General features: G+C 62.5%; 57 protein-coding genes and 1 pseudogene (1 of these 58 running past the window's edge). 34 read left to right on the forward strand and 24 right to left on the reverse strand.

Annotation, left to right across the window (positions count from 1 at the left end; all coding sequences use genetic code 11):
• Window positions 1-686, reverse strand: a pseudogene (locus M2335_RS15925) (hypothetical protein); the annotation flags it as partial.
• A 166-nt stretch (window positions 687-852) separates the two neighbouring features.
• Here M2335_RS15925 and M2335_RS15930 point away from each other — a divergent pair.
• Complete coding sequence (locus M2335_RS15930) at window positions 853-1,794, forward strand: hypothetical protein (protein WP_264595435.1); 942 nt, start codon at window positions 853-855, stop codon at window positions 1,792-1,794.
• Here M2335_RS15930 and M2335_RS15935 read toward each other — a convergent pair.
• The 3 genes from M2335_RS15935 to M2335_RS15945 form a co-directional block, all read right to left on the reverse strand.
• Window positions 1,774-2,787, reverse strand: coding sequence for a ParB/RepB/Spo0J family partition protein (locus M2335_RS15935; protein WP_264595436.1), 1,014 nt, complete (start codon window positions 2,785-2,787; stop codon window positions 1,774-1,776). The two genes, M2335_RS15930 and M2335_RS15935, sit on opposite strands and share 21 nt — an antisense overlap.
• A 52-nt stretch (window positions 2,788-2,839) precedes the next feature.
• Window positions 2,840-4,042 carry an AAA family ATPase gene (locus tag M2335_RS15940; protein WP_264595437.1) on the reverse strand — a complete coding sequence of 401 codons (1,203 nt, stop codon included), beginning with the start codon at window positions 4,040-4,042 and terminating at the stop codon, window positions 2,840-2,842.
• Between the two features lie 166 nt (window positions 4,043-4,208).
• Window positions 4,209-5,357 (reverse strand): replication initiation protein, encoded by a 1,149-nt coding sequence (locus M2335_RS15945; protein ID WP_264595438.1) that lies wholly within the window; start codon window positions 5,355-5,357, stop codon window positions 4,209-4,211.
• Window positions 5,358-5,937: 580 nt separating this feature from the next.
• Here M2335_RS15945 and M2335_RS15950 point away from each other — a divergent pair.
• The 6 genes from M2335_RS15950 (at window position 5,938) to M2335_RS15975 (ending at window position 15,836) form a co-directional block, all read left to right on the forward strand.
• Window positions 5,938-6,792 (forward strand): toprim domain-containing protein, encoded by an 855-nt coding sequence (locus M2335_RS15950; RefSeq protein WP_264595439.1) that lies wholly within the window; start codon window positions 5,938-5,940, stop codon window positions 6,790-6,792.
• 81 nt (window positions 6,793-6,873) lie between these two features.
• The gene (locus M2335_RS15955) at window positions 6,874-11,097 is read left to right on the forward strand and encodes a strawberry notch-like NTP hydrolase domain-containing protein (protein ID WP_264595440.1); all 4,224 of its coding nucleotides are present in this window, start codon (window positions 6,874-6,876) and stop codon (window positions 11,095-11,097) included.
• A gap of 124 nt (window positions 11,098-11,221) precedes the next feature.
• Entirely contained in the window at window positions 11,222-13,360 is a 2,139-nt protein-coding gene (locus M2335_RS15960) for a ParB/RepB/Spo0J family partition protein (protein WP_264595441.1), read from the forward strand.
• A 121-nt stretch (window positions 13,361-13,481) separates the two neighbouring features.
• Complete coding sequence (locus M2335_RS15965) at window positions 13,482-14,432, forward strand: ArdC family protein (protein WP_264595540.1); 951 nt, start codon at window positions 13,482-13,484, stop codon at window positions 14,430-14,432.
• A 34-nt stretch (window positions 14,433-14,466) separates the two neighbouring features.
• Window positions 14,467-15,075: a DUF6927 domain-containing protein gene (locus M2335_RS15970; protein WP_264595442.1), complete on the forward strand. Its 609-nt coding sequence runs from the start codon at window positions 14,467-14,469 to the stop codon at window positions 15,073-15,075.
• Window positions 15,076-15,326: 251 nt separating this feature from the next.
• A complete protein-coding gene (locus M2335_RS15975) occupies window positions 15,327-15,836 on the forward strand; it encodes a thermonuclease family protein (RefSeq protein ID WP_264595443.1) in 510 nt (169 codons plus the stop codon).
• 1 nt (window position 15,837) lies between these two features.
• Here the strand turns inward: M2335_RS15975 and M2335_RS15980 are convergent, their stop codons facing one another.
• Both M2335_RS15980 and alkB read right to left on the reverse strand, forming a co-directional pair.
• A complete protein-coding gene (locus M2335_RS15980) occupies window positions 15,838-16,326 on the reverse strand; it encodes a hypothetical protein (RefSeq protein ID WP_264595444.1) in 489 nt (162 codons plus the stop codon).
• A 70-nt stretch (window positions 16,327-16,396) separates the two neighbouring features.
• Window positions 16,397-17,035, reverse strand: coding sequence for a DNA oxidative demethylase AlkB (gene alkB, locus M2335_RS15985; protein WP_264595445.1), 639 nt, complete (start codon window positions 17,033-17,035; stop codon window positions 16,397-16,399).
• A 113-nt stretch (window positions 17,036-17,148) separates the two neighbouring features.
• Here alkB and M2335_RS15990 point away from each other — a divergent pair, with 113 nt between their 5' ends.
• The 10 genes from M2335_RS15990 (at window position 17,149) to M2335_RS16035 (ending at window position 23,124) form a co-directional block, all read left to right on the forward strand.
• Complete coding sequence (locus tag M2335_RS15990) at window positions 17,149-17,793, forward strand: hypothetical protein (RefSeq protein ID WP_264595446.1); 645 nt, start codon at window positions 17,149-17,151, stop codon at window positions 17,791-17,793.
• Window positions 17,794-17,810: 17 nt separating this feature from the next.
• Window positions 17,811-18,617, forward strand: coding sequence for a phosphoadenosine phosphosulfate reductase family protein (locus M2335_RS15995; RefSeq protein ID WP_264595447.1), 807 nt, complete (start codon window positions 17,811-17,813; stop codon window positions 18,615-18,617).
• A 132-nt stretch (window positions 18,618-18,749) separates the two neighbouring features.
• A complete protein-coding gene (locus tag M2335_RS16000; RefSeq protein ID WP_264595448.1) occupies window positions 18,750-19,079 on the forward strand; it encodes a hypothetical protein in 330 nt (109 codons plus the stop codon).
• 109 nt (window positions 19,080-19,188) lie between these two features.
• On the forward strand, window positions 19,189-19,944 hold the full coding sequence (locus tag M2335_RS16005) for a hypothetical protein (RefSeq protein ID WP_264595449.1): 756 nt from the start codon (window positions 19,189-19,191) through the stop codon (window positions 19,942-19,944).
• Window positions 19,944-20,615 (forward strand): RES domain-containing protein, encoded by a 672-nt coding sequence (locus M2335_RS16010; RefSeq protein WP_264595450.1) that lies wholly within the window; start codon window positions 19,944-19,946, stop codon window positions 20,613-20,615. The genes M2335_RS16005 and M2335_RS16010 overlap by 1 nt, the downstream gene beginning before the upstream one ends.
• A 118-nt stretch (window positions 20,616-20,733) precedes the next feature.
• Window positions 20,734-21,045 carry a hypothetical protein gene (locus M2335_RS16015; RefSeq protein WP_413716151.1) on the forward strand — a complete coding sequence of 104 codons (312 nt, stop codon included), beginning with the start codon at window positions 20,734-20,736 and terminating at the stop codon, window positions 21,043-21,045.
• Window positions 21,046-21,212: 167 nt separating this feature from the next.
• The gene (locus M2335_RS16020; protein WP_264595451.1) at window positions 21,213-21,710 is read left to right on the forward strand and encodes a DUF736 domain-containing protein; all 498 of its coding nucleotides are present in this window, start codon (window positions 21,213-21,215) and stop codon (window positions 21,708-21,710) included.
• Window positions 21,711-21,835: 125 nt separating this feature from the next.
• Complete coding sequence (locus M2335_RS16025) at window positions 21,836-22,102, forward strand: hypothetical protein (RefSeq protein WP_264595452.1); 267 nt, start codon at window positions 21,836-21,838, stop codon at window positions 22,100-22,102.
• Window positions 22,099-22,536, forward strand: a complete 438-nt coding sequence (locus tag M2335_RS16030; protein ID WP_264595453.1) for a type II toxin-antitoxin system PemK/MazF family toxin — start codon at window positions 22,099-22,101, stop codon at window positions 22,534-22,536. Before M2335_RS16025 ends, M2335_RS16030 begins: the two co-directional genes overlap by 4 nt.
• Window positions 22,537-22,803: 267 nt before the next feature.
• Window positions 22,804-23,124 carry a single-stranded DNA-binding protein gene (locus M2335_RS16035; protein ID WP_264595454.1) on the forward strand — a complete coding sequence of 107 codons (321 nt, stop codon included), beginning with the start codon at window positions 22,804-22,806 and terminating at the stop codon, window positions 23,122-23,124.
• Between the two features lie 27 nt (window positions 23,125-23,151).
• Here M2335_RS16035 and M2335_RS16040 read toward each other — a convergent pair whose 3' ends face one another.
• Entirely contained in the window at window positions 23,152-24,282 is a 1,131-nt protein-coding gene (locus tag M2335_RS16040; protein WP_264595455.1) for a hypothetical protein, read from the reverse strand.
• A gap of 473 nt (window positions 24,283-24,755) precedes the next feature.
• Here M2335_RS16040 and M2335_RS16045 point away from each other — a divergent pair, with 473 nt between their 5' ends.
• Together M2335_RS16045 and M2335_RS16050 are read left to right on the forward strand one after the other, a co-directional pair.
• On the forward strand, window positions 24,756-25,730 hold the full coding sequence (locus M2335_RS16045; protein ID WP_264595542.1) for a DUF2493 domain-containing protein: 975 nt from the start codon (window positions 24,756-24,758) through the stop codon (window positions 25,728-25,730).
• 208 nt (window positions 25,731-25,938) lie between these two features.
• The gene (locus M2335_RS16050; protein ID WP_264595456.1) at window positions 25,939-26,517 is read left to right on the forward strand and encodes a hypothetical protein; all 579 of its coding nucleotides are present in this window, start codon (window positions 25,939-25,941) and stop codon (window positions 26,515-26,517) included.
• 91 nt (window positions 26,518-26,608) lie between these two features.
• Here M2335_RS16050 and M2335_RS16055 read toward each other — a convergent pair whose 3' ends face one another.
• Window positions 26,609-26,794 (reverse strand): hypothetical protein, encoded by a 186-nt coding sequence (locus M2335_RS16055; RefSeq protein ID WP_264595457.1) that lies wholly within the window; start codon window positions 26,792-26,794, stop codon window positions 26,609-26,611.
• 389 nt (window positions 26,795-27,183) lie between these two features.
• The gene (locus M2335_RS16060; protein ID WP_264595458.1) at window positions 27,184-27,675 is read right to left on the reverse strand and encodes a hypothetical protein; all 492 of its coding nucleotides are present in this window, start codon (window positions 27,673-27,675) and stop codon (window positions 27,184-27,186) included.
• A gap of 367 nt (window positions 27,676-28,042) precedes the next feature.
• On the opposite strand from M2335_RS16060, the gene M2335_RS16065 reads away from it, so the two are divergent.
• On the forward strand, window positions 28,043-28,267 hold the full coding sequence (locus M2335_RS16065) for a hypothetical protein (protein ID WP_264595459.1): 225 nt from the start codon (window positions 28,043-28,045) through the stop codon (window positions 28,265-28,267).
• A 112-nt stretch (window positions 28,268-28,379) separates the two neighbouring features.
• On the opposite strand, the gene M2335_RS16070 is transcribed toward M2335_RS16065, so the two are convergent.
• Entirely contained in the window at window positions 28,380-28,598 is a 219-nt protein-coding gene (locus M2335_RS16070; RefSeq protein WP_264595460.1) for a hypothetical protein, read from the reverse strand.
• Between the two features lie 512 nt (window positions 28,599-29,110).
• Here M2335_RS16070 and M2335_RS16075 point away from each other — a divergent pair.
• Genes M2335_RS16075 through M2335_RS16095 form a run of 5 tightly spaced genes read left to right on the forward strand, consistent with a single transcriptional unit; the run spans window position 29,111 to window position 35,666 of the window.
• Window positions 29,111-29,401 carry a hypothetical protein gene (locus tag M2335_RS16075; protein ID WP_264595461.1) on the forward strand — a complete coding sequence of 97 codons (291 nt, stop codon included), beginning with the start codon at window positions 29,111-29,113 and terminating at the stop codon, window positions 29,399-29,401.
• Entirely contained in the window at window positions 29,391-31,694 is a 2,304-nt protein-coding gene (locus M2335_RS16080) for a type IV secretion system DNA-binding domain-containing protein (RefSeq protein WP_264595462.1), read from the forward strand. Before M2335_RS16075 ends, M2335_RS16080 begins: the two co-directional genes overlap by 11 nt.
• Window positions 31,695-31,698: 4 nt before the next feature.
• Entirely contained in the window at window positions 31,699-34,761 is a 3,063-nt protein-coding gene (gene mobF / locus M2335_RS16085) for a MobF family relaxase (protein ID WP_264595463.1), read from the forward strand.
• Window positions 34,762-34,806: 45 nt separating this feature from the next.
• The gene (locus M2335_RS16090) at window positions 34,807-35,007 is read left to right on the forward strand and encodes a hypothetical protein (protein WP_264595464.1); all 201 of its coding nucleotides are present in this window, start codon (window positions 34,807-34,809) and stop codon (window positions 35,005-35,007) included.
• Window positions 35,008-35,063: 56 nt separating this feature from the next.
• On the forward strand, window positions 35,064-35,666 hold the full coding sequence (locus M2335_RS16095; RefSeq protein ID WP_264595465.1) for a DUF2726 domain-containing protein: 603 nt from the start codon (window positions 35,064-35,066) through the stop codon (window positions 35,664-35,666).
• Between the two features lie 242 nt (window positions 35,667-35,908).
• Here M2335_RS16095 and M2335_RS16100 read toward each other — a convergent pair whose 3' ends face one another.
• Complete coding sequence (locus M2335_RS16100; RefSeq protein ID WP_264595466.1) at window positions 35,909-36,334, reverse strand: SOS response-associated peptidase family protein; 426 nt, start codon at window positions 36,332-36,334, stop codon at window positions 35,909-35,911.
• 151 nt (window positions 36,335-36,485) lie between these two features.
• Between M2335_RS16100 and M2335_RS16105 the strand changes: the two genes are divergently transcribed.
• Window positions 36,486-37,100, forward strand: coding sequence for an SOS response-associated peptidase (locus M2335_RS16105; protein WP_264595467.1), 615 nt, complete (start codon window positions 36,486-36,488; stop codon window positions 37,098-37,100).
• Window positions 37,101-37,133: 33 nt separating this feature from the next.
• On the opposite strand, the gene M2335_RS16110 is transcribed toward M2335_RS16105, so the two are convergent.
• From M2335_RS16110 to ligD, 4 genes are read right to left on the reverse strand one after another with little or no spacing between them, the layout of a single operon-like run.
• Complete coding sequence (locus M2335_RS16110; protein ID WP_264595468.1) at window positions 37,134-37,376, reverse strand: DUF6582 domain-containing protein; 243 nt, start codon at window positions 37,374-37,376, stop codon at window positions 37,134-37,136.
• 12 nt (window positions 37,377-37,388) lie between these two features.
• Entirely contained in the window at window positions 37,389-37,871 is a 483-nt protein-coding gene (locus M2335_RS16115) for an NUDIX domain-containing protein (protein ID WP_264595469.1), read from the reverse strand.
• Window positions 37,868-38,668: an exodeoxyribonuclease III gene (gene xth / locus M2335_RS16120; protein ID WP_264595470.1), complete on the reverse strand. Its 801-nt coding sequence runs from the start codon at window positions 38,666-38,668 to the stop codon at window positions 37,868-37,870. The genes M2335_RS16115 and xth overlap by 4 nt, the downstream gene beginning before the upstream one ends.
• Window positions 38,669-38,673: 5 nt before the next feature.
• Window positions 38,674-40,578: a DNA ligase D gene (ligD, locus tag M2335_RS16125; RefSeq protein ID WP_264595471.1), complete on the reverse strand. Its 1,905-nt coding sequence runs from the start codon at window positions 40,576-40,578 to the stop codon at window positions 38,674-38,676.
• A 135-nt stretch (window positions 40,579-40,713) separates the two neighbouring features.
• On the opposite strand from ligD, the gene M2335_RS16130 reads away from it, so the two are divergent.
• Together M2335_RS16130 and M2335_RS16135 are read left to right on the forward strand one after the other, a co-directional pair.
• On the forward strand, window positions 40,714-40,890 hold the full coding sequence (locus M2335_RS16130) for a DUF3606 domain-containing protein (RefSeq protein WP_264595472.1): 177 nt from the start codon (window positions 40,714-40,716) through the stop codon (window positions 40,888-40,890).
• 69 nt (window positions 40,891-40,959) lie between these two features.
• Entirely contained in the window at window positions 40,960-41,157 is a 198-nt protein-coding gene (locus tag M2335_RS16135) for a hypothetical protein (RefSeq protein ID WP_264595473.1), read from the forward strand.
• Between the two features lie 51 nt (window positions 41,158-41,208).
• Here the strand turns inward: M2335_RS16135 and M2335_RS16140 are convergent, their stop codons facing one another.
• From M2335_RS16140 to M2335_RS16160, 5 genes are all read right to left on the reverse strand, one after another.
• A complete protein-coding gene (locus tag M2335_RS16140) occupies window positions 41,209-44,523 on the reverse strand; it encodes an error-prone DNA polymerase (RefSeq protein WP_264595474.1) in 3,315 nt (1,104 codons plus the stop codon).
• Complete coding sequence (locus M2335_RS16145; protein ID WP_264595475.1) at window positions 44,520-46,079, reverse strand: DNA polymerase Y family protein; 1,560 nt, start codon at window positions 46,077-46,079, stop codon at window positions 44,520-44,522. Before M2335_RS16145 ends, M2335_RS16140 begins: the two co-directional genes overlap by 4 nt.
• Window positions 46,000-46,731, reverse strand: coding sequence for an ImuA family protein (locus M2335_RS16150; RefSeq protein WP_264595543.1), 732 nt, complete (start codon window positions 46,729-46,731; stop codon window positions 46,000-46,002). The genes M2335_RS16145 and M2335_RS16150 overlap by 80 nt, the downstream gene beginning before the upstream one ends.
• 264 nt (window positions 46,732-46,995) lie before the next feature.
• Entirely contained in the window at window positions 46,996-47,361 is a 366-nt protein-coding gene (locus tag M2335_RS16515) for a hypothetical protein (RefSeq protein WP_319801209.1), read from the reverse strand.
• A gap of 74 nt (window positions 47,362-47,435) precedes the next feature.
• A complete protein-coding gene (locus M2335_RS16160; protein WP_264595477.1) occupies window positions 47,436-47,636 on the reverse strand; it encodes a hypothetical protein in 201 nt (66 codons plus the stop codon).
• 71 nt (window positions 47,637-47,707) lie between these two features.
• Here M2335_RS16160 and M2335_RS16165 point away from each other — a divergent pair, with 71 nt between their 5' ends.
• Together M2335_RS16165 and M2335_RS16170 are read left to right on the forward strand one after the other, a co-directional pair.
• Window positions 47,708-47,881: a hypothetical protein gene (locus tag M2335_RS16165; RefSeq protein ID WP_264595478.1), complete on the forward strand. Its 174-nt coding sequence runs from the start codon at window positions 47,708-47,710 to the stop codon at window positions 47,879-47,881.
• Window positions 47,882-47,967: 86 nt separating this feature from the next.
• Complete coding sequence (locus tag M2335_RS16170) at window positions 47,968-48,501, forward strand: nucleotide-binding protein (RefSeq protein WP_264595479.1); 534 nt, start codon at window positions 47,968-47,970, stop codon at window positions 48,499-48,501.
• On the opposite strand, the gene M2335_RS16175 is transcribed toward M2335_RS16170, so the two are convergent.
• Complete coding sequence (locus M2335_RS16175; protein WP_264595480.1) at window positions 48,450-49,067, reverse strand: hypothetical protein; 618 nt, start codon at window positions 49,065-49,067, stop codon at window positions 48,450-48,452. The genes M2335_RS16170 and M2335_RS16175 overlap by 52 nt on opposite strands.
• Before the next feature lie 446 nt (window positions 49,068-49,513).
• Here M2335_RS16175 and M2335_RS16180 point away from each other — a divergent pair, with 446 nt between their 5' ends.
• Entirely contained in the window at window positions 49,514-50,623 is a 1,110-nt protein-coding gene (locus M2335_RS16180) for a metallophosphoesterase family protein (RefSeq protein ID WP_264595481.1), read from the forward strand.
• Window positions 50,620-53,253, forward strand: a complete 2,634-nt coding sequence (locus M2335_RS16185; protein ID WP_264595482.1) for an AAA family ATPase — start codon at window positions 50,620-50,622, stop codon at window positions 53,251-53,253. Before M2335_RS16180 ends, M2335_RS16185 begins: the two co-directional genes overlap by 4 nt.
• Before the next feature lie 43 nt (window positions 53,254-53,296).
• Here the strand turns inward: M2335_RS16185 and M2335_RS16190 are convergent, their stop codons facing one another.
• The gene (locus tag M2335_RS16190) at window positions 53,297-53,854 is read right to left on the reverse strand and encodes a hypothetical protein (RefSeq protein WP_264595483.1); all 558 of its coding nucleotides are present in this window, start codon (window positions 53,852-53,854) and stop codon (window positions 53,297-53,299) included.
• 147 nt (window positions 53,855-54,001) lie between these two features.
• Between M2335_RS16190 and M2335_RS16195 the strand changes: the two genes are divergently transcribed.
• A complete protein-coding gene (locus tag M2335_RS16195) occupies window positions 54,002-54,277 on the forward strand; it encodes an HU family DNA-binding protein (protein WP_264595484.1) in 276 nt (91 codons plus the stop codon).
• A 270-nt stretch (window positions 54,278-54,547) separates the two neighbouring features.
• Here M2335_RS16195 and M2335_RS16200 read toward each other — a convergent pair whose 3' ends face one another.
• Window positions 54,548-55,108, reverse strand: a complete 561-nt coding sequence (locus M2335_RS16200; protein ID WP_264595485.1) for a DUF4238 domain-containing protein — start codon at window positions 55,106-55,108, stop codon at window positions 54,548-54,550.
• A gap of 305 nt (window positions 55,109-55,413) precedes the next feature.
• Entirely contained in the window at window positions 55,414-56,289 is an 876-nt protein-coding gene (locus M2335_RS16205) for a hypothetical protein (protein WP_264595486.1), read from the reverse strand.
• A gap of 348 nt (window positions 56,290-56,637) precedes the next feature.
• On the opposite strand from M2335_RS16205, the gene M2335_RS16210 reads away from it, so the two are divergent.
• Window positions 56,638-56,648 carry the start of a nucleotidyltransferase domain-containing protein gene (locus M2335_RS16210; protein ID WP_264595487.1) on the forward strand. 976 nt of this gene lie beyond the right edge of the window, so only the first 11 of its 987 coding nucleotides appear in the window; the start codon lies at window positions 56,638-56,640; its stop codon lies off the right edge, out of view.

The following is a 56,648-nucleotide window of genomic DNA, read 5'->3' on the forward strand; positions in this document are numbered from 1 at the left end:
GACCAGCGGGACGGGATGAGCCGCGCGTATCCAGGAAGCCGGTCGATCCAGCGGACTCTGCTCGTGCCGTGGCTGGGATGCGTCACAAGAACGGGCTGTCCCCGGTCGAACCATAGGTCAGGGTCGCCGGCGAAATGCGGATGCCAGTCAACCGCCTCGGGCGGCGGCGGTGGCAGGGTATCGAGCGCGAGCTTCAGCGCTGCAGCCAGGTCGCGTGCGAGCTTGTCGCGGACCGTCCGAAGCGTCGCGGTGTCGGCCCCCGCCGGCAACTGAAAGGAGAGCGGGCCGCGACGGCCGCGCATATCGAATGGCAACTTGTCTAACGTCGCGCCTTCGAACGCGGTGTTCCACACCTGAATCACCCGGTGTTCGCCCAATGCCTTGTTGGCGTAGCCCATCTCCAAAAGGACGTTCGGGTTGGCACATACCTTGCCGTTCTGCGACGCAGCGATCGGGGTGACATCGCCGACGAACAAGGCCGCCACGTCGATCTTTCGCAGGATCGTTGCGACAATGTCCGGTGTGCCGGCGACACCTTGGGTGTCTGATGTGAGGCTTGGCCGATCCGCTTCCTCAAGGTCGGCCGCCAGAAGCTTGATGGCCTCGTCCAGCGCGTGGCGGATAACGTCCCGCGTGACACGTCCATCGAGATCGCTCTGCCATGACCAGAATAACGTCTTCCCCACGCGCGCTTTTCCCCTGGTCGCCCCGCCACCTTGTAGCTCGCCTTATAAGACCACGTCAAATATGCTTATGTGATAAGTGCAATTATCATGTGTCCACATCTAGCAACGTCGGGACGCGGAAACAAACTGCTGACTTTCGTTTCTCGCTATGCCACCATGCGCCGCGATGGCTCGTTCCGAAATTCTGCGCGCCGACGATGGCCTGTTGCTTCTGGGTCGGCTCGACGGCCGCCTCCAGCACCACCCGTGCACCGATATCTTCCTCGCCCGAGCGCGCCTCGCTGGTGCCGCTACGCTTGCTGGCCTTGCCGGCGTGCCCATTGCGGTCCGGGATCTTGAGGCCTGGATTGCGGGCCGCAGCCCCCCTCCCCGCGCGTCTGAAGGTCTCAACGATCCCGTCTCGGTCGCGGCGATCTTCCACATCGCCCTGGGCTCCGACGACCATGTCGAGGATCCCATCGCCCAAGCAACGCGCAATGTGCTGCGAACGCTCCTCGACGATCGCGCCGAGGCCGAAGCCTATGGCAGCGATGACCTCGCTCACTTTGGCCCCTTGTGGCGCCAGGTCAGGGCCGCAGCCGACACCCCATTCGCGCACAAGGACCTCCGCGCGGTCGCCGAGCGCGTGCTAGAGTTGTCCAGAATTTCGGAGCAGGCATCGCCTGCCGCTTCGGATGTGGTCGCGATCGATGGTCGCTCCTGGGAGCTGCCGCCCCGGGCCCGAGACCGGAACTGGCTTATCGCAACCGCGGTCCCACGCATGCTCCAACGTGCTGGCTTCACGCACCGGATCATTCCATCGCTGATCCTGCTGCCGAAGTTTCTCCCCCCCTCCCCCGCCGAACTCTCGACAGTGATCGGACAAGCCCTTGGGGCAGCCGCCGCGGATGGTCTCCGTGATCTGGCTTCGATCGAGCGGGAGATCGAGAAAAGACGAGGCAACCTCGAGGTCACCAAGCGGAGCAACGCCCCTGCCCTCGCCCGCCTTCTGGTGGCCTATCCGGGCCTGCAGGCGTCGGCCGTGGCCCGCCTTCTCAATATTACCCCACAAGGCGCCAGGAAGCTGCTCGCGGCTCTGTCAGCATCGTCAGACCCAATGCTGGTCTAGGATCGCCTTGATAGCCTCCTCGGCGTCTTGACGGGTTGCCCCGCCCTTGCTCAGAAGGGTCAAGCGAATGCCCTTTCGGTCTGCACCCTCAATCCGGAGCACCGGCTTACCGCCTGCATTGGACACGGTCTCTGGCTTTCCTGACTTCTTGGGGGATCCTGACCTATTGGGGGGGTCTACAGCCACAGTCAGGGCCTTGATCACGTCGAGCACCGGCATGGGATGCCCGCTCTCTTCCTGCGCCTTCGCAAGACGTCCGGCCTCCTTGAACGCACGCTCTCTGCGATCCTCCGGCTTCAGCAGTGCCTTGAGCGCGATCGCGTTGCGGACCCCCAGTTCCTGGGGCTCCGTAAAGGCTCTCGTCAGCTCGGTGGGCAGACGGGCGAGATCAAGGTAACGCGTCAACCAGCTCTCAGAGACCTTCAGGCGTTCGGCCATCGTCTTTTGACGCCCCTCATAATAGGCGTCGAGCGCACGCAGATAATCGCGAGCGCGTTCCAGATCGGTCAGATCGTCGCGGGCACGGTTCTCGATATCCGCAAGGCGAAACGCCTCCTCGTCGCCGATCTCGCGGACGTCGATCAGGAACTTGAATTCCGGATAGTTGTGCGACCGCAGCCAGCTGATGGTCCAATGCCGGCGCGCGCCACATATCACCTCGAAGTCGTAGTCCTTATCCCCCACGACCCGTCGGACGATCGCCGGTATCTCCTGCCGGCCCTGCGCCTTGATGCTTTCAATTAGGTCCTCGCAACGCTGCTCATTGAGCAGGGCATATTCACGGTTATGCCCCGCCCACATGCGGCATCGGGCCGGGTCGACCAGTTCATGGGTGCGTGTCACCACCGCACCTGACGCAAGGTCGGCAAGCCGATTGGCCCTGCCCGTCAAAACGTTCGTTGCAATGCCGGAACGTCGCGCCGGTGCCGCCTCGTTCGTGAGATCGATTCCGGCCGCGAGATCAGCGGCAAAGCCACTGTTTTTCCTGCTCATGTGAGCCTCCCTTCGCTCAGAATTGCACGCGTGCAATTCATGTTTCTACCGCTCACGCCAGCGCCGCTTCGCGCAGCCGCTTCTGATGGCTGGGCCACATCGAGCGGATATCGACCTCGATTTCACCATTGACGCCATCCAGATAGGCAAGGCAGCGGTTACGGACTGCAGAGCTGGTTGCCGGGCCATCGAGCTCATAAACCGTCATCAACCGTGCGGTCGCGTTGTCGATCTCGGCGGAGTCCTTGAGCGGCGTGCGCACCATCGCATGGCCGAACAGCGTCCGCATCAGGTTCAACAGCTCCTTCTGCATCGATTTGTTCTCGTCGACCTTAGAAGCGACAAACCGGAGGAACCGCAACTCAGGCGCCAGACCGCGCTCGGCAAGCTGTTCGATTGTCTCGTCCAGCATTGAGAGAAAGGCAGCTGTCGAGGAGAAATCCATGACCGTCGGAGGCACGGGCACGACCAATGAATTTGCCGCGCGCAGCACTGACAGCGAAATCGCGCCCAAGGCGGGCGGTGGATCCATCACGACCACGTCGAACCGGTCCGAGATACTTTCGATCCCTTCCCTCAACCGATCCAACAACCCCCCGCTGCCGCGGGCCATGCGCGCCGCCAATTCATATTCGGATTGGAACAACCTCAGGTTCGCCGGGATAAGCTCCAGACCATCAAAATGCGTCTTGCGGAGCGCATAATCGAGCGATGTTCGCTCCCCCTCCCGAAGGAAGGGGTAGAGCGTGTCGTCCTCGTCAAGATCGAGGTCGGGCACATAGCCGAACAACGTGGTCGCCGACGCCTGACTGTCACAGTCGATCAGTGCCACGCGGTAGCCGCGGATCGCAAGATATTGCGCCAGATGCACGGCAAGCGTCGACTTTCCCACGCCACCCTTGAAGTTCTGAACGGCGACGACGCAGCATGGATCCTCGGGGCTGCGATACGGCCGTGTCCCAAACACCCCGCGCATGTCATTGAGTTGCGCGAGCGTATATTTCTCGCGCCGATTATTGTCGGTCCGCGTCGCCTCCGGCAGCCGCCCGTCCTTCTCCGCATCACGAATCGCTGCCGCGGTGCGGCCGACGAGCTCGGCGGCCTTGCTGATCGTGAAGGTTGGTTCACGACGATCGTCGCTTCTGGCACTCCGGGCCGAATCCCGCAGCCTTTCCAGGACCGAAGACGTGCGGCTCGCCAGCGTCGCGACGGACACAAGGCGATCGGCTTCTTCTAGTTCGAGACTATTTGACATGCTCCCGCCTTTCGAAATTCAAGGCATGGTATAGACACTTGTGATTTTTGGTCAATAAATTCGCAAATTTCGAAAGTGTGCCCACCATTTCGGCGGGTTTCAGGCGGGCGCGGCCCCTAACCTGACTCGGTGGGGGAGGCAGAAATTGCACGCGTGCAATTTTGACCTAAAGTGCCCGTCCTCTCCGCGTTACCCAGCTCTCGCAGAACCCTTTCCAGGCGGCCGCGAGCTTTACTCCCCGGAGCTTCTCCAGACGGTCGCCCATATGCTCGCGAAATCCGCTAGCGATCATATCGATGTCCCAGCCGCCGCCATGGGCCCGGCCAATTGCCAGCAAATCATCGTGACCAAAGCGGATCGACCCGCGAGGGAAGGTTTTTTCTTCCGGTTTGGTAAGAGCCTTGGTCGGCCCGGCGACGGCCGCCTGCCCTATCGACACCGTCTCAACGGTGCCCTCGCGCCGTTCGCGGCGGCCACCCGAATGACGATCAAGTTCATCGACCGTCTCGATAACCTCCGGTGGGCTTTTCGGATCGAACCGGAATTCGATCTCAGCCACCGTTCGACCCTGCCGGATTTCGCGCCATTCGACGCGAAAATGGGCGAGCTGATCGATCTCCGCTTTCGCCTTTTCGAGTACCTTGCGTCTCAACTGCGCGAAGTCGGTGTAAACCTCAGGCGGTATCCCCAGCGCGGCCCGGAGCGCCGCCATGTCGCCCCGCCAAGTTGCTTGCCTTCGATGGAGACGCAGCGCGCCAAGCTCGTACAGTCGCAACGCATAGTTCGACCTGAAGCCGAGCACTGCCTGCCGGTTCAGTACCGCATATGTCTCTGACGCCTGGATCATCTTTCGGGCGTCGGGGGTAAACTCCCATTCGATCCAACCGGCCTCACCGCCATCCTCTTCGGTTTCCTCCCGCGAACGCGAAATCAGGGAGAAGCGAAGCGTCGCCTTCTTTCCGCGCCAGGATTTGTCATCGACTGCGAACAGCGTACGATGGAGCTCCTCCAACATGTCGGTGATCCGCTCGTTACCCTTGTGCCCGCGGCGAATGTCGGCCTTTCGCATCCGGTGCGGCTTGTCTTCCCAAGCATCACCCCCAGCGGTCAGGATCATGAGGGCAAGTAAACGAGACGCCGTGAGGCTCAGCGACTCGCCTTTGACGAATTTGACTTCGATAATGTTGCCAGGCTTAGCGAATTCATCGCCACCTTTTGCCCGCAAAGCTGCGGCCACGCGCATAGCTCGACCGGGCGAGACTTCGTCGATCGCTGGTTCTACTTCTTCAGCTAATTGGCCTGCTTCGGATTCCATGCCATAGTTCGATCGAAACTGAGTCTTCGGAAGCTGTTTGCTGCCTGACCTGACCTCTTGCGTCAAGTCAGGTCAGGATAGATCGTCAATCATTGCCCCCATGCGGTCAGGATAGATTCCCACTCCTAAACCCGAAAAAGCGAGGAGATTCACCGAGTCGCGGATCACGATCCGACAACGACATAAAACGGCCGTTCTGCCCCGTTCGGTGGATCTATTAGACCCAATTCTACCCGGAACGGCCTGCGATGCGTCCTTCCCCCAAGCAGGTCAGGGTGACCCCCAAACGGTCAGGTATCCTCCCCCGCGAGGACAGGGTTCAGCCCCCGCGCGGTCAGGGAAACTCCCCCGTCAGGTCAGGAAAAAGGCGCTAACAGACTGAGACAGCACGGCTTTTCGCCCGTGAATCTGAATCAATCTGAATTACGAATCCTTCCGCTGCGAGCAGCGGCGTTTTTAAAATGATTCTTTGGAGGAAGATAAGCGATTCGCGCCACGCACTGGAGCGCAACTAGGCCCCCTAAGCCAGCCGAGTATAGAGAGGGGAGGGGGGCCGAGCAGCTGAGCAGGAGGTGCAACCATGCCGCTTACAGCCAAACGGCCTTCCCAAGAACTGGTCAACATCGTCGGAGCGCTCGGGGGCACCTGGAGCGGCTATGTCGCAATGTGTCGATGCCCAGCCCATGCCGACAGCGATCCAAGCCTTTCCATCCGCCAAGGGGACCGATCGATCCTGGTCACATGTTTTGCGGGCTGCCCACGTGACGACGTGCTGCGGGAGCTTGGCCGTATCAGGCCAGGGCAACACTATGCCTATCCAGCACTCGAGCAATCCGGCCGTTCGGCGAATGTCGAGCGCATCTGGGATCAGGCAGTCGAGATCGCCGGTAGCCTCGGTGAGCGCTATCTGGCGCATCGTAATTTACTCCCGCAGCCGCCAGATGTCCGCTTTCATCGACGCTGCCCCTATCTCCCGCGCCCACAGACCGTGTTTCTGCCGGCGCTTCTCATTGCTGTTCGGGAAGCAAGGAAGCTCACTGCGATTCAGCGGATATTCCTCAAGCCCGACGGCACCGGTTATATCCGCAAAGTGATGCTCGGGTCGCCGGGTGCCGGGGCGTGGCGGGGCAGGGCAGGGGGGCCAATCCTTGCGATCGGGGAGGGCTTCGAAACCGCCGAAGCATTCACCCGACTGAACGACATCCCCTGCTGGGCATCGCTCGGCGCCCGCCGGCTCGACCAACTCGTGATCCCCGAGCATGTCACCACCCTCCTGATCGCCGAAGACAATGACGCCGAGGGGCGCCGGGCCGCGCAGAACGCTGTCCAGCATTATGCCCGGCCTGGCCTCGCAATACGCCGCGCACCGCCGCCGGCGAAATTCAAGGACTGGGCCAAGGCGCTCGATGCTCAAATGGATTTGGTGCGAGCCTGAGGCACCGCGAGGCGGTCGAGAGGGGAGGGGGATCGAGAGTGTGATGCTGCCGCGGGTGTGCAGCCACGCAGGAGACCCCAGATGACCGACCTCTTCAAAGCGGCTGATCGTGCCGACCGGCAAGCCGCGCGCCAGCTCCTCTCACGGTTGTGCTCGGGAACGCCGCTCACCCGCCAGCACCTCAATGAAGTGATGGTTTCGGCCTTTGGCGGCTCGGATGCTGAGGGGCGCTGGACCCAACGCGAGAGCTTCGAGGTCCTTGAACACGCACTTGCCCTTTTCATCCGCGCGACGGGCTCCGCGCTTTTGTCGTTTCGCGACGTCTTGCCGATGATCGAACTCGCATGCCGGCTCCCGACGCAGACCGTCCGCAGTGAAGATCAGATCGAATGGCAGCAGTTCTCGACACCCGTCGACATCGCCGCCGTCGCCGTGCTGCTCGCGAACGTCCAGTCTGACGACGTCATTCTGGAGCCCAGCGCCGGCAACGGCCTGCTGGTAGCGCACATTCCCGCGCACCGATCGCTCCACCTCAACGAACTCGACCCGGTCCGCCGTGCCCGACTCAACGACGTATTCCCGGCAGCCATCGTCACCGGCCATGATGGCGCCACGCTGAACTCTTCTCTTGGGGACACCGAGCGCCCGACGCTCATCCTGATGAACCCGCCGTTTTCGCGCTCTCTTGGCAGAGGGACGGATGACTATGCCGCAGTCCGGCATCTGCAGGCTGCGCTCCACCGTCTCCTCCCAGGTGGCCGCATCGTCGCGATCATGCCGGACTGGTTCGGGCCGAGCGCCAGAATGCGCGACCAGTACGAAACCGTGCTCCGCGACGTAACGGTGAGAACCGCGATCCGGCTCGAGAAATGCTACTTGAAGCACGGCACCTCGATCGCGGTCAGGCTGTTCGTCATCGACAAGCTGCCCGGCAAGGCGGCGCCGGCGATTATCCAGCGCTCGTCCGTGGCCGAATTGCTCAATGCGCTCACGATTCCCGAGCGCGCGCCGTCGCGCGCCGACTTGCCTGCCGCCCTTCCAAAGCGTGCGACCGGTGTCTCGATGTTCCGGGCGGTCAAAAGCAGCCGACCGGCACCACGTGCCTATCATGCACCCGTGCGCAACGACGTATTGCCGGTCGATTACGCCAAGCTCGACACGCCTGCCCCTCTACTTGACCAGACCGGCGTTTACCTGCCGTACCGCCCGAGCCGGATCGTCTTCGAAAAAGCGGGCGAGCACCCGACCGCCCTTGTTGAATCCGTCGCGATGGGATCGATCCCGGCGCCGATCCCCGACTATGTGCCGCGGCTGCCTGAACGCACCGTCGCCGAGCGATTGCTGTCGGCGTCGCAGCTCGAGACCGTCGTATATGCCGGTCACGCCTGGTCGCAGATCATTCCCGGCCGCTTTAAGCCCAACAAGGAGGGCGTCGGCCTAACGTTGGTCGACGATGGCGATACATATCGCAAGGGCTTCTTCCTCGGCGACGGAACCGGTGCCGGCAAGGGGCGGCAGATCGCGGCCTGCATTCTCGACAATTGGTTGCAGGGCCGCCGCCGCAATATCTGGGTGACCAAGAATGCGCCCTTGCTCGAAGACGCGCGCCGCGACTGGACCGCGCTTGGCGGCCTCAATGGCGACATCCAGCCCATCTCGAACTGGAAGATCGACGAGCCGATCAAGCTCGATCAGGGCGTCTTGCTCGTCACCTATCCAACCCTGCGCTCTCTGCGCGGCGACCATAGCCGGCTCAAGCAGATCACCGACTGGGCCGGTGCAGACTTCGACGGCGTCATCGCCTTCGACGAAGCGCATGAGATGGGCGGCGTGACGGGCGGTGAGGGGGCTCTTGGTGCGAAGGAGGGTTCACAACAGGGCATATGTGGCGTTCTGCTTCAGAACTACCTCCCTGATGCTCGCGTCCTATACGCGTCCGCTACCGGTGCCTCGGACATCAATAATCTCGCCTATGCCGTTCGCCTTGGCCTGTGGGGACCTGAAACCGCATTCGCCGATCGCGAGCAATTCATCAGCAGCATCCGCAAGGGCGGAATCGCGGCGATGGAACTGGTGGCGCGTGATCTGAAGGCGACCGGTCTGTACATGGCGCGCGCGCTCAGCTTCGCCGGCGTCGAGTACGACATCCTCCAGCATGAGCTGACGCCTGCGCAGATCGAGATTTACGACACTTATGCTGATGCTTGGGCCGTCATCCACCAGAACATGGAGAAGGCGCTCGAGCTGACCGCGGTGGTCGACGGTCTGGAGAATGCGACGCTCAACAGCGGCGCCAAAGCGGCTGCCCGATCACGGTTCGAGTCGACCAAACAGCGCTTTTTCGGCCAGGTTCTCCTGTCCATGAAGCTGCCGACGGTGATCGCCGCCGCTCAGCATCATCTCGACAGCGGGCAATCCGTGGTGATGCAGCTCGTCACGACGGCCGAATCGATTCTCGACCGGCGTCTCGGAGCGCTCAGTCCCGATGAACGGGCGGACCTCGAAATCGACCTTTCGCCCCGCGAATATGTCATTGATTATCTCGAGCGCGCCTTCCCGACCCGGCAGATGCGCGTGTTCACGGACGATACCGGCACGCCACGGTCCCTTCCCATGGACGACGAAGCCGGTAACCCGGTCTACAATCCCGAGGCCGAGGCCGCGCGCGACCTGATGATAGAGCAACTCTGCGCACTGCCTCCGATCATGTCGGCGCTCGATGGCTTGCTCGAGCATTTCGGCCACGATCGCGTTGCCGAAGTGACGGGCCGGACCAAGCGGCTGATCTCGAGCGGCGATGGCCGGCAAAAGCTCGAAACGCGCTCGACCCGGACAAGCCAGGCCGAGGCCGCCGCCTTCATGGAAGGGCGCAAGCGCATGTTGGTCTTCTCCGACGCCGGTGGCACCGGCCGATCCTATCATGCCTCACGCGACGTCGCGAACCAGGAGCAGCGCGTTCACTTGCTCCTCGAGCCGGGTTGGCGCGCCGATCGCGCGATCCAGGGTCTCGGCCGAACGCATCGCACGCATCAGGCCAGCACGCCGTTGTTCCGGCCGGTGACCACAAACTGCAAGGGTGAACTCCGCTTCACCAGCACCATCGCTCGCCGGCTCGAAAGCCTTGGCGCGCTGACACGCGGGCAGCGCCAAACCGGCGGCCAAAACCTGTTCGATCCCGCCGATAACCTCGAAAGCGAATATGCCTGCGCCGCGCTTGTGAGCTGGTTCCACCTGCTGGTCGCTGGAAAGCTCACCAGTGTGAGCCACGCGGACTTCGAGCAGCGGACCGGCCTTGAGCTATGCGACAAGGATGGCGTCATGAAGGAAGAGCTTCCGCCCATCCAGCGGTGGCTGAACCGCATCCTGGCGCTGCCGATCGGACTTCAGAACAAGATTTTCGACGAATTCCTCTCTCTCGTCGAAACACGCGTCTCGGCAGCGCGCGAAGCTGGGCGGCTCGATGTCGGCGTCGAGACGATCCTGGTCGACAAGGCCACCCTCATCGATGACACGCTCCTGCGCACCGATCCCGTGAGCGGTGCCACTTCCCATCTGCTGACGATCGAGATCGAGCATCGACGGGTCCCCGTATCGCTCGAACGCATCCTCCACATCGCAGACGGCGATGCGACGGCTGAGTTCCTCGTCAACGGCAAGTCCGGCAAGGTCGCACTCCAGACGCGGGCCAGGGCGCTGATGGAGGAGAAGGAGGGGACGCCCATTCCGCGGTTCGAGCTGATGCGGCCGACGCGGCGCGAATATATGCGAGAGCAGGAGCTGTTTGAGAGTGCCTGGAGACTCGTCGACCGCGACGCATTCTGCGCGAAGTGGAGCGAGGAGGCCGAGGAAGCCGCCAACAAGATCGATACCGAGACGGTGCGGCTAGCGACCGGTCTTTTGCTTCCAATCTGGTCGGCGCTCCCGAGCGACCACCTTGTCGTCAACCGCATTGCCGACAAGGCGGGCAACAGTTGGCTCGGCCGTCTTGTGTTCGACGAGCATGTCGTCCAGCTCTTCACCAAGCTCGGGATAGACCGTCCCGAGAACATGCCGCCCGCCGATGTGGTGAAATCTGCAGTCTCTGGCCGCGCCGTGGACATCTCTCACCCGTTCCCAATGACGATCCGACGCGCTCTCGTAAACGGCACCCAGCGTATCGAACTGGTCGGCGCGCCGTCCCAGCAACTTGCTTGGCTCAAATCCACCGGCTGCTTCACCGAGGTAATTCAGTATCGCACGAGAGTGTTCCTGCCGGTGCCTACGGCTGCGGAGACGCTTCATCGAATTTTGAACGGATTGGCCTGATCCACGGCCATACACGGCTCGGGACGTCCCGCTTCGCGGCGGCCAAGCGTCCTCTGCCAGAGAGAGGGAAGGGGGAGCGGGGACGGTGTCCGGGATGTGCCGGACGCCAGAAGGAGTTACCCCAGTGATCCAGACCATCAAGCTCAGCAAGCTTCGGCTCTCCCCAATCAACGTCCGCCGGCTCCCGGAGGAGAAATTGCAAATCCCGCAGATGGCGGCCGACATCGAGGCGCGCGGTGTTCTTCAGAATCTGCTCGTCACCCCGGCTAAGAAGCCGCGCGGGACCTTCGAGGTATTCGACGGCGGTCGGCGCCTGCGCGCGCTGCAGCGTCTCGCCGATGCCGGCACGATCCAGGCCGACAATTATGATGTGCCGGTGATGGTGCTGCAGGCCGACGAGGCGACGCTCTCCGAAACCTCCACCGCGACAAACTTCCAGCAGCTCAAGATGACGCCGGCGGAAGAATGCCGCGCGTTCCAGCATTTCATCGGCACGACCGGCGATCTTGACGCGGTGGCCAAGCGGTTTGGCGTCACGCGCCGGTTCGTCGAGGGCCGCCTGCGGCTCGCGTCGCTCGCCGAGCCAATCTTCGAAGCGCTAAGCTCCGGCGAGATCACGCTGGATGTGGCGAAGGCATACGCCTCGACCGAGAACCAGGAAAAGCAGCTTCTGGTGTGGACCAACTACAAGAATGGCTACGTCAACGCCGATACGATCCGCCGCGTCATCGCTAACGAAACGCTCAAAGCGAACGACCCCATCGCCATTCTGGTCGGCGAGACTCGCTATATCGAAGCCGGCGGCAAGGTAGACGGCGACCTCTTCACGGACGGCAATGATCGCTGGGTCAATCCCGAGATCGCGCACCGGCTCGCTGGCGAAATCATGGAGGCCGAGGCGAAGCGGGTCGGTGAAGAAACCGGCCTGGCATGGATCCGTCCGATCGCGAGCAACTACGCGCACAATGCAGCCCACGGCCTCTATCGGGCTGTTCTGCAGCAACCCGACCTGACCGAGGAGCAGATCCAGCGGCTCAACGAGATCGAGGAACGGCGCTCGGAACTCGAGACCGAGATGCTGGACGAATCCCTCACCGAAGACGACTTCAAGCTGCTCGATCAGGAAGACGACCGTTTGATCAGCGAGGCAGAGATGATCGAGAATCGCGCGCCAGTTCTCCCCGAAGAGTTGAAGGCCCATGTCGGGGCGTTCCTGCTTCTCACGCCGCAGGGCGAGATGGTGCTCGACACGCAATACTACAGCGAGCAGCAGATCGTCATCGAGCAGCCCGGCGACGGGGACGATGAAGATGGTGAGGGCGAGGAGCGTTCATCCGGTGGTTTCCGGATTGGCGGTCCGAAGCCGTCCGAGCCGACCTACCGGCCAGAAGTTGTTGCTCCTGGCGGCAAGCCGCTCAGCTCCCGTCTTTACGACGAGCTCGCGACGCAACGCCGTGACATTCTCGCGGCCTGTATCCTCGCCCACCCCGCGCTCGCGCTCGACTATGCGCTGTTCGTGATGGTCGATGCGCGCACCAAGACGCCGGGCCGCTATAGCTATAATTCGACCAAATATGGCTCGACGATCCGCGCCAGCGCACCGCAGGATCCGAACGTCGGCGACATGCCGTCCTCCCGTGCGCGCGACTATCTGGCAGAAGCCCATGAGGGCCTCGATGCCGGCTGGACCGAACATGAGAATGAACTCGATCGCTTCGAAGGCTTCCGGGCACTCGAAGATGACAGCAAGGCCAACTGGCTCGCCTACATCGTCGCGATCTCGCTTGAGGCGAAGCCCGGCATCAGCAACGAGCAGATACCTCTCCACAATCGGCTCGCCGCGATCCTCGAGGTCGATGTCGCCAGCTGGTGGCGCCCGACGTCGGAGAATTTCTTCGACCGGGTGAACAAGGGCAGCATCCTCAGCCTTCTCGACGAGGTCGGCGGTCCCGCGCTCAGCGGCCGACACGCTTCGCTCAAGAAGACCGAGATTTCAGCGAGCTGCCAGAAGCTGTTCGCTGGCGACACGATCGTCGAGCCCGAGGTCAAGGAAGCTGCGCTCGCCTGGGTCCCGAACGCGATGCGGTTCCTCGACGGCCCGCCTGTCGAGGACATCACCGAAGCGGTCGAAGGTGATGCCGATGGGGAGGATGAACAGGCGGTCGTCACGGACGCTACCGCTGAACTGGACCCGCCATTGTCGAAGGACGGTGTCGATACGCCCGAGGCCGAAGACGTGCCGTTAGAGCCGGCCGCCGCCTGATGGACACTTCCGGGGATCGGTGCTGCCGGTCCCCGTCGCTGACTCACTTTTCTCCTGCCAACTGCCCGCCGTCGGTTCGCCGTCGGCGGGTTTTTTGCTCTTAGCTTTGGAGCTGATCGCTATGTCCCCGAAATCGAGGCCGAGCCGCGACGTCGCGGCCGAGATCACCGATCTCATCATCAGGAAGCTCGAAGACGGCGTCCCGCCATGGAGCCGTCCTTGGCGCGTGCAGGGGAGCGGTGGACGTCCGCTGCGCCACTGCGGCACTCCGTATACCGGCATCAATACATTCTACCTGTGGGCCATCGGCGACGCGCAGGGTTACCGCTCGCGCTACTGGATGACCTTTCGCCAAGCCGAGGCTCTTGGTGGGCATGTCCGCCGCGGCGAAACGGGTTCGCTCTCCGTCTATTATTCGAGCTTCAAGAAGACCGAGGCCAACCCAGTCACCGGTGCCGAAAAGGAGCGGAGCATCCGTTTCCTGCGCCATTACATCGTCTTCAACGCCGACCAGATCGACGGCCTGCCGGCGCATTACTACCCGACCTTCGAAGCGCCCACACCGATCGACCCGTCGGCTCATCAGGCAGAGATCGATCGCTTCTTCGGCGCGATCCCAGCGGAAGTCCGTCATGGTGGCGATCAGGCGTTCTTCGCGCCGACGCTCGATTACATCCAGATGCCGCACCAGCGAACATTCCGAACCATGGATCACTACGCTTCGGTTCGCGCGCACGAGACCACGCACTGGACGGGCGGGTCCAAGCGGCTCGCGCGCACCTTCGGTAAGCGCTTCGGCGACAAAGCCTATAGCTTTGAGGAGCTTGTCGCCGAGATCGGCAGTGGTCTGGTCTGCGCGCATCTCGGTCTCCCCAATGAGCTTCACGACAGCCATGCCAGTTATGTCGGCCATTGGCTCGGGATCCTGCGGGGCGACAAGACGGCGATCATCCATGCCGCCTCCAAGGCCGAGCAGGCTTTCAACTACATGTTGGCGTTCGGCACCGATCCGATCGCGTCACAGACCGCCGCCATCCCCGAGGCCGAAGAGCCGCTCGCCAAAGCCGCCTGACCGCCCGCCAATCCCTGATCCGAGGAGACCTGCCATGGGCTGGCTCACAATGTCGCGCTATCACATGGGCGGTCACGCGACCGCCAAGGCGTACCTCGATGCACAGTTCACCTATAGCCGCGAGGTCGATGGCGTCGTTCGCGGCCTGAGGCTGCTCGCCTCGTCGTGTCCGCAGAACCGGACCTATTATGCCGCCGCCCAGGTCATGGAAGACGGGGTCGGCAAGGAGGTTTTTGCCATCGTGTGCAAGGTCATCTGGAACCCGAAGAGCAAGACCGGCGAACATTTCGGTTACAAGGATATGGACGAAACCATGGGGCCTTGTGAGGACAGCTGCCCTACCCATATTCTCGACCTCCTGACGCCCACCGACAAGGAGTACGCGCTGGACTGGCGCCGTCGATGTCGGGCCAATCTGGCAAAGCGCGCCCGGAAGGTCGAAGATGGCGACCGCATCAAGCTTGCCACTGCCCTGACCTTCGCCGATGGTCATGTCGGCGACGAATTCATCGTCGTGAAGCGCGGCCGACGGCTCAGTTTCCGCGATCCCGAGACTCGGTTCGGCTATGCAATCAGCCGCTTCATGGAACGAGACTGGACGGTCATGCCGGTCACGAAGGTTCACAAAACTATATTTGCCTGAGCCGGTTCGTCCCGCTCATGATCGCCATGAAGAGGATCTGTCATGCCTGCCCCTTCGGCCTATCTGTCGCCAAAACGCCACCTGCTCTGCAGCCGAGAGAATGCCCAGCGTGTGGCGTCCAGATTGTTCGACGCGCGCCCGGGCCGGGTCAGCATCGTCCGGACGGACAATCCCCTGCAGCCCTTCTTTGTCTCGCGGTCGCCAGCGCGGGACGCGCGCGTCGAGGTGGAGATCATCTCCTGGTGCGCTCCATGCTCCTGGTGGCCCTCGCAGCTGTCTCCTGCAGCGCGTCTTCCCAGGTAGTGAACGATCGTACCTTGGACGCCCGGGCGAGGGCGCTTGACGGCGATACCGTCGCCGTCGATTTCCGCCTTCTGGGCGTCGACGCCTTCGAGCGCCGACAGATGTGCCAAGGTCGCGACGGCTGCTGGTCGTGCGGCAAGGCTGCACAGGATCTTGTAGCCAAGCTGCTTCGCTCCAAGACGGCGGAGATCAAACTGACAAGCGCCAGCACCTATGGTCGCCCGGTTGCGACCGTCTCCATCGACGGTGACGATCTTGGCGAGCGCCTAATCAGCGCCGGCCTCGCTATTCCGCAAGTCCAATATCTTCGTGGCGATCCCCGTCGCGCTGCTCGTTACAAGGCCGCGTTCGCCCAGGGGAAGGCAAGAAAGGTGGGCGCGCTCGCGGGCCGCTGGACCGAGCCGTCGAAATGGCGTCGTGGCGAACGCCTTCAGTGCGAGCGCCGGAAGGCCGACTAGATTATGCTTTGAGTGAGGGGTCTGCCCACCAGGAAGGGCCCTGCTCAAAGTCGCCATCGAGCCTAACCAGTGGCCCGTCGGGAGCATCAGCCACATAAGGATTCGTCAGCGGCATTAGCCGCGCCTTCATCCGTCGTACCTGGCCGGCAACGCGGCCACGCCGCTCCAGCAGATCCTCGAGCCATTCAAGATCATCGAGCATGTCGACGACGCCGCGACCGGCTAGGCAGAAATAGATGCACCGCTGGAAATCATCCGCACCATCATTGGCAAGTATTTCGGCGAGCTTCCGCTTGGCGGCCACGTCGCCTTCATGCGTCCATGCGATCGCTTCACGCAGCTCGCGCACCGAATAATAGGCGTCTTCGACATCCATGCCGATCGCCGCATTCGCGATCATGCGTCGGGTTGGCCTACTGTCCGCATCCAAAGCCGCGTCGCGCAACGTGACGTCGAGATCAAACCGATCGTGGAACACAGTCTTCTTCATCGCATGTCTCCCGCGCGCGGAACGTAACGTGAACACGTCCGACCGTCAAGCCAGCTTGGGCCTTTCTGCTTCAGCAAGCCCTGCGGAAGGTCAGATTATACCGTAGCGCACCGGTGAGCGGATGCTCGCTGCGCGCCAGCGTATCGACGCCATGGAAGGAGAGACGGGCAGGGCCGCCCCAGACGACCACGTCGCCGTGTCGAAGCCAGATCCTGCGCGCACGATCCGCGCGCGAGGCCCCACCCCATAGGAAGGTCGCCTCGACGCCGAGCGACACCGAAACGATCGGCTGATCGAGGTTCCGCTCGTCGCGGTCCTGGTGGAGCGACAGCTTCGCGCCGGGCTCATATCTGTTCACCAGACACGCCTCAGGCGCGAACCCGTCAAAGCCCGCCGCGCTCGCTGCGCTCCGCGCCAGATCGGCAAAGACCGACGGCATTTCAGGCCAGGGACGGCCGCTGAGCGGATCGATTTCATTATATCGATAGCCGCGCCTGTCCGAGACCCAACCAAGCCGCCCCGTGTTCGTCATCGCGACCGACATGCGGCGGCCACCGGGCGTCTCCAAATGGCGGAACGGCGCGGTTTCCGCGATCGTCGCCACCGCGCCGAGCAAATCCTCGGCCATCGAGAGCGCAAATCCCTCGAGCAGCATGGCGCCTGGATCGAGGTCCAGCGCGCGGCGGTCAAAGGCGAACAGGTGGTCCATCAGCGCGATGTCTATTCCAACACGAAGTAATCGTCTCCCCGACTTCGCCGGAAAGAGACGAGGGGGAGGGGGCCGGATGAGCGGATTTGCGCTTGAGACCGGAGGCCAGCACCATGCACTACGATGTCGCCATGCGCCACCAACAGGCGCTTGATCCCAGCGCCCTCACGACGATCGCCGCCACGCTTCACGCGATCGACGCCGCGATCAGCGACTGCCGAAATGCAGGCAAGGATAGCGAGACGGACCCGGCGGTCATCCTTCTCGCTCGCCATCTCGGCACCGTCTGCGATGGCGCGGCCGACGGCATGGCGCTCCGCAGGGCCTGCATGGACCAGATTGCGGAGATCCGCCGCCACCCGATCTTGCGAAACCTCGCCTATCGCGGTGTCAGCCATGACGAGGCCGCGAAGCGTGCGTTTCACGCCGAAGCGCGCGCCGCGATGCGCCGGCTCGCCGAGGCCCTCGAGCTGGACGAAAGCAGCTACGATATTCGCTCCAACAAGGGTAGTCCGGCCGTTTCTGGCGAGATCACGCTACACGGTGAAGAAGTCTGGGTCCGGCTCTCCCTCGACGTCTTCGGCCCCGGCCGTGAGGTTGCCTTCCGCCAGGTTCGAGGCCGAGACGATCATATGGGCGACCGCAATCGCTGGGCGTCGGTCAACGAGCTCCTTGCGCCCGACCGGCTCGCCGCGCGCCTGCGCGCCGAACTGCGCCTGACCGAGCCCGCCGGTCAATCGCGCCGCCTCTTCGCCTGATTCGAAAGGGCTTGGCAATGACCGCTCACCACGCGGCGGCCGCGCGCCACTTGCTGTCGCGCGCGTTTCCGACACTCCCTGATCTGGCCATCGACTCGGAGATCATCGGTGCGATCCGCGCAGGCGCCTGGATCGTCTTCAATCTCTCCGGGGGGAAGGACTCGAGCGCGGCGATGTTTGCCGTAAACCTCCTCCTCGATCTGCTCGGACGTCCGCGTGACCGCCGGATGGCGATCCATGCCGATCTCGGCAGGGCCGAATGGGCGTCCACACCCGCGTTCGTCGAACAGATCGCCGCGCTGGCCGACGTGCCCCTCACGGTCGTGCGGCGTGCCGCCGGCGACCTCGTCGATCGTTGGCATCAGCGGTTCGAAAATGAAAAGCGGCGCTACGAAGCGCTCGAGACATACAATCTCATCGGGCTCTGGTCCTTGGCCTCGCTTCGCTTCTGGCAGTCGCAAATGAAGGCGGCCGTCATCGGCCCTGCGATTGCGCGCATGCACGCGGGCCAGCGCATCATCTCTGTGCTCGGCCTCAGGCGCGACGACAGCCACAACCGCGCATCGATTCCGATCGCCAAGGCCGATCAGCGCTTCGCCAAGGCCGGGAACCGGAAAGGCACGGTCATGTCGCTCTGGCATCCGATCGCCGACTGGTCGGCGGCCGACGGTTTTCGTTCTCACATGCTGTTCGGCGTGCCCCTCCATGAGGCCTATACCGCCTGGCACTCGACACCTCCATCAACCGCCTCATCCGGAGAAATCCATGCGTCGGATTACGCCGGCCACGCCCGAGCATGGGCAGGCCATCGCAATTGCTGTTGAGCGTCTGCGTGAAGCCCGTAGTCTGCTCCGACTGGCCGGAGCCCGTCAGGCCGCCTCGGCCGCTGGGAAGGCGATCAGTAGCGCCGAAGGGGCCGCCCGCCATGTCCGGCACAGGATACGAAGGACCGCGTCATGAGCCGCCACGATCTCCAGCCCAGGGCCGAACAACCTCATGTTGTCCGAGCGACGGTCGGATGGGATCGCCCACTCCAGACCTTCTTCGCTCAGGTCTTCTTCGTCACCGAGGACGAACCTGAGGAAGGCGAGGCGCTCATCTGGATCGGCACCGAACCTGGCGAGCTTCTTTCTGCCGAGGCCGTGATCGAGATCGTTGCGCCGCACGCCATCGTCCCTGCGGGCCTCGCCGAGCAACTCGCCGAGGACTTGCGTGCGACTGCCGGAATCAAGGACGGTGGTCACCAGACCGTGGCCAAACGCAGCCTGTTCGGCTCCATCCACTGACCGACTTGGGCGGTCTCCGACAGCCTTCGCCTTTACTGACTTCAGACTCGCAACCTCTGCTATATGTGCTATATAGCCTTATCGAGATAGCGAAACTAGGATTTGTGTTATGGTAGCTGCGACCACTCCCGAGAAGCCGATCGCTCCGAGCCGCCGAGGCCGTGAGCGCGCCTTCTACGCAGGCGAGAGCCTTGCTGCCACTGCGGTAGACAATGGATCAGTCGTCGTCAGCTTCTCGATCGCACAGAACCCAGGCAACCTCTTGGTCCTCAAGGATGCCATCGCCGCGGTGGCGCCTAAGGGTAGCAAGCTCAAGGAAGGTACGCCAAAGCTTCTGGCCGCAGTCCTGGAGAAGGTGGGCGAGCGATTTCTACGCGCGGCGTTCTCAACCGAGTTCGACAAGCTGATTTCCGAGTATCGCGTTATGCTTCGCGAAAATCTCGCCAAGGCCGACGATGCGCCGCTCAAGGCCGCTCTCAATCGCGCGCGTATCCAGGAGCGCATCCTCGCTTCGACGCCGATGGCGGATCAGACCGAGGCCTGCGAGTTGCTCGGCCTATCGGGCTCCAACCCTTCGGCGACCATGAAGCGCAAGGAGGAGAAGAATGAGCTGCTCCGCTTCACGGTCGATGGGCGCGCCGCTTATCCGCTCCTCCAGTTCGACGTAGAGAACCGGCGCATCTATCCCGCGCTCAGAGAGATCATCGCGCGCAAGCCCGATGACTGGAGCAACTTCCGACTGCTCCATTGGCTGACGCGCGAGCATCTCGACTTCGACGACACGCCCGCCGCCGCGCTCGCCGGCGAGCCAGAGGCCGTCATCGCCGCATTCGAGCGTGCGATCGAGCCGGAGGTCCATGGCTGATGAAAATCAGCATAAAACTGCCTGCCCCGGCCACCATGCGGGTCGGGAAGGAAGCCAATTATCTTCTCAAGGCCGGCACCGAACTCGATCGCATCCATCCCGAGCGGTTCGGGTCGGCCCAATTCAACGATACGGCGCTTGGCAACGCCCGCTTCTCGCCGATCCGCGACGAAGGCGGCGCGATCATCCCCACCATCTATGCCGCGCAGTCCTTTGCATCGGCGACCTGCGAGATCATCCTGCGTTGCCCCGACACGCCACCGCGCAACAGGACCCGCGTCGCGCCGCGCGACATCGTTTTCCCGGGCGATTACCGGCACCACGCGCACAGCCACGTTCGTACGACCGCTGACCTCAACCTCGTCAGCCTCACGACCGCCGACCAACGCCGGATCGGCGTCAACTCCAACGCACTTCTCGCGGGCCCCAAGAGCACCTACCCTGTTACGCGCGGCTGGGCCGAGCGCATCCACAAGGAATGCCCATCCGCGCAGGGGCTCTTCTACACTTCATACCAATATGGACCGGAATTTGCGGTCCTCCTGTTCGGAGACCGCGTCCCCGATGGCATCCTCGAACCGCTGAGCAAACGTGCGGTCGCGGACCCCGACTGCCACGATGAAATCCAGAAACTCGCGGACGTGCTCTCGATCGACTACGAGGACGTTTAGCGGAAGGGCAGGGGCAGGGCATCGTGACCATGTCCGCCGTGACCGGCACCGGCCAGCAGCCCTTGCACGTCGCGCCCACCTCGATAGCATTCCCGGCAGGAGACGCCCGAAGACGTCCGTGCCGACCGATTATGATTCCGCGCGCGCCGCGCTGACGCGCCTGATCCCGCTCGCCATGTCCGACACCGGTCAGGCGCGTCGCGTTGCCGACTTCCTGATGGCGTGGTGGAACGGGCCCGATCTCGGCCATTTCCAGATCGCCGACTTGTTCGGGCTCGACGTCGCCACCGCCAACGACATCACCACGATCATCGGCTTTCTCGGCCAGAACGACCGCGGCGCCGTCTATATCGACAGCCTCGGGTTCGCCGAGGAGATGCAGGACATCATCGCGCTGTGGCGCAAGCCGGCCACGCCGCGAGGGACCTGACTGCCCTCCCGTGTCCGGGAAGTCCCTGGATATCCCGACGGCGCCAAACAGGCGCACGTCGGAGCGGCGCTCGCGCGCCTTACTCGGCCGAACGGCCGAGGAGCTGAGGAGGATGAGAGAGTGTGTTCGGACAAGGGGTCCGAGCAGACAATCTCAGGAGACTTTCCATGAACATCGGCACCATCCAGCAGAACGCCAGCGGCACCTACACCGGCAAGATCTCGACGCTGACCGTCGCGATCGTCATCGCCCTGCGCACCGTCCAGTCCGTCAACCCGCGTGCGCCCAAGTTCGAGATCCTGGCGCTTTCCGCCGCCCGCCAGTGGGTCCAGGTCGGCGCCCTCTTCGAACTGTCGTCGAACTCGAGCGGCGAGACGTTCTTGAACGGCAAGATCGAGGATCCGAGCCTCGACAAGCCGCTCTACATCTCGGCGTTCCGTCAGGAGGACGGCTCCTACAACATCGTCTGGTCGCGTCCCACGCGTCGCCGCGATGCGCCGACCGACACCGTCAGCACCGACGACGGCCTGCCGCCGCTGCCCGGTGCGGACGAAGTCGCTCCGCCGGCCGGTAGCGATGGGCTGGGTGAATCGTCGGCCGAGGGCGGGTTCGGTGGCGCACCTTCGGGCGGTCGTCGTCGCCGCACGCCGGAACTGGCCGACTGATCTGCACGGACGAGCATCGTTCAGGGCCTGCTTCGCTTCGGCGAAGCGGGCCCTTTTTTCGTTTCGCTAGCCGGGACCTTGCATTGTCTCCGGAAACTCCGTACTTTCCGGATAGGAGTATCTCTATGCCGAAAACTGCAAGTTCCGTCGAGGTATCGAAGTCGTTCGGCCGCTTCAGCCGCCAGGCCCTCGAGAGCCCGCTCACGATCACGCATCATGGTCATGAGAGTCTCGTGCTCTTGTCGCACGCGGAATATCTGCGTCTCAAGAGCCGCGATCGTCAGGTCTACGCGCTCGATGAGGTTCCGGACGATATCGCAGAGGGCGTGCGCGCCGCGCGTGCCCCCGCCGCTGCGGCGGCGTTCGATTATGAGGTCGGGTCTGACGCGTGAAGATTCCTGATCCGGTTCCAGGCCTCCTCATCCGTTACGCATATCTCTGGACCCACGAAGCAAAGGCCGGCCAGGAAGAGGGCAGCAAAGACCGTCCCTGTGCCGTCCTGCTAACTGCAACGACCAAGGCCGGCGCCAAGGTCGTCACCGTGCTGCCGGTCACGCACACGCCCCCGGCTGATGCGGCCCTTGCGGTCGAGATACCGGCCGCCACCAAGACGCGTCTCGGCCTCGATGACCAACGGTCCTGGGTAGTCCTCACCGAGCTCAATCACTTCCAATGGCCCGGACCCGACCTCCGTCCGGCGCCCGGCGACCCAGCAGGCGACGTTGCCTATGGACTGCTGCCGGCCAGCCTCTACGAGACCATTCGCACCCGCTGGCTTGCCGCCTACGACGCCGGCAAAGTCGCGCAGGTGAAACGCACGTCCTGATCCGCGTAACAGGCCGGCGATGATGTTGGTCGCGCGGTGCTGGCATCATTGGGTCCGACGCCCTTCCTTCGCCTGTTCCTGACACCTGCGACGAGACAGGATCGCATCACAACCCCTTCCGGTCGCCCGTGTTGCCGCTGCGCGGCTGCCCGCGCCAGCTCCCTCCAGGGGTTCCCCTGCGCTAGCGCTGCGGTGCGATGCGATCCTGCACGTCGCTCTTCGGTGTCACCGGCGGGAAGGCCGTCGGACCAAACAAGGAGCAGCGCCATGAACAACATCAACATCGCCGGCCGCGTCGTCAAAGATCCCGAGACCCGCGGCAGCGTCATAACTCTCATCGTCGCCACCGACCGGGTGAAGCTCAAGGACGGCAAGACCTATGTCGACGAAGCCACCGGCTACACCGCCAAGGAGACCGAATTCCACAAGGTCACCTGCTTCAACGGGCTCAGCCGCTCCGGCGCCTCGCGCAAGAAGGGCGATGTGGTCGCGATCAGTGGCAGCCTGCACTATTCGAGCTGGGAGGACCGCGATGGGACCACCCGCTATGGCTGCGAGATCTGGGCCGACAAGATCGACTTCTTCTGACCCTGCCAGGGCGGCGCTTGCGCCGCCCTAACTCCCCTTCGCGTCCAACGCCGGCGCCAGTGGCATCACCGCGGTCGCGTAAACCCAGGCACGGGCAAGCTGATTCGATAGCGGGTCCCGGAACACCACAAGACGCCAGCGGCCCTCGCTCTTCTCGATCGCGAGCAGCATTCCCTTCGACGCCTTCATCACGACCGCCCCGGCGCGCTCCGGCTTGCGTCGAAGCGTCGCGTCCCGCGACAGCTCCGCCCTCGGTAGATCAGCGACATAGGCTTCTTCCGCGCGGCCTTCGGCTTCGTAGTAGCGGTGTGTCTCCTGTTGGAGCTGTTCAACTTTCTGGTTGAGTTCGCCGAACACTGCCTTTTCCTGTTGCGACATGCCCGGGTTCATCGCGGCGACCGCGAGAAGAAGACCCAATATCCCGGCGAGCCATCCCGACCATTGGAACAGCCCCATGTTCTGCAGCTCTGTGATCGTGTTCGGCTCGAGCCGTGGCACGAAACTGGCGATCAGTTCGAGCAGCTCGCCTTGGAGTTCGGCGCTCTCCTCATCCGTCGGCGCCGCCACGATCGCTTCGGCGATCCGTTGCGTCTCCAAGACCATCTCGGCCGCCAGCGCTGTCGACGAGTGCACGATCCCTTTGCTGGCACGCAGCGTCATTGCGTCGACCAACCGCATCTGCTCTGCGATCGCTCCGAATGCCGAGAGGCGCGGCAACGCCTCGGCGATCATCCGGCGGACGCTGTCGCTGCTGCTTGCCGCCGCGATCGCCGACGCGACAGTCGATCGATTGAGATCGAACGCTTTCACCGTCTCGAGCACACTGCCCGACAAACGCCGCTGCTCCTCAAAGAGGCCGGCATTTCGCTCGGCGATATTGCGCGCCGTCTCGGTGACAGAGAGCGCCCAGGCGGTACTGGTCAGCGCCTTGAAGGAGGCCTGTTCCTTGCGGTCGCGCTCCAGAGCATCCAGCACGCCGCGATAGGGTCGATCAAAGTCAACGCCGCGCATCAGGTTGCGCGCCTGTGTCCCTTCACGGATCGCTGTCGCCACGGTGCCACCGCCCAGGACATCCCGGAACAGTTTGGTGCGCTCGCGCTCTTCCCGAAGGTAACGATCGGCGGCGGTCTCGGTGAAGCCAAAAGGATTGCGTCTCATGACGCCGTTTCTGTCAGATCAGTGCGAGCCGTGCGACCAACATTTGGACAACCAGAGTGAACCGCGCCCAGAGTGTTCGACGCATCCCGGCGATGCCGGGACCGGTGCCCTACTCGGCTAACGCCTCCCGGAGCCCGTGCCGGTCTCCGCCCTGCGGGTGACGACCACCTTGCGATGGCGCCTGGGGCAAGCGGAGTGCCCCAAAAAATCTCTCTCTCTGAATGCCTAGATATGACGTGCGGGGATCCGAGCCCGTCAAGGATGAGCGGTGCCCCCAATTTTCACGCGGCCCGCCACTTCACTTCGCTGCGTTCTGGACCACGAGAAAATCGGCTCCCCCACTCCCCGCTTCGCGGCGTTAACCGGGGTCCGGCTGCGCCGGCTTCCCGGTTAACGTCCCTGACTGCCACGACCGCCGCACGTCGAATGAGATGCCTCATCGAATGGATGAGATCCACGACATGGAGGCTATCATGCAGAACTTCACGAACTTCGCCGACCTCGCCAGCCACATCGCAGCCGCGCGCGAGAATGAAGACCTGACGCAGACCTATGAGGGTGCGTTCATCGAACATAGCGAAATGGCAAAGCTGAGCATCGTCGAGGCGCCCGAAGCGCTGGACATGCCCGACCCCGAGCAGGTCCGCGCTGCCGTCGAAATGATGATGGCGACGATGTTCGATGTGCTGCGCGACACGCGCATGGAGCCCTTCGCTACCGACCTGGTCTGGGGGTTCGCCAACAGCTTCCATGTTGTCGCCAAGCGCATCGAAGGCCGGGAGGACGATGCCGCCAAGAAGCTCGGCGATCTGGCTCGCAGCTATGACCCGTCCGAGATCTACGCGACCGAGCTGGAGGATACGCAGCTCCTCTGCCAGACGCTGCAGGGATGCCGGGAGGCGATGGAGTGCATGCGCGACCACGCCGCCGAGATGTACCGCATCGAAACGGGCAAGCCCTTCTCGCCGGTCCGGGGAAGCCGGGTCTCGACTGCCCTCAACGCCTCGATGATCGACGCACGCGACTATCTCGCCTCTCGCGCCCGGGAGCGCCGCGAGCAGTACGCGCCTGAGGGACCCGTCGTTGCCTTCTCCGGAGGCCAGGTATGGGAAGATGGCGACCTCCTGTGGAAGGGGCTCGACAGCATCAAGGCACGCATCCCCGAGATGATCCTTGCCACCACCGCACAGGCCAAGGGCTGCGACGCCGTGGCGCACGCATGGGCTGCCTCGCGCGGCGTGAAGGTCATCCAGTTCCGCCTCGACCGCAGCCAGGGTAACCGTGCCGCCTTTGTCCGCAACGACCGTATCCTCGGTCTGAAGCCGATCGAAGCCGTCATCTGCGAAGGCTCGGGCATTCAGCAGAACCTCGCCCAGAAGCTCCGGCAAGCAGGGGTTCCGCTGCACATCGTCCGCCTCGCGCACCAGCGCCTCGAACAGCGCGCGTGAGCACCGTGGAGGGGCTCCGGCTTCGGCCGGGGCCTCTCCTTTTCTTTTGTGTCGAGGTGCGGCGCTCAGGGGCATCGAGCCCCTTCGCGCCGCTTGGGACTGAGCGCGCCGCGCTCGGTCGACATTGTTCACGGCCATCGGGTCAGACCCGCGAAGCGGATCAAAGAGGAGGGGGAGGGAGATTTGCGGTTCATCAGGGGAGGACGAGATGTCCATCACGTTCCGCATCGCTACCACAGCTGACGATCAGCGCGGTCCAATCGCCACCATCAACGCGCGCCAGCTCGCCGCTTTCCGCGCCTTCCTTCGGGAGGAAAGCCTGCGAACAGGGACCGTGCTGCTCGATCCCGATGCCGCCGAGGACGCGTTTCTATCCTATCATTTCGAGGCGCGTGTCTGCCCAATCGCACTCGCCGCGGTGACCCGCATCTTCGATTACCAGACCAACGTGATCAGCGTCGTCGAGGAGGCGCAGTTTCGCTGCCGGCGGGTGCGGGTCTATCGGGTTGAGGAAGGCGGCACGATCAACATGCGCGTCGCATTGACCTCGGACCAAGGCGTCGAGCTGGATCTCACGCCAGCCAATGCCTACGCGCTGCTCGAAGGGCTGGGTTTGCGCCCCGACAGCGTCGGCGAAATCCCGATCGACGCGATGCGCGCGAGGCTCGCCAATCCAGCCGTGCGCCGGCGTGCCGAAGAGCATGGCGTCACGCATTATTTCGAGCGGCTCGATCAGCTGCTCGCGACAGCTGATGCCTATGATACTTCCCGGCTGGAATGGGCCTAGCCTCCGTCCATATCCGCCGCTGAAGGAGGGCGCGCCGCTGACGCTGGCGCGCCCTTTTTCTGACCGCCGGGCCCAAGTCCAACCTTGTTTTTCAAGGCCGGTCGATCCCGATCATCGGGGGGGGCACAGGCGCCGTCCGCGTCATCGAGTCTATCGCCATCTGCAAGCGGACAGCCGGTTCCGTTTCGCCTGCTGCATCGAGCAGCGCGAGCGCCTGCCGCATCAGCGTCAACGCGAGGGCGCGTGCGACCACGGGGTCCTTTCCGAGGCTATCCATGTTTCACCCATTCAGGTGCGCTTTTACCGGCGGCAGTGTCAGTGCGCCCGCCCAACAACTCCCACGCACTGGGCGCGGGAGCCGGGGCTGGTAACACGCCGAGACATGCGCCTACGCTTTTAGTGCCGAGGCACCTGGACATATGCGCAGGCACCCCGGCGTGAGATCACACCGAGTTGCCGTTCTCAGCGGGATTACCAGTCCCGGCGCTGCCCGTTTCGCAGCGCCTGCCGGAACTATCACAGGCGGTCGGATGAACCAACCAGAAGGAGGCGCAGCCCTACTGAAGGCCGTCAAAAGGCCCTACTTATCCTTTGCAGGGATTGCTCGCCCAGGATTTCTTCAGCGCGTCTTTCCGGGTGAGATTCGGTGTTTTTCTTTCGCGGCACCTACAGTCGCATCTTGATCGAACGCGGGTCGGCGCCGGCCAGCAAGGAGTCGCGTGCCTCGGTCGCTTCAGCGATCACCTTGTCTGGAAAATCGCGGACCAGATACGGCACCTCGGCGCCGCGTCGCGCGGATTTCATGAACCCATCAACCTCGCGCCAGACGATATCGAAATCGGGAGCGAAGGTCAGCGGCGAACGGTCCGCGTGCGGCGTGATGCAGTGCAGCTTCGTCTGCGACAGCACGACCGAATGGAAATAGAAGATGCCGTTGCGCTTCCACCAACCCGACACGTGACGACTCTCGCCACTGGGGTCGAGCTTCACATAGGCGCCTGCATTCTGGTGACAGCGCTGCGGCTCCATTTTCATATAGGCTAGCTGCGCATCGGGCACACGATGGATCTGGTAGAAGTCGAGCGCACGGATTTCATCGTTGAGCGCGTCTTCGTCCTGCGATGTCGGCACCATGAGTCGCTCCAGCTCGACGATCATCCGAGCCCGCAATTCCTCGCGCCGCGCCTTTGCTTCTCCCACGCCCCGTAACCTCACCTCAAGCCCTGTCGCTGCGTCAAGCTGTAGCAGCTTTGTCCGCTACCGTTCCGCGCACATCAGAGGATAAAAATCTCTCACAGAATTCCGAGCATGTCGTTGAGAGAGCCGCCGCGTCAAGGACGGCGGGGCCCCACCATTTTCTTCGGCGGATCAGCGGCAGTCCATGTCTTTCGGCGGCAGTGGCCGCCGAAGAAAATCGTGACCCCCACCGCCGCTACGCGGCGCCGGCTTACGCCGGCGTCCCTGACCCGGCGGCTCCCTCAACGACGACCATTCCCCTGTCATTCAAGACGACAGGAGGCACGCCATGCAGATCATCTCGACCACCGCCCACGCCGACACCGCCAACTATCTCGCCGCGCTCGCCTTCGCTGAGCGCCGCGCACTCCACAGCTTCTTCGACCAGCACGTCATCGAGGATGAGCAGGGCCGCTACGTCGCCATCGACGAAGGCGACTATGACGCGCTGCCGATGACGCTCATCGACCGAGTGGTCCACACCGTGCCCGGCCGCATGTCCGACGAGTTCTGAAGGATCAGGGGAGGGGCCTCGCGCCTCTCCCTTTTTTTGTTGGGAGAGAGACGGACATGGGAGGCATCGAGCCCCCCATGTCCGTGCCGCGCCGTTGGCGCGGCACGTTAGTTCAGGCCGCCAGCCGCTTCTCGACAGCCTCGATCCCGAGTGTCTTGATGCGATCGCTCAGCGCCGTCAGGCGCTTGGCGTCGAGCTTGAGCAGTCCCGTCTTTTCGATCGTCGAGATCGCCTGTTCTCGTTCCTTTTCCTCGAGGCGTTTGCGCCGCTCTTCCAGCCGACGCGCATCCTCTTCCAACGCCAAGCGCTCCTGTTCCAATGTCTTCGCCATATGGGCCTCATGTTCAACGCTAATCGGGCTATGAACAGGACAATCATAATCGCGATGTCGGATCGCTGGAAGACGGTCCACGACACGCTAAGGTCCGGCGTTACTATCCTGCTTTCGCCTGATCACGTCGCGCGACTACGTCGGCGGTGACGCCACCAGCCTTCCGCCTTTCGGCGGATCGGCCCCCTGCCGGACTCGGAAGCCGGCGCCCCATCAGCAAGTCTCAAGTCGACCCAGGGACAGGGGATCGGTCTCATAGGATTAGCACACCCTACGCACCAAATGGTGCAGGATTTTCGTTGCTTCGCAACGGTTTAGCGCGGACGGGAAGGCGACTACAATGTAGTACGTTCGTGGCGGGACGGAAAAGTCGCGCAAATCCGCCATTTCAGCGTAGTACGAGCGACTACAGCGCACGGGGCACTCGACGATCAACTTGCCGCGCGCCGGCCTCTACGCTATAAATCAGCCCTTCTTCAGTCCCCACCAGCCTCCCTGCTAGGAGGTTGGTCTTGGCTACCAGTTACCGACACTATAATGTGCGGCTCGAGCGGACCCAGTGGGACCGCCTGAGCGCGATCGCCGCGGAGCGTAAACTCAGCCTCGCCGACATCATCCGGTCGGCGCTCGATGTCTTCCTGTCCTCCTCCGATCTCCTGACCGCCAGCCACCGCCGGATCGCTCGTATTAGCGAGTTCCAGCAGCTCGCCTTGGACGTCATCATCCGCGAGCAATATCCCGAGCTGCGCGACCGTCTCGTGGCCGAAACCGACAAGCGCCTGGTCCAATATCATGGCGCGTGAGGACATCCGATCGAACGGCAAAAACATCCCGCTGACGCACCATTCGGCGCGCGGCCAAGTGCAGCGCAACTCGGGCAATTTCACGCGCGGCAGCCAGCTTCTCACGCACGAGATGCTGATGTGGTTCTCGGGCGTGCGGCTGCCCATTATCGCATGGTTTTTCGCGTTCCTTGCGGCCTGGTTCGTGATCCTGTCGCTCCGCCTCGATGACCACGGTTTCCAGCTCGTCTGCATGAAGGTCTATTCGGCGCTCTGGAACTGGGTCGACCTCAACCCGAACAAGCGCGTCAACGTCACGCTGCCGAACGGCGAAATCTACAAAACGATCATGCCGGCGGTGCCTTATATTCCGGCCGTTCAGAAGGCATGGGACGACACGATCCGAGCACTGATCGGCTCGATCCTGGTGTCGGTTTTCGTCATCGCGCCAGTCACGATCTGGTTCGTCGATATCTCCCGCAAGCGCGGAAAGACGATCCTTCAGGAACGCCACGAACGCGGTGCGATGCTCGTCGATCGCGGCGTCTTGTTCGCTGAAATCGCCCAACATAATGCCGCCAAGTTCGAGGAAGACGCGCGCCAATTCTTCCCCCGCCTCACGCCCTCAGCGGTCCTCAGACTGCCCTTCGCGGAGCGCAAGGCTGGCGGCATCCATCACCCCTACAGCCTTGCCGGCGTCCCCTATCCGCACCGCATGGAGCAATCGCATACGATGCTCATCGGCACGACGGGATCGGGCAAGACGACCAAGCTTCGCAGCCTCGTCTTTCAGATGCGCGAGCGGCAGGACAATGCGGTCATCTTCGACCTGACCGGCGCCTATGTCGAAGCCTTCTACGATCCCGACCGCGACACGATCCTGAACCCGATGGACCAGCGCTGCCCGGCCTGGTCGATCTTCAACGACTGCCGCACGCATAGCGAATTCACCGCGGCCGCCGCCGCCCTGATCCCCTCCGATGGCGGATCCTCAGAACCCTTCTGGGCGCTCGCTGCGCGCACCCTCTTCATCGAGATGTGCATCCGCCTCCAGGAACGCGGCCAGGCCACCAATCTCGCGCTTAGCGAGAATCTGATGACTGCGGATCTCAAGCGCGTGCATCGCTTCCTCGCCAACACCATCGCCGACCCGCTGACCGCGCCGGAAGCCGCACGGATGGCGGAGTCGATTCGCGCCGTCTTCAACACCAATGCGCAGGTCTTGCGGTTCCTGCCGGACGAAGGTGAGCAATTCTCGATCCGCGACTGGATCACGGGCGAAAAGAAGCCCGGCGCAATTCTCTTCATCACCTCCAACTATGTCGATCTGCCGATGAACCGGGCGCTCCTGACGCTCTGGATGGATCTTTGCATCAATCGCTTCATGACCATGCCGCGAACGCGCTCCTTGCGGATGTGGTTCATGTTCGACGAGCTCGGCGCGCTCCATAAATTGCCCGCGATCGAGCACGGTCTGCAGACCGCGCGCGCCTTCGGTGGCGCGATGATCCTGGGCATCCACAGTTTCGAGAAACTGGTCGAGGTCTACGGCGAGCAGGGCGCCCGCAATCTCGCCTCGCTTGCCCGCTCCAAACTCATCCTGGCGACCGCTGATCTCGATACCGCCGAGCAGTGCGCGCGCTACATCGGCAACCGCGAAGTGCGTCAGATGGATGAGGCGTACAGCTACGGTTACAACAACAATCGTGACGCCTCGACGCTGACCCCGCGTAAGCAGGTCGAGCCGCTCGTCATCGCCGACGACATCACGAACCTGCCCTCGATGCACGGCTTCGTGAAGTTTCCGGACGGCTTCCCGGCTGCGCGGATCCTGCTCGAGTGGAAAGACTATCCCCCGGTCGCCTCCGGCTTCGTCGGCAGGCCATCGATGCGCCCCGTGCGGTCGAGGCGCGGAGAGCAAGCATTTGCCGAGGATGGTGGAGAGGCGGGCGGTCGTGATGGCGCCGTTCAGATCGTCGACGAGGTCGTTGAGGCGACCAATCTCGCCAAGGACATGGCGTCCCGCATTCTGCAGGCGCCGAGCGAGGAAGAGGCTGCCGAAACGATGCGGGCCGCGCAGCGGCACGACGATCGGAACGAGCAAACTATGGCGGCAACTCACGCCGCGGACAAGGCGCAGGTCGCGCGCGACAAGCCCCCCGAACAAGCCGTCGGCACGCGCGCTACCGACGATCGCAGGGAGGCGCATGATGCCCAGCCGCGCGGCACCCAGGTCGAGGATCAGACTCTTATCGAGTTGAGGGAAGGGTTCGCCACCGGCCGCGACCACGATGGCATGGACATGGGGATCTAGGCCCGTGCACTCGATCGCCTCCGTCCGCTCAGCATCAGGCGCCGCGAACTATTTCGCGAAGGACGACTTCAAGGACAATTACTACACAGCCGACGGCTCGGCCGAACAGAGCGAATGGGGCGGGGCAGGGGCCGAAACGCTCGGGCTTGAAGGCGAGGTGTCCAAGCAGGCGTTCGAGGAAATCCTCAGCGGAACGCTTCCGTCTGGCGAAGGCGTCGCGCAGGTCGAGAATCGCCGCAACGGCCTCGATCTCACCTTCTCCGCGCCGAAGTCGGTCTCGCTCATGGCCTATGTCGCAGGCGACAAACGGGTGCTCGCCGCCAACATGGCGGCCGTCCAGAAGACGATGGCCTGGGTCGAGAAAAATCTCGCGGAAGGGCGCAAGGACATCGAGGGGCGTAAGGTCCCAGTCAAGACCGGCAATCTCGTCTACGCACTCTTCCAACATGACACGAGCCGGGCGCTCGATCCGCAAGCCCATCTCCATGCCGTCGTCGCCAACCTTACCCAGATGCCCGACGGGAAGTGGCAGGCGCTCCACGCCGACAAGATCTGGAGCAACAATACTACGATCGGCGCGATCTATCATGCCCATCTGCGCGCCGGGCTGGAGAAGCTCGGCTACCACGTCGAGCTCAAGGGCAAGCACGGCACCTTCGAGATAGCGGGAGTGCCCAAAACCGTGATCGACGCCTTCAGCCAGCGTCGCGAGGCGATCCTGGAAAAGGCAGCCGAGCTGGGCATCGTGTCGGCCAAGGGGCGCGATGGCGTCACCACCAACACCCGCGATCCCAAGCTCAATGCCGATGATCGCGATGGCCTTCTCAAGGGCTGGATCGAGAAGGCCGCCGCCCTGGGATTCGACGGCAAGGGTCTGCTCGCCGCAGCCGAAACGCGCTCGGGCCAGAGCGCGGCGGACAGCCGGCTCGAACGCGGTTTTCGCGCCGTCACGGAAGCGATCGCTGGCGCGCGTGATCTCGTCGGCGGTTTCCTTCGTCCGAGCGATCCGCTGGTCGATAGCGGCCTCGCCCGCGTGACCCAATCGCCCACCACGGCACGCGCGCAGCTCGCTGTCGCGTCGGCCGTGCGGATCCTGTCCGAGCGCGAAGCAGCCTTCAACGTTCACCTCCTGGCGAAGACCGCCCTCGACCTCGGATTGAAGGGCGTGACGATTGATACGGTCGAGCATCGGATCGGCCAGCTGATCGAGAACCGCCAACTTATCCCGGGCGTCGCGAGGGTCGGTGACAAGGGCGTGCAGATGGTCACGACGCGCGAAGCGCTTCGTACCGAAGGGAGCATCCTGAAGGCGGTAGAGGCAGGCCGAGGTAAGGCGCAGTCAATCATCAGCGCCGCTGAAGCGCCGGCGCGCCTGCAGGCTGCAGCCAATCGCCCTCTCAATGCCGGACAGCTGGCCGCAGCCACGCTCATTCTTTCGTCAGAGGATCGGACGGTCACCATCCAGGGCGTCGCGGGCGCTGGCAAATCGACGATGCTGCAGGCGGTCGCCACGGTCGCTGCGATCGAGGGTCGAGAGGTTCTCGGCCTGGCATTCCAGAACAAGATGGTCGCTGACCTTGCTGAAGGGGCAGGCATCAAGAGCCAGACGATCGCATCGTTCGTGCTCGCCAATGACCGGTTCGTCACCGAGCGCGATACGCCCCGGTACGAGGCGGCACAGGCCAAGTTCGCTGGCGCCATGCTCGTCGTCGACGAAACTTCGATGGTCTCGAGCGATGACATGCTCAAGCTCCACCGGATTACCGAAGCGCTTGGCGTGGAGAAGCTCGTGTTGGTGGGTGACCGGCAGCAGCTCTCCTCGATCGACGCCGGCAAAGCCTTCGCGATGATCCAAGCCGGCGGCGGCACGATGGCGCGGATGGATGAGAATATCCGCCAGCGCACCGACACGCTGCGGACCGTCGCGGCGCTCGCCAATGTCGGCAAGGCAGGCGAGGCGATGAAGGTTCTGGGCGACAACGTCCACGAAAGCTCCAGCGCGCCGGAGACCGCCGCCGATATGTGGCTGGCGCTAGCCGCCAACGACCGCGCGGCAACCGCCTTGTTCGCTTCGGGCCGCGAGTCCCGCGCGATCATGAATCAGCGCATTCAGGACGGCCTCGCGGCCGAAGGTACGGTGCGCGGGCAGGGGATCCACCTCACCGTCTATGAGCGCGTCAATCTGACGCGTGAAGAACTACGGTATGCGTCGACCTATCAACCTGGCCAGACGCTCGATGTCGGCCGTGGCGGCGCGCAGGATGTGGGCCTCGAGAAGGGGCGATACGACGTCATCAAGGTCATGCCGAACGGCAAGATCGAGCTGAGCGACGGTCGTCGACGGATTCGGTTCGACCCGCAGAAGCTTTCACCGACCGAAAAACGCGATCGGCTGGAGCTCACGCAAAAGAAGGACCTTCACATCCGGGAAGGCGATCGCATCCGCTGGACCGCCAACGACAAGCCGCGCGACCTTCACAATGCGGCGCTCGCGCGCGTGCTCACGGTCGATGCCAATGGCGTCACGGTCGAAACCGCCAGTCAGCAGCGGCTGACGCTCGACCTTAGCGATCCGATGCTCTCTCGGCTCGACCTTGCCTACGCACTCAACATGCACATGGCGCAGGGCATCACGACCGACAAAGCCATCACGGTCATGGATAGCCATGAGCGCAATCTCTCCAACCAGCGGCTGTTCAATGTCGGCGTGACGCGGGTTCGCGACGAGCTGACCATGGTCGTCGACAACCGGGAAAAGCTCGAGCGTCAGCTTGATCTCAACCCCGGCAACAAGACCTCGGCGCTGGAAACGGTCGGCCGACTGGACATCGACGGGAAGAAGGGCACGACCCCGCTGGCCAAGTTTGACCCGGGCCCGATCGACGGCATCAACCTGGCCGACGTCCCCGACATTCTCGCTGATCTGCCGCCGGTGCCGGACGGGCCCATCGCGCCCCCGGGCGCCGCAGCCAAGGCAAGCGATCTCAAAGCACCGCCCGACGTCAAACCCGACAAGGGCGACCTGCTCCCGCCGCTGCCCGAACGCAGCCTGGGGCTCGACCTGTGAGCGCGACACGCCGGCGCCGTGCCGGCCCTTCCAAGGAGACGACATATGGCATGGGATTTTGATGAAGGCGGGAAGTTCGGCAGCGAGAAGGCGGCCGAAGACTATGCGCGCCGCAATGGTCTGAGGGACGCGGACTTCCGCACCCGCCGCAAGGGTGACCAGGTCGAGCTGGAGATCCGCCGGTCCGCACTCGACGGCCGCGATCTTAAGGACAGCAACGAGGGCCGCCGCGACGGCTGGAACTGACAGGCAGCAGCGCCGGCGCGGGGCGCGAGCCTCGTGCCCAAACCGGGAGAGGTTCAATGTCTCAGATTTTCGATCAGATTTATCGACTGCCGATCGCCACGCTGGCCTTTTGCGTAGGTGTAGTGCTGATTATCGGCGTTATCGCAGCTGTCACAACTCGGCTGAGATTTTTACTGGCGAGGGGTGCGACGCTGGCACCGGTCGCAAAACCATTTCTGACAAACCGCGAGTACGCAATGCTCGCTGCATTAGAGCAAGTTTTGCCGATGTACCGGATCCACGCGCAGGTCTCCATGGGAGCCCTTCTTGCACCAGCACCCAGGCCGGGTCGACGAACGCTCCCTTCCGATCGAAACGCGTTCGCGCAGAAGATAGTCGATTTCGTGATCGTCGATCCGACCGTTGGCAAGGTGGTAGCGCTGCTGGAGCTGGACGATCGCTGGCATGATGCCGACAAGGATCGAGCGCGGGACGCTATGACAGCAAGAGCCGGCTACCAGACCATCCGCGTCCCAGCGTCCGCCAAACCCACGATTCAGACTGCTGAAGCAGCAGTAGGACACCTCAAGAACGCTGCATCTCCCGCTGCATCCGTCGTGACACGCTTGGCTCCTCCTCGCCAAAGGCTGCGGCTCGAAGAGCGATCCAATGGGGTCTGATGATCGACCGAGTGAATCGCTTCAACGGCTCGCTCGCCATTGCTGAATTCACCCGTGACCCTTTACCGACCAGCCTGTTCAACATCCGTTTGAGGGCGATTCCGATCACGGAACCCTAAATGCCGTTCGTGACACTTTACCTGGGAGCGCTAGGTAAAGTGTCATTGAGGACATTTGCTTGTTCCCAGCCTTCCTGTGGCGTGCGGTATGCTCAACCCTACCTCAAGCGGCCTCGGATCAAGTTATAACATGAGCGCTGGCTGGCGAGGGCCGCTCGTGATCTCCTCGATGACGAACGTGCGCGCCGGTGGTGTCTCCAACAAATCGACTTCCGGCACGCCCTTGTCGAGCCAATGCATGACCTGACGACGAAGGATGATGGCCCCATGCCGATCCTGATAGCGACTGACCTCAAGATTGGCGGCAACGGTGATAATCCGAAACGCGAGCGGATAATCGGCCATTGCCGGTTCCCAGACGCCGGCGAGATAGAAGAAATTGCCGTCGTCGAGCCGCACGCGATAGCGGCGGTCCTTCACAGTCATGTGACACTCGGAGGCCGGCATAAGGCAGCGGTGACTAGGGAATGTCTTTCCCTCGGATCGGACGAATCGATACGACGCGCCGTCGCTGAAGCGCGGGTTGGATCCCCAGGTAGCCTCGACCATTTCAAGCTCTGCGCTATCGTCCGGATTGTATCGAATGATAGCGCGCTTGCTCCCGACAGGGGCATCCGACTCGAATGGGGTTGGCGAGTCCATCCAAAGAACATAATAAGAACGGCGAGGACTCGCAAGACGGGCTGGAGCGGAACGACCAATGTGCAATGACTATCGCCTGGAAGTCGACATCGCCTCGATCGCGCAGGACTTCGATGACCTGAAGATCAAGATCAAAATGCCCGAGGGCACGCCGAACGTCGAGGCGCGCGAGGACATCAAGATCAGCGATATCGCCCCGATTGTCCGCAGCGGCGATGTCCGCGGTGCCGGCGAGCTGGTCAATCGCCGCTGGAGTTGGGCAGGGCAGGGGGGCAAGCCGGTCTATAACTTCAGATCGGAGGGCCGGGAGTTCACATCGAACCGTTGCCTCATCCTGGCCGACGGCTTCTACGAATTCACGAAGCCCGACGATCCCAAGCAGAAGCGCAAGACCAAGTGGCTCTTCACGATGCGGGATCATCCATGGTTCTGCATTGCCGGCATCTGGCGCGCCACGCCTGAGGGTGAAGCGTTCACAATGCTGACGATGGAGCCGGGGGACGACATTCGCCCCTATCATTCTCGCCAGATCATTCCGCTCACGCGCGATCAATGGTCTGATTGGCTGGATCCATCGGTCCCGGCCCACGAGGTGCTGCGCGTCTTGCCGAAAGGTAGCTTGCCGGTGGTTCAGGTATACCCTGAGGTGGCCGCGCAGTCACAGATGCTCTGACTGCTGAGCTGTGCGCCCGCGCATCTGGTTGCGCTAGCTCTTCCCAATCTCACGCCAGCTCTTTTCCTTGATCTCGACGCCGTGTTTTCGCGCGGCCGTTTCGATCCGCTTCCACGCAGCATCTCGCTCGTCGTCGGACACGTCCTTGACCTGATTGAATCGGGCGACCGCATTTCGCACGTGGCTCGCATTTTCAAGCGGCTCCTTGCGCTGCTTGGGAAACGCGAAGGATCCTTTGTCCAGTTCATTCCGGTCTTCGGCACTAAGCTCGGTCATCATCCATCTCCTTTAGGTCGGCATGTGGTCGGCGAGCGGAAGGGCGGCAACGAGCCGATCGAGGAATGGCGCCTGGCTCGCAAGGATGTGTTCTCGGGCCGCTTCGAGGTTGAACCATTGTGCCCGGTCGACCTCCGGGATGGCCAACGTTCGGCCGGAACGCGGCGGCCAGTTAATCTCAATCATATTGCTGACCAGTGCCGCAGGGTCGAAATCTCGTTCGGCCGCGAAGGCGACCACCCTCTTGCCGCCAGCTTGGCGAACTTCGCCCAGGGCGATCAACGCGCCGTCGATCGGGCAGCCGAGCTCTTCGGCCACCTCGCGGCGAGCCGCGGTCTCTGCGTCTTCGTCTGGTTCGATCAGTCCCTTCGGAATCTGCCAGGCGCCGGCATCCTTGTCCTTCCAGAACGGACCACCCGGATGCACCAACAGCACCTCTGTGGACCCATCGATGCAGCGGTGTAGCAGGATGCCGGCGCTCCTCGGGGCCGTCATTTTCGCTTCTTCCGCGCCGGTTTTGCATCGGCAAGCTCGATCCATGTGGGTGCGTGGTCGCTGGTCTTTTCCCAGCCGCGCACCTGTCGGTCCACCTGCGCGTCGACCAGGCGATCAGCGAGAGAAGGACTGAGCAGGAGGTGATCTATGCGCAAGCCTGCGTTGCGGCCGTATGCGTTCCGAAAATAGTCCCAGAATGTATAGATCGTCTCGTCCGGATGCATGGTCCGCAAGGCGTCGGTCCAACCTTGCTCGAGGAGCCGAAAAAAAGCCGCGCGAACCTCAGGCGCGAACAACGCGTCGTCTAGCCACCGCTCCGGCTTATAGACGTCCCGCTCGGTCGGCATGACGTTGAAGTCACCAGCCAGCACGACCGGCGCGCCGCTCGCAAGAAGATCAGCGGCATGCTCGATGAGCCGCTCGAACCAGAGAAGCTTATAGTCGAATTTGGGCCCCGGGCGGGGATTGCCATTGGGCAGATAGAGGCCCGCGATCAGCAGGCCGTTCACCGCCGCTTCGATATAGCGGCTTTGTGCGGGATCGGGATCGCCCGGCAGGCCCCGCCGGGTTTCATGAATTTCGCCGACGCGGCTCAGCATCGCAACGCCGTTCCAGCTCTTCTGGCCGTGCCAGACGACATCGTAACCGAGGTCCCGGATCGCTTTTTCCGGGAATTTTTCCTGCGGGGCCTTCAGTTCCTGCAGTACCACGATGTCTGGCTGCTCTTCCTCCAGCCACCGCACCAGGACGGGTAGGCGGCCGTTAACACCGTTCACGTTGTAGGTGGCGATCTTCATCGAGGTCACAGGTCCGGCAGCGTCTGGTCAGCACGTCCCCAGCCGGCCAGCGCTTTTGAGCTCGCTCGCTTCACCAGCTCAGCCGCGTCTCCGATGTGGAAGTGATTGGGTGCATCGATCCTCTCCATCTCCTTCCAACTGATTGGGGCCGCGACGGGGGCCTCCGGCCGGGCGCGGACGGCATAGGGCATCACGGCAGTCGCCCCGCGCTGGTTGCGAAGGTAATCGACGAAGATACGGCCTTTGCGCTGCGCCTTGGGCAGCGCTGCGGTGAAATTGTCGGGATCGCTTTGCGCAACGGCCTGAGCCAAGCGGTGTGCGAAGTCCTTTACCTCAGGCCATTCGGCCCTTGGCACCAGCGGCGCGATCACGTGGACGCCTTTGCCTCCGGTCAGCATCGGAAATGTTTCCAGACCAATCGTCTTCAGGATGTCGCGGAAGTGGAAGGCAGCAGTGCGCACATTCTCGAAATCCAGTCCTTCGTCAGGATCGAGGTCGAAAACCAATCGATCAGCCTTTTCGACGTCCTCGATCCGAGCGCCCCAGCCATGAAACTCGATCGTGCCCATCTGAACGCAGGTCAGCAGACCGTCGGCCGTGTCGATGAAGAGGTAGGGCTCTTCGTGTCCATCCTTCTCGAGGATGCCCACGTGTTTGACCGTATCGCCAAAGCTGCCGGCATCATGCTTCTGAAAGAAACACTTCTTCGCCCGGCCTTGCGGGCAGCGCACGAGGCTGATCGGTCGACTGCCGACCCAGGGCAGCATGATGGACGCGACCGCCGCATAATGGTCGGCGAGCTGGCCTTTCGTGATGTTCGATTCCGGGAAGATAACGCGGTCGCGGTTGCTGATTTTCACTCGTGACACGGCCGGCGGAGCGATCTCGGCGACCGGCTCTTCTTTCTCGAGCACGACCGCTTCAGGCTTCTTGTCGGCGCGCAGTCCCAAATAACTCGGGTGGCGCAGCGTTCCCTCGTTGGTCATCTCCGTATAGGCGATCTCGGCCACCAATTTGGGCTTGAGCCAGTGGGCACCGCGGACTTCGCCGCGAGGCGCTTTGACGGTGGCCGTCTTTTGCTCGAGCGGATCCATCGTCTCCATCAAGCGGAGGATTTCGGCCATGCTGAATCCTGTGCCGACCTTCCCCGCGTACCGGAGCACTCCATCCTCGTGAACGCCGAGGATCAATGATCGAAAAGCGCGCGACTTGTCGGACGGCGTCCAGCCGACCACAACGAACTCCTGTCGTTTTATGCACTTTGTCTTGAGCCAGCCGCCCGAGCGCGAGCCGATGTACCGTCCGTCGGCCTTCTTCGAGATGACGCCTTCCAGCCCAGCGTCACAGAAACTGTGCAGCAGTTTCTCGCCATTGCCCTCGATGTGGTCGGAGAAGCGGATGCGGTGTTTGCCTTCCGGCAGGATCGTCCGCAACTTCGCCTTGCGCTCTGTCAGAGGGAGACCGGTCAGATCCTCGCCATCCAGCTCCAGAAGATCGAAGGCGATGAAATCAATGCTGGCCGGGGCGCCCTTCAGCGCTCCCTGGAGGGCCTGGAAACTCGACCGGCCATTTTCATCCATCACGACGGCTTCGCCGTCGATGAGCGCGGAGCCAACGGGCAGCCTCGCTGCTTCATCGACAATGTCTCCAAACTTCTCGGACCAGTCGAGACCAGATCGGGTGTACGCCCGAGCGCTCCCGCCCCCGACGGACACCAGCAGCCGATAGCCGTCATATTTCATTTCATGGAGCCAGCGATCGCCGGTCGGCACCGTGTCGACCAACGTTGCCAGTTGGACAGGCTGGAACGGCGGCGGCTTTAGCGCTCGCGCGGAGGCTGTCTTACGCGCTCGGCCGGCTGCGCTCCCGCGCTCCGTGGTGACCTCCTTGACCATGACGATGATACTCATGCCCGCCGAACTCGTTCCACCGCCGATGAGACTCGCTCCATCGACAGCGTCAGAGTGCGTGAGCCGGACAGGAAACCCGCGCGTGACACCCGCGTTGCAGGCGAACGAGGCCAACAAAGCTCAAGGAGAAATGCCATGGCTGACGACAAGACCCTCCGTAGTCCCCAGGACAGCTCACGCGTCGCGCTCGGCGAGGATTACGAGGTCGCGTACTGGTCAAAGAAGTTTGGTGTGAGCCGCGACAAGCTTGCCGAGGCGGTCAAGGCGGTCGGCAACGGCGCCGACGCCGTTGAAGAATATTTGAAGCGGTGAAGGCGACCAATACTGCTCCAACAGCTTTCGAGCATCGTGGCGTCGCACTGAGGTTTTGGCTAAGTTTGAGTGAGCGACGACGACGAAGCACTGGCCTTTCAAATCGCGCGCGAGCTGATCACTCAGCACGGCGACGATGTGGCGACTGTTCTTCAACTGAAGATCGACGCATTGAGAGCGTCAGGTGATCTGGAACAGTTGTCCGCATGGTTTGTCATTCGTAATGCCGTGACGCTCACGCTCGAAGGCGACGGGACACTCCATTGAACGAGGGCGGTCTAGGGTCCGACAGTCGGCCCGACTCCGCCGGCGGCATCGCTATCGGAAGTCCCGAGGTTTAATCTTGATGCCTTCCGTCGGTTGCCCAGGAGTGATCCCGGAGCCAAGCCGTAGATCCGGTATGAAAATGTCGCGTGGCTGCCTCCCCAACGGCGAGTGGGCAGGATCGCGGGGGTCAGGGCCTACCGGACTTTTGACGATATCGGCTCGACTGGTGCGGTAAATATCGGCGACGTCTGTTCGATTGCCGACGGTAGCGAGCAAGGATGAAAGGTCCCCCAGTCGCTGGGCGATCACATGGATCACACTGCCTTCGCGCTGCACCTGGCCGCGTACGCCCATCATCGAGGCGCCGAGCACGATGCGTCGATGTTTCTCGAAGACATTGGTCCACACGACCAGATTGGCGACGTTGGTCTCATCTTCCAGCGTGATGAACATGACCCCTTTCGCCGAACCGGGCTTCTGACGGACGAGCACAATCCCCGCCAGATTGATCCACCGACCATCCTTCACGGTCTGTAATTCCTCGCAGGTGATCATCTTTCGGGCGCGTAGCTCGTCGCGGAGGAAGGCGAGGGGATGCGCGCGCAGCGACAGACCGGACGCCCGGTAATCTTCGACCACTTCCGCACCTTCGCCCATCGGCGCGAGAATGACGGTCGGCTCGACCGCTTCCGCCCGCAGCTTGCCTTCCCGTTCGTCAGCTGCGGCGAACAGCGGCAGTGCCGCGTTGCCCAGGCCCTTAACGCTCCACAGCCCCTCTCGCCTGCTACTGCCTAGCGATCCGAAACCATCGGCTTCACCAATCCGGTCGAGCGCGCCGCGGCCGACACCAGCACGGCGCTGTATTTCCTCGATACTCTCGTAAGGCGTGTTCGCGCGCGCGGTGACGATCGACGCCGCGTCGCCATTCGCCAGGTCTCGTACCATACGGAGTCCGAGCCTCACGGCGAGATAGCGACCGCCCGCAGGCTCGAGCGTACAGTCCCATCGGCTGTGATTCACATCGATCGGACGAACCTCCACGCCGTGCTGGCGTGCGTCGCGTACAATCTGCGCTGGCGCGTAAAAGCCCATCGGTTGCGCGTTCAACAACGCTGCGCAAAAGACGTCCGGATGGTGGCATTTCATCCAGCTGCTCGCATAGGCGATCAGCGCGAAGCTCGCGGCATGACTCTCGGGGAAGCCGTAGGATCCAAAGCCCTCAATCTGTTTGAATGTCCGCTCGGCAAATTCCTGATCATATCCCCGGCTCACCATCCCATCGATCAGCTTGTCGCGGAAATGCGAGACGCCACCGGTTAGCTTGAAGGTCGCCATCGCGCGGCGAAGCAAATCGGCTTCGCTCGCCGTGAAGCCGGCGCACTCGATCGCTACGCGCATCGCCTGCTCCTGAAACAGGGGTACGCCCAAGGTCTTCTCGAGCACGCGTCGAAGCTCTTCGGTCGGGTAGGTGACCTCCTCCTCACCGTTGCGCCGTCGTCGGTAGGGGTGGACCATATCCCCCTGAATCGGACCCGGCCGGACGATCGCCACCTGAATGACCAGGTCGTAAAAGGTGCGCGGCGCCATCAGCGGGATGGAGGCCATCTGGGCTCGGCTTTCGATCTGGAAAACGCCCAAGGTGTCGGCTTTTCGGATCATCGCGTAGGTCGCCGGATCCTCGGCCGGTATCGTGGCAAGATCGAGCTTCAGTCCCTTGTCGTCCTCCAGGAATTCAAACGCCCGGCGCATGCATGACAACATGCCGAGAGCCAGAACGTCGACCTTCATAAACCCCAACAGGTCGATATCGTCCTTATCCCACTCGATCACCTGTCGGTCTTCCATCGCCGCCGGCTCGATCGGAACAAGCTCATCGAGCCGGTCGCGCGTCAGAACGAACCCGCCGGGATGCTGCGACAGATGGCGGGGGGTGTTGATGAGCTGCCGCGCCAGTTCCAGCGTCAGCGCGAGCCGGCGATCGCTGAGATCCATATTGAGCTCCTCGGCGTGCTTCTCCTCGACGCCCTCACGGCTCCAGCTCCAGACGGCACTCGACAAGCCGGCCGTCATGTCCTCGCTCAGACCCAGCGCCTTGCCGACGTCGCGAACCGCTCCTCGGGCGCGATACCGGGTGACGACGGCAGTCAGCGCGGACCGGGTCCGGCCGTAGGTCTCATAAATCCACTGGATCACTTCCTCGCGTCGTTCATGCTCGAAATCGACGTCGATATCGGGAGGCTCGCGCCGTTCGGCCGAGACGAAGCGCTCAAACAGAAGCTCAGACCGGACTGGATCGATCGATGTGATACCGAGCACGTAGCAAACAGCGCTGTTTGCCGCCGATCCTCGCCCTTGGCAGATGATCTCGCGGCGCCGCGCCTCGGCGACGATCGAATGGACCGTCAGGAAGTAAGGCGCATATTCAAGATCAGCGATCAGCTTCAGTTCGTGCTCGAGCTGGGTACGAACCTTCCCCTCGATTCCTTCGGGATAGCGCTCGGGCGCCTTCTCCCACGTAAGCCGCTCCAGCTCTTCCTGTGGTGTTCGGCCAGGAACGCTGATCTCGTCGGGATATTGGTAGCGCAATTCCTCCAGGCTGAACGTGCAGCGCCTCGCCACCTCCAGCGTGCGCGAGACCGGCGAGGCATCCCTGAGGTATCGCCGGAACAGACGCTCCATTTCCTCGCCGGTCTTCAGGTAGCGGTCTGCAAATCGCTCTCTCCGATCGCCAAGCTCGTCGATTGTGCATCGCTCCCGGACGCAGGTCACGACATCCTGCAGCATCCGCCGATCAGGCGAATGGTAGAGCACGTCATTTGTGGCAACGGTCGGCACGCGGGCTGCTGCCGCCATGTTCGCGAGATCGCGCAGCCGGATCGCATCTTTCGGCCGGCGGCGAATGGAAAGCGCCAGATACAGGCAGTCGCGGAAGATCCTCTTTGCACGCGCGAGCGCCCCTTCCGCCACCGTGTCCGCGCGATCCGGAACGAGGATCGCAATGAGACCCTCATTCCATTGCTCGACGTCGTGCCAGTCGAGGTGGCAGGCGCCCTTTCCGGCGCGCTCCTTGCCGATGCTTAGCAAGCGACACATCCGACCATAAGCAGCACGATCGGTCGGGTAGACAAGAAGGGCGGTGCCATCCACAAGATCGAGGCGGCAGCCGATGATCGATCGTACGCCTGTCGTCTTCTCGGCGTCCCAGGCCCGAACGATGCCTGCCACGGAGCTGCGATCGACGATACCGAGTGCGGGCAGTCCCAGCAGTGCCGCGGCGGCGAACAACTCTTCGGGCGACGACGCACCGCGCAGGAAGCTGAAATGCGTCGTAACCTGCAGCTCGACATAGCGAGCATCGCTCGTCATGCGAACGCGCCATGAATGAACCAGCGCATGTTGCCGGTGGCATGGCTGGTCCCGTCGCCCAGGCGAAACAGCCAGTAGCGCCCACCCGTCTGGGTCTCGACCTGATAATAGTCGCGAACGGTGAGGGCATTTTCGGCCTCAATTCCGCTCTCACGCCACCATTCGCCATGGAGGCGTTCCGGGCCGTCTCCTTGGGTCACACGGTACCGTTTGCGCCGCCAGATGAACATGCGCGGCGCATCGTCCGGGAGCAGCGCAATCACTTCGATCGGCTCGGGTCGATCCAGCATGCGGGCGGGGCGCGGTAAGTCGTCATCCCATCCCGCGTCGGTGATCTTGCCGAGCGCCGGTCGCATGGCCGTGGAGCGCTCGGGCATCGTGCTCGCCTGCGGGCTGACCCGATGAAGGCTGCGTTGGCCGAACCGATTGGCGAGTGCATCGACCAGAGCGGCGAGGTCTGGTCCCCGACGTCCAAGGCTCTCAAGCCCTTCGCCCTGTGTTGAACCCAGAGCTTCGACGAGCGGGGTGACCAGCGTCATGGCTTCGATGCCTTCGCCTGGTTCGATCGTCTCGATTTTGGCGCAGAGCAGCTTGCCGAGATGGCGCGCATCGCGAGACGCGGCCGCTGTTCCGACCCGGATCGCCTGATTGTGCCCATCGACCCTATGGAAATAGCAGTCGAGCCGGCGTGCGCCTTTCCCGAGATGGCCGAGCTGGTCGACGACATCTGCCACCAGGTCGCCGATCACCAAACTGAAGGCTTCGGGCGTCGCGATAGGCTCCATAAAGCCCCGGCGCGCCTTGGGGACGTGTTCGGGGAAGATGGGATCGATCGGCTCAGGAAGCATACCCAATGCCTGGTCGAGCCGGCGATGCAGCTCACGGCCAAATCGCTTGGCCAATGGCGGTCGCGGCGCGCCGATGAGCTGTTCGATGCGCTCGAACCCCAATTTCCGCAGGGCCTCGATATCGCTTCCCGGCAGACGGAGCGCGGCAATCGGCAGAATCGCGATCGCCTTGCGGTGATCACCCGGCTCGATTGTCACAGGGCGACCAGCAGGAACGTGCCGCGCAACGGCGTGGGCGCAGCCCGCCGTGTCGGCGACCGCGATCTGCACCGAAAGCCCGGACGCCGCGACACGACGATGGAGATCCTTGAGTAGGGCCTTCTCCGTCCCGAACAGCGACGCGCAACCGGTGATGTCGAGCCAGATTCCGTCTGGTGCGTCGGGTGACACGAACGGCGAGTATCGGCGGCCTGCCCATAGCGCGAGCCGGCGCAGGCCCTCGAGATCCGCGTCCGGCTCGGCATCGACCACCTGGAGTTCCGGCGCGAGTGCGCGCGCCTTCGTGACCGTCATTCCTGGCTTGATGCCGAGAGCGCGAGCACCGGCGTCGATCGCCGCGATGACGCGGCGACCGTGATCCGGGATGGCCGTTACCAGCGGTCCATCTTCTGTGATCAGATCGCGCCGCTCAGGCGACGAATTTGCGATCTTCCGCCGCAGCCGGTCGGTCGACCAGTGCGGCAGGAAGAGCGATACGACCCGTCGCATCGCACGCCTCCACTATCCAGGAGTGCGGATTACCGCCGCGCACGCGTTCCAGTTCGACGCGCCAACGCGAGCGGCCGAGACTTGGAATGCCGAGATCTTCGCTCGGCGCCGCAAATATCCGCCAGCGCGTCACAGCCGCTGTACCTTCAGCGATCTGGTCCACCTTTGAAGCCCGGCGGAACACGAAGGCTACCACGCCCGAGCTCTCAGCGGCGAGCTGAAGCCGCTTTGACGCCGTCGTCGAGTATTTCGCGACTTCTCCGACGACCCCCGCAATGCCGGGGTGCCGCAGGCATTCCTCCATGGCCAGGAGCACGTTGGCGTCGCTTCCTGCCTCGACATGGATCACCCGGTCGGGGTGCAGGCCGGCCAGATGAAGGGCAGGGGCGAAAAGGTCGCGCCAGCGCAAGCACCAGAGAACCGGTCCATCGATCCGTGCGAGGATGCCTGCCAGAAAGACGGTCGCGCACGCATCATCCGCAAGATCGGGACTGCCGGCGATCTCGTGCAGAGCACCCGTGGCGATGCCCGCTCCAGGCAAACGCTGATCTAACTCATCGACGCCGAACGGGATTGCCGCATGTCGAACGCCCACGCCCTCGATTTGCGCGATGCGCGCTCGCAGATCTTCGAGGACATTGGATTGACGCATGGCATTCAAGAGACTCGGGGTACGTTGATTCGTTCCCTTTATGTTCTAGCTGCGATGCCTCCGAGTCAAGGCGCGTCTCCAATCCTCTGGGCGACGCGGCGCAGCAGCGAAAAAAATGCTGCCTCATGCACGTACGGGATTCACATCCGCTGCGAGGCAGCGTAGATTCTCCCTATGTTCCACCAGGCCGACCTTTTTGAGCAAGCGGTAAGCCGCAAAAGCATGGACACACCGGCACTTTTGGCCGCTGTTGCAGGTGCATCGTCACGCCCGAAATTTGCCTTCATGCTGCTCCAGCTTCTCGCGGAGGTCGCAGACGAACAGGGTAGCGCCGGCCCCTACGTTATGACTGGTAACAGCGCCGTTCCTGTGCGGGACTGGCTCTGCGACGCGCTTGTTCCAATGGGACAGCGTGATGCGCGCAGGCGATTGACGGTCGAAGCGGTCCGAGCCGAACTTGAACAGGCAAAACAGCTGCCGGCCGATCGTGCCGAGGCTGAGGATGTAATCGACAGCAAGGTCCGCGATCGTGTGCGCAGCTCCGGCCGCTGCAATGTTAGCCGGACGGTATCGGATCTTGTGCGCGGGGGCCTGCTTCGCCGCCACTACCAGGGCTATCGAGTTGATCACCAGAACCGCGGTGCCCAGCGCGAGGCGGTTTATACCATTGTGCCTGAAGCGCTCACCGTGCTGCGCCGGCGGGCTCAGCCGGGGCCGGGTTCCCGTTCCTCGTCAGCGAGGCGCTGAACCCGATCGGGCATCTGCAGCAGCTTCTCGGCCGCAGCGAGGACGGCTTCGACTTCACTCGGAAATGCCTCTGCCGAACTGATCGACACCCCACTCGAGAAGGTGATGGTTGCCTGAAACCCGTTGCCCTTGGGCGTTGCGGTCAACCGAATGTCCACGTCTGTCCTCCAAGGATCTCACGAGCGCCCCAAGGGTTGCGAATCCGACCGCAAAAGAGCACATACATTGCATGGCAACTGCAGCACCTTCGTCGACCAGCAAGAGCACCAGCACGGGCGCCAAGAAGGTCGGCCGTAGCGCGGTTACGGGTCAGTACGTGCTCGCACCGGCCACCAAGGGCGGCAAGATCACGATCGCCAAGGCCCGGTCGGCCGCGAATACCGTTCATAGCTCGAAGAAGTAGGTTTGCCACCGCCTCGGCTGTCAACGGACGATGTTTTCATAAACTGTCCCTTCGACCCTGACTACAGACCGATCTTCCAAGCGCTGGTGTTCACCGTATTTGCGTGCGGCTTCCGGCCCAGATCAGCACGCGAGCTGGACGATGGTGGGCAGACCCGCATCGACAAGCTCTACAATCTGATCGAGGAATGCCGGTACGGCATACACGACATTTGCCGTACAGAGCTGGATGACGACAATGGCTTGCCGCGGTTCAACATGCCGCTCGAACTTGGGTTGTTCCTCGGGGCCAAGCGATACGGCGATAAGGCCCAGCACGACAAGCGACTGCTCGTTCTCGATATCGAGAAGTACCGCTATCAGAAGTTTATCTCAGACATTGCGGGGATCGACATCCATGCCCACGACGGCAAGGCGGTGGAGGCGGTACGCGAAACCCGCGACTGGCTTGCCAACGTATCGCGACGGCAGATTTCCAGCGGGGACAAAGTCGTCAGGCTTTACGAGCAATTCGCCGGGGACCTGCCCGTGCTGGCTGCGACGCTGGAATTTGATCCTAAGAAGATCCCCTACGTCGATTTCGAGCGGATCGTCGTGGGCTGGCTGACGCGGGATCCGTAACGTTTAGACCGCCGTCCGCCAGCGCCGAGCATGGTGAACTCACTCATCCCGGTGATCGGTCGGAGTATGAGCTGGATGCCGAACTTGTCGAAGACAGATTTGACCCATTTCGCGGAGCGATCGCGCGCCTCGTCCCACACCGCCTTCGCTGCATACCCAACCATGAGGAGCCAGAAGGCAATGAACGCGGTCACCTTCGGATTGTCGCCGGCATGGACGGCGGCAAAGGCTCCCATGGCGACGCGCATCTGATCGAACATGGTGGTCAACGCGATGAGCATCGCCAGCCCAAACAGGATTAGCCATAGCCAACCAAGATGATTGCTAGTGAAGAAGGCCTTGGCGAAGCCCCCGACGACGATCGACCCCGCAAAAGTAGCGCTAACGACCACGAGGAGAAGCCAGCTCCCCAATGGGGAGAGGTGCAAGACTCCGTGATCGATCGTGCCAGCACGGTACGCAACAGCGGAGAGCATCTCCAGTGGCAACACGATGAGCGAGATTATCCCAACGATATATAAGCCCATCACCACCAAGGACTGCAGGGCGGCCTCACTCTTCGGCACAACCCAATTGCCTAGTCGCATCCATCTGCTTCGCAATCCCACTGCCGAGCTCCTCCCTGCGTCTGTTCCGAATTTAAGCATCGATCATGCTGGCTGCAGAAAGGGGGTAAGCCATTCTTGCGCCCAATAGATCTGATTATCAGACCAGATTGATTAGCAGTGGTGCTTGCGCTATCAACATCCAGCTAAAGCATTGATATTATTTAACATAATCCTTATTATCGCGCATTTTGTCAGTCGGGTTGGCCGCCGCCTTGCAGGCTCGGGTTCCGCTCAGGCAAGCCACTCCTGCCAGCGCGGTAAGAACGCGTCCGACCCAACCAGGCTGCGCAGTTGACGACCAGGGGAGCAATGCCCAGTCGCAGGCCCGACAAATGTCGCATGACTAGGTTCGCGCTAAGCGAACGTTATGTCCGTGCTGGACAATGCAAGCTACATAGGTTGGCATGAAGTTCATCCATTCCGCTGACTGGCAGCTGGGTAAACCCTTCGGCCGCTTCGATACTGACGTCCGGGGCGCCCTGACGGAAGCCCGCTTCGACGCCATTGACGCGCTAGGGAGAGCCGCCGCCGAACATAGCGCGCAGCACGTCATCGTCGCTGGCGATATTTTTGATACCGAAGGTCCGGAAGATCGCACGATCGTTCAGGCGATCTCGCGCATGGACCGGTATGCCTGCCGCTGGTGGCTCCTGCCAGGAAACCACGACTTTGCTCGCAATGGTGGCCTGTGGGACCGCGTCCGGCAGCGTGCCGGTAACAGGATCGTCATTCTCTCTGAACCCAACCCCCGCGAGATTGAGGACGGTATCTGGTTGTTGCCCGCGCCGCTCATCCATCGGCATAACTTGGAGGATCCTACGACCCTTTTTGATACCGTGGAGACCCCAGGCGCCCGGCTGCGGATAGGGGTCGCGCACGGGTCAATCAGGAACTTCGGATCGCGTGGAGAGACAAAAAACCAGATCGCGCCGGACCGTGCCAGGCTGTCGAACCTTGACTATCTTGCGCTCGGCGACTGGCACGGTGCCCTCAAGGTCGATGCACGGACATGGTATTCCGGAACACCAGAGACCGACCGCTTCCAGCGCGATGAGCCAGGTCACGCGCTGGTTGTTGATCTGCAGCCCGACCTTGCGCCGACAGTAACGCCGATCCGGACCGGTCGCTTTCAGTGGCTCATGCGCGATTGGACCGTGAACGACAAGGCAGCCTTCGATGGTGAATGCGCCCAACTTCTTGCTGATATCGACGCCCCCAACACACTTCTGCAGCTGACCCTGGCGGGCATCACCAACCTCGGCGACCGGGTGGCAATGCTCGAGCGGCTCGAAAGCGACCTTGGTCATCGACTGCGGCATCTGACTGTGCGGGCTGATGACTTGGTCGGCCGCCCGCGCGAGGAAGACCTCGCGGCGCTGGCCGTGGAAGGGATGCTCGGAACTGCCGCAGCCAGTCTCAGCGTGAAAATTGACGCGGGCGGTCCGGATGGCGTCGTCGCCAAGCGAGCGCTCGAGCGATTGTTCATCGAATATAGCCGTGAGGATCGGGTATGAGTCTCGTCATCCGGCAGATCGCGGTCGACGGCTTCCGGAAATTCCGGAAGCCCTTCGCGATAGACAATCTCTCGGAGGGGTTGAACATCGTCATCGAACCAAATGAAACCGGGAAATCCACGTTGCTTGAGGCGCTGCGGGCAGCCTTCTTCGTTCGCCACAACACACGCAACCAACTGGCGCAGTCATTTGCACCCTATGGTGAGGCGGTGGGCCCCGAGATCAAGGTGGCTTTCGACGTGGACGGTTCTCCCTGGTTGCTGGCGAAGCGCTTCCTCCGGAGCCCTTCGCTGGAAATCTCCAGTCCGCAAGGTCGGGCTCAAGGGGACGACGCAGAAGCACAGCTCAATGCGCTGCTCGGCTCGGTCCGTGACACCAGTCGCGCCGGCGATGTTGCTACATATGGATCACTAGGCTTGTTGTGGGTTGCGCAGACCGAGGCACTCGCTGTTTCGGGGCCGGGACAGATTGTCCGCGATACAATCGCGTCGACGCTCGAAGCCGAGGTTGGATCCATCATGGGAGGAGAGACCTATCGGCGGGTGCGTCAACGAATAGACGCTCAGTACGAGCTTTACTGGTCGCCCGGCGGCCAGAAACGCGGCCGGCAGAATGACGCGCGCGAAAGGTCGGAAGCCGCAGAAGCGGCCGCCCAGGAGGCAAACGAGCGGCTCGCGGCACTGGAGCGAAGCTTTTCCGACCTTGACGCTGCAAGTGGCCGGCTCAAGATCATCCAGCGGGAGATCGCGGACGAGACCGATGCGCAGGCCCGCAAAGATCTAGTCTCCTCCCTCGAGGTCGCCCGCGCTGCAGGGCAGATCCTCTCCACCCGGAAGGCAGAACAGGAGGCGGCCGCCGCGAAACTGAGAGGACTGGAAGACCTGAAATCTCGCCATGCGGCGGCGACGATCACACGCGACAACGCGACCAAGGCCCTAGAAACAATTCAGGCAAAGCGTGCCGAATCCAAGGAAGCGCTTTTGACCGCCAAGACCAAGGTCGCTTCGGCCCTTGAAGACTTCGAGGTAGCGCGCAGCGAACGACGAGACGCCCGAGCGGCGCTCGCAGCTGGTGAAGAGACTGTCCGGCTCAGTCGTCGCCAAGCTGCGACCGCCGCTGCTCGACGTCGCCATGATGAGCTGCTCAAGCTCGAGCAGTTGCATCGCGACACGATGGACCTTGCCGCGACCGCGATATCGACCAAAACTGTGGAGACGCTCGAAGCGAATGATCGCGCGGTGAGCCAGGCTCAGGCTGTCGTGGACGCAGGTGCGACCCGACTGAAGCTGTCTGGCAGCATCAACGGCGTCACAATCGATGGCGAGCCGATGCCAGCTGGCGAGCGAAGCATCACGCGCGCTGCTCAAATCGTGATCGGAGGGGCACAGTTGATCGTCAGCCCCCCGGCGGCTGCCGCAAGTGCCGAAGAGACCCTTGCCGTTGCGATCCGCAAACGGCGAGCCGCACTCGATGAACTCCAGATAGCCGATCTTGCCGCCGCTCGTTTGCGCAATGAGACGGCTCGCGACGCCGCCGCCGAACTGCGCACGCTCGCTGCACGGATCGAGGTTGTCACTCCCGCTGACGACATCCTTCAAATCGTCGCCGGCCCAGAGGCGTTAAAGCTGTTCGTCGCCGAGCTCGAGCCGGCGGAAAGCGGGGCGGAGATTGCCCTCCCCGATGTTAAAGTCCTCGCAGAGGCGCTCGAGACGGCTGAGACGAAACTCGCGCGTGCTGAAGGTACTCAGGACAGTGCTGTCGCTGCGCTGCGACGTGCGGAGGAGGCGGATGCGCCTCTCGCCCTGGCGGAAGCCGGCGTGGTAAGCGACCTCGCCAACGCGAAAGCTCTTCTTCGGGAAATCGAGGCTCGCAGGGAATGGGCCTCTCTTGATGCGGACCTCGATCAAGCGCGCGGAGTTGCAGCGGAAGTGGCGGTCCGATTGGAGGAGGCGGAGCGAAATGCGTCGGCGCTCGATGTCGCGGCAATCAACCGCAAGATCGACGTCATCGACGCGCGTGGCCGCGTAGCCGCTGAAACGCGCACCAGACTGGAAACCGAGATCGCCCGGCTCGAGGGTACTATCGAGAGCGAGGGCGGCCTCGGCCTGGCCGATCGCGCTGCGGCCGCTCTGGAGGAAGTCGAGGCGGCAAGCGCCGCGCTCCAGCGGGTCACCGAAGAGGCAGATGTGCTGAAACTGCTCCGCGACACGCTGGAAAGCGCACGAACCGAAACCGCAGCCAAGTTCGTCGGCCCGGTAGCGAAGCGCGCGAAGCGGTATATCTCGCAGCTCCTCCCAGACTGCGATCTCACCTTCGCCGAGGACCTTACACTGGCGAGCGTAAGCCGGGTTGGCGTGGACGAAAGCTGCGCCAACCTTTCGCGCGGCACCCAAGAGCAGCTTGCCGTCCTCACAAGGATAGCGTTCGCGGACCTGCTGCTTGAGCAGGGAAAGCCCGTGTCGCTGATTCTGGATGACCCCTTAGTGTATTCGGACGATGGCCGCCTCGACACCATGATCGAGATCCTGACAGAGGCATCTACGCGCATGCAAATCATACTGCTGACCTGCCGGGACCGCGCATTCCGGCATGTTCCGGGCAACAGGATCCTCCTCAGCGCCGCAAGCTAGTCAGCCTTGGCGGATGAGCACATGCTTCCAAGAACCTAACCGATTAACTCCCCGACTTGATCACGCCCGCTGTCCTCATGACCTCCTCAATTCTTCGATCGATAGCCATGAGCTCAACCTGATCAGCATCGTACAGTCGCAGTTCCGACGTACCGAGCACGCGACAGCGTGTAAACAGTTCCTGCCGCGCCCTTCCCAACGCAGCCATCTCCACAGCGATATCGGTGTCAGTTGCCGGAAGCATCACGTTCATCCTGGGGTTCCAGGGATCATAGACCGCCGCCTCATCCGGCAGGAAAAGCAGCCGCTTGCGGCCTTCCAACTGCGGGCTGACATCAATCAAATTCCCGGATTTGTTTCGCCAAACTGCGTGATGTTCCGCCTCGTAATACAGGTCAGGTATATGCCAGATGGCCCAGCCATACGCGACGCTGCCACCGCTTCTCGCAATCTTTCTTGAAACATTATCGAAACATGCTGATGTGACGCTCCCCCGAAAAGGGATCGATGAAACAAAGACAGGCTCCCCGTCGGCAATTCTGCGGCAGAATTGCATGATATCAGGCGTGATCGATGCCGGGACGGTGTTTGGACGCTTCATGGCGCGGTTTGATAGTCGCTAGCACGAGCTTGGCCAACCAAACTCCGCATCGCTCCTGACCAGTTGTGTATGGATCTCACTTGACGGACGGTGCTGAAACTATCCAGGCTATGAGCGAGAAACTCCATCAAATCGGAAGGACACCAAATGAATAACAGCGACCTTGCGGACACCCTTGCCAGTCAGACCGGATCGACCAAGGCCGATGCCCGCAAGGCGGTCGACGCCGTGTTCGCAGCAATTGCGCAAGCGGCGGCCAAAGGCGAGGAAGTGAGCCTCAACGGTTTTGGAAAGTTCAAGGTGAAGGATATGCCTGCCCGGGAGGGCCGCAATCCCGCAAATGGCGAGACCATCAAGATCGCCGCTTCGCGTAAGCTCACTTTTACCGTCGCAAAGGCCGTAAAGGACAAACTCAACGGCTAAGTCTTAGGTTGAGGCGCCTCTGTCCATCTCGGTCGAGGCGCCTCCTCATCCAGAAGAAATAGGGCGGCGCCCAAAGACTTCGCCCGGCGTTGCGTTGATCGCTTCGGCCAGACGATCGAGCGTCTGCACATGATTATCGCAGGTGAATGGCTCGATGCGCTTTCCTTCAAATTGAGCCCTAAACATCGCGCTCTGTTCCTTACGGCCCGGACGGACATGCAGTGCGATTAGCGACTATGGCTGTGGGCAGGGATTATTGGATGTACCGCTCTATGCCAGATCCGTCGGAAGACCCGGGCATCTGGAAAGATCGCGCGCGAAAAGATATTCCTGGCACAGTCCGAACATCGCACGGTTGATATCCGCTAAATTCTTTTCCGTAATCCGTCCGCTTGTCTCATTGGCGATCAACGCCAAGGTTGGCGTGAGTGGCAAGATACCATGCTGGGGCACGTCGGGTACGCAAAACTCCCCGTCGACCGGCTCAATAAGTCCCCAACGCTTGGCCGCCAGCGCGTCCCTTATGCGGTCGACATTCAAATAGATAACCGTGCCCATCAAATCGCGCATCGCAAATGACCCGTCCGGCCGGGCCGCGATGTAACCATTCTTCTCTAAAATCTCGAGTTCATCTGCTGAATGTTCATGACGCATGCCGAGCGTGCCGGCGGGTTCGACATATTGCATCGGAAGGTGCCGCCGCTCGGCCCGCGCCTGCCAGAGCGCATAGAATTCAGAAATGACGTCACATTGCGCCTCATCGAAATCAAAATGGCGCTCTGCCAGGATGGTGGTGGCCAGCTTCTGAAACGCATCTTCGATGCGCTTCATGAAGCCTGTCTCCGATCCGTGGTTCCAACTGCGATCAGCGCAGAACAGGGTGTCAGCGTTGCCTGCTCGCCGCTGCTTGCCGCGAACCAGATCGTATAGGTCGACGCCGCCATCCCGCTCAAAGCGCTCGATGCTTATTACGGGAAATACATGTTGGCGCCGCGACAATCCGTGAGGATTGCCCGGTTGAGGCGGGTTGGACCGGCTTCGTCTATTCTCGGTCATACTACCCCTAACGCAGCTGAAGACCTCTTATCGTCGAGCGACGCTGATCGCCGCTATGCAAAGTTGACGTTTCCGACGTTTCACGACTTCGGGGAAACGATGCTATCACGAGGCAGGGCGATCCGGTCCTCCAGCCAGGCTATGAAGGAGCCGTCACCCCGCTCTGCAGGCGTGACGACGAACGCGGATTCGGTTGCGCCGCCCAGGATCGACCGCTCGCTTACCTGAACCTCGAGCTGCTCGGATCGGCGCATGTCGTCGGAGAGTTTCAGCCATAATGTGGTGCAGCCGGCGCCTTGGACCTCAGGCAAAACGCTCTCGATCGCGAGCGCCACGCCATGCGGGTCGAGCTTCTCCTGCAACATCCGCAAGGCGTTCAGCACGTCGCGCTCAAACGAGGAGCCAACCGGGACAAGCAATCGACCACTCAGTACAGGCTGTGCGTAGCCGCGCACGGCCTCAACGCAGCCCTGCGGATCGATGCGGCAAACCACCAACATCAGAAATGGTCCCGAGACGCAGGACGCACGTTCGATGCCGCCGATGATCCGGAAAGGGGCTGCGCGTGCGGAGTAGACGACATGATCATCGACCTCATGTCCGAACAGGAGAAGAAAGCCCTGTCCTCCCCTCTTCAGCGCAGCCGCAACCTCTCCGGTCCCGATCGGTCCGGCACCAAACCAGAGCCGGTCGGACAAGGCCACGCCAGGCGCAACTTCAAATGCCGCCGCAGCTCGCCTGATTGCATCGATGGCATCGCGCATCGATGGTTCCGGGTCTTCCGAGGGCGGTCGGATGGTATTTGCGCCGGCGGCGGCGAGCAACGAGCAAAGCGCCACGTAAAGCGAGGATGGCACGCGATCCGTCCGCGCTGCCCCTGGGATGGGCGGCAGTTCGGGTTCAAACGATGTGGCGAACAGCGTCCTTTGATCGTGGTTTTCGTCAAGCTTCGGCAACTTGCCCCTCCCCGCGAGCCGCTTTGGGATTGTCGCTGCGCCGTCTCTACTAAAAGATCCAAACAATGCTCAATCATGCTTGGGCCGAGATGAGCGATGATATGTTCCACAAGGAGCAGGAGCACCGGAGCACCGGAGCACTAGACGCAAGGCGATACGATCGTCTCCTCGGATTCGCAGCCAGCCAACTGATATAATGGCCAGATCCTTACCGCTCCCATCAGGCTAAGATCGCATGTTCGTCATGCATTACCCTGCAATATAGCCGATACCGAATTTGCAGGGTAAACCTTGTTTTTAAGTGGTTTACCCTGCATATGGTCTGAAATACCAAAATGCAGGGTAAACATGGCAGTCGA

It is taken from the genome of Sphingobium sp. B12D2B, from assembly GCF_025961775.1.
In the GTDB taxonomy this organism is placed as follows: domain Bacteria; phylum Pseudomonadota; class Alphaproteobacteria; order Sphingomonadales; family Sphingomonadaceae; genus Sphingobium.

Bases quoted from the DNA above. Each gene is read 5' to 3' on its own strand.
- M2335_RS16095 (WP_264595465.1), top strand. From the start codon at position 35,064: ATGTCTCAGATTTTCGATCAGATTTATCGACTGCCGATCGCCACGCTG.
- M2335_RS15930 (WP_264595435.1), top strand. From the start codon at position 853: ATGGCTCGTTCCGAAATTCTGCGCGCCGACGATGGCCTGTTGCTTCTG.
- M2335_RS16100 (WP_264595466.1), bottom strand. From the start codon at position 36,334: ATGGTCGAGGCTACCTGGGGATCCAACCCGCGCTTCAGCGACGGCGCG.
- M2335_RS16005 (WP_264595449.1), top strand. From the start codon at position 19,189: ATGGTAGCTGCGACCACTCCCGAGAAGCCGATCGCTCCGAGCCGCCGA.
- M2335_RS15980 (WP_264595444.1), bottom strand. From the start codon at position 16,326: ATGAAGAAGACTGTGTTCCACGATCGGTTTGATCTCGACGTCACGTTG.
- M2335_RS16165 (WP_264595478.1), top strand. From the start codon at position 47,708: ATGGCAACTGCAGCACCTTCGTCGACCAGCAAGAGCACCAGCACGGGC.
- M2335_RS16130 (WP_264595472.1), top strand. From the start codon at position 40,714: ATGGCTGACGACAAGACCCTCCGTAGTCCCCAGGACAGCTCACGCGTC.
- M2335_RS16060 (WP_264595458.1), bottom strand. From the start codon at position 27,675: ATGATCGTCGAGCTGGAGCGACTCATGGTGCCGACATCGCAGGACGAA.
- M2335_RS16145 (WP_264595475.1), bottom strand. From the start codon at position 46,079: ATGCGACGGGTCGTATCGCTCTTCCTGCCGCACTGGTCGACCGACCGG.
- M2335_RS15965 (WP_264595540.1), top strand. From the start codon at position 13,482: ATGTCCCCGAAATCGAGGCCGAGCCGCGACGTCGCGGCCGAGATCACC.
- M2335_RS15935 (WP_264595436.1), bottom strand. From the start codon at position 2,787: ATGAGCAGGAAAAACAGTGGCTTTGCCGCTGATCTCGCGGCCGGAATC.
- M2335_RS16090 (WP_264595464.1), top strand. From the start codon at position 34,807: ATGGCATGGGATTTTGATGAAGGCGGGAAGTTCGGCAGCGAGAAGGCG.
- M2335_RS16140 (WP_264595474.1), bottom strand. From the start codon at position 44,523: ATGACGAGCGATGCTCGCTATGTCGAGCTGCAGGTTACGACGCATTTC.
- M2335_RS16010 (WP_264595450.1), top strand. From the start codon at position 19,944: ATGAAAATCAGCATAAAACTGCCTGCCCCGGCCACCATGCGGGTCGGG.
- M2335_RS16050 (WP_264595456.1), top strand. From the start codon at position 25,939: ATGTCCATCACGTTCCGCATCGCTACCACAGCTGACGATCAGCGCGGT.
- M2335_RS16190 (WP_264595483.1), bottom strand. From the start codon at position 53,854: ATGAAGCGTCCAAACACCGTCCCGGCATCGATCACGCCTGATATCATG.
- M2335_RS16110 (WP_264595468.1), bottom strand. From the start codon at position 37,376: ATGACCGAGCTTAGTGCCGAAGACCGGAATGAACTGGACAAAGGATCC.
- M2335_RS16195 (WP_264595484.1), top strand. From the start codon at position 54,002: ATGAATAACAGCGACCTTGCGGACACCCTTGCCAGTCAGACCGGATCG.
- M2335_RS15945 (WP_264595438.1), bottom strand. From the start codon at position 5,357: ATGGAATCCGAAGCAGGCCAATTAGCTGAAGAAGTAGAACCAGCGATC.
- M2335_RS15975 (WP_264595443.1), top strand. From the start codon at position 15,327: ATGCTCCTGGTGGCCCTCGCAGCTGTCTCCTGCAGCGCGTCTTCCCAG.
- M2335_RS16070 (WP_264595460.1), bottom strand. From the start codon at position 28,598: ATGGCGAAGACATTGGAACAGGAGCGCTTGGCGTTGGAAGAGGATGCG.
- M2335_RS16045 (WP_264595542.1), top strand. From the start codon at position 24,756: ATGCAGAACTTCACGAACTTCGCCGACCTCGCCAGCCACATCGCAGCC.
- M2335_RS15970 (WP_264595442.1), top strand. From the start codon at position 14,467: ATGGGCTGGCTCACAATGTCGCGCTATCACATGGGCGGTCACGCGACC.
- M2335_RS16065 (WP_264595459.1), top strand. From the start codon at position 28,043: ATGCAGATCATCTCGACCACCGCCCACGCCGACACCGCCAACTATCTC.
- M2335_RS16055 (WP_264595457.1), bottom strand. From the start codon at position 26,794: ATGGATAGCCTCGGAAAGGACCCCGTGGTCGCACGCGCCCTCGCGTTG.
- M2335_RS16080 (WP_264595462.1), top strand. From the start codon at position 29,391: ATGGCGCGTGAGGACATCCGATCGAACGGCAAAAACATCCCGCTGACG.
- M2335_RS15990 (WP_264595446.1), top strand. From the start codon at position 17,149: ATGCACTACGATGTCGCCATGCGCCACCAACAGGCGCTTGATCCCAGC.
- M2335_RS15995 (WP_264595447.1), top strand. From the start codon at position 17,811: ATGACCGCTCACCACGCGGCGGCCGCGCGCCACTTGCTGTCGCGCGCG.
- M2335_RS16020 (WP_264595451.1), top strand. From the start codon at position 21,213: ATGAACATCGGCACCATCCAGCAGAACGCCAGCGGCACCTACACCGGC.
- M2335_RS16035 (WP_264595454.1), top strand. From the start codon at position 22,804: ATGAACAACATCAACATCGCCGGCCGCGTCGTCAAAGATCCCGAGACC.
- M2335_RS16025 (WP_264595452.1), top strand. From the start codon at position 21,836: ATGCCGAAAACTGCAAGTTCCGTCGAGGTATCGAAGTCGTTCGGCCGC.
- M2335_RS16105 (WP_264595467.1), top strand. From the start codon at position 36,486: ATGTGCAATGACTATCGCCTGGAAGTCGACATCGCCTCGATCGCGCAG.
- M2335_RS16200 (WP_264595485.1), bottom strand. From the start codon at position 55,108: ATGAAGCGCATCGAAGATGCGTTTCAGAAGCTGGCCACCACCATCCTG.
- M2335_RS16040 (WP_264595455.1), bottom strand. From the start codon at position 24,282: ATGAGACGCAATCCTTTTGGCTTCACCGAGACCGCCGCCGATCGTTAC.
- M2335_RS15950 (WP_264595439.1), top strand. From the start codon at position 5,938: ATGCCGCTTACAGCCAAACGGCCTTCCCAAGAACTGGTCAACATCGTC.
- alkB (WP_264595445.1), bottom strand. From the start codon at position 17,035: ATGGACCACCTGTTCGCCTTTGACCGCCGCGCGCTGGACCTCGATCCA.
- ligD (WP_264595471.1), bottom strand. From the start codon at position 40,578: ATGAGTATCATCGTCATGGTCAAGGAGGTCACCACGGAGCGCGGGAGC.
- M2335_RS16115 (WP_264595469.1), bottom strand. From the start codon at position 37,871: ATGACGGCCCCGAGGAGCGCCGGCATCCTGCTACACCGCTGCATCGAT.
- M2335_RS16150 (WP_264595543.1), bottom strand. From the start codon at position 46,731: ATGCGTCAATCCAATGTCCTCGAAGATCTGCGAGCGCGCATCGCGCAA.
- M2335_RS16000 (WP_264595448.1), top strand. From the start codon at position 18,750: ATGAGCCGCCACGATCTCCAGCCCAGGGCCGAACAACCTCATGTTGTC.
- M2335_RS16185 (WP_264595482.1), top strand. From the start codon at position 50,620: ATGAGTCTCGTCATCCGGCAGATCGCGGTCGACGGCTTCCGGAAATTC.
- M2335_RS15940 (WP_264595437.1), bottom strand. From the start codon at position 4,042: ATGTCAAATAGTCTCGAACTAGAAGAAGCCGATCGCCTTGTGTCCGTC.
- M2335_RS16180 (WP_264595481.1), top strand. From the start codon at position 49,514: ATGAAGTTCATCCATTCCGCTGACTGGCAGCTGGGTAAACCCTTCGGC.
- xth (WP_264595470.1), bottom strand. From the start codon at position 38,668: ATGAAGATCGCCACCTACAACGTGAACGGTGTTAACGGCCGCCTACCC.
- M2335_RS15955 (WP_264595440.1), top strand. From the start codon at position 6,874: ATGACCGACCTCTTCAAAGCGGCTGATCGTGCCGACCGGCAAGCCGCG.